We start from the raw sequence: 54787 nt of genomic DNA, 5'->3' as shown, positions 1-54787 counted from the left end.
ACCTGTTCACGATGGCCGACGTCACCGCCGCCCTCGCCATCGAGGCGATGCTCGGCTCGGAGCGGCCGTTCCTGCCGGAGCTGCACGCCATCCGGCCGCACCCCGGGCAGTCGGCCTCGGCGGCGAACATCCACCGGCTGCTCCAGGACTCCCGGGTGATGGACTCGCACCGCGACGACCTCGCGCACGCGGTGCAGGACGCGTACTCGATGCGGTGCGCGCCGCAGGTCGCCGGGGCGGCCCGGGACACGCTCGACTTCGTCCGCACGGTGGCCGGCCGGGAGCTGGTCTCGGTGGTGGACAACCCGGTGGTGCTGCCCGACGGCCGCGTCGAGTCGACCGGGAACTTCCACGGCGCGCCGCTCGGCTTCGCCGCGGACTTCCTGGCCATCGCCGCCGCCGAGGTGGGCGCGATCGCCGAGCGCCGGGTCGACCGGCTGCTCGACGTCACCCGGTCCCGGGAGCTGCCGGCGTTCCTCTCCCCCGACGCCGGGGTCAACTCCGGACTGATGATCGCCCAGTACACGGCGGCCGGGATCGTCGCGGAGAACCGCCGGCTCGCCGCGCCCGCGTCGGTGGACTCGCTGCCCACCAGCGGGATGCAGGAGGACCACGTCTCGATGGGCTGGGCGGCGGCCAAGAAGCTGCGCGCCGTGCTGGACAACCTGACCAGCATCCTCGCCGTCGAGCTGCTCGCCGGGGTACGCGGGCTCCAGCTGCGCGCCCCGCTCGACCCGTCCCCGGCCGGCCGGGCGGCCGTCGCGGCGCTCGGCGGGGTCGCCGGGGAACCCGGGCCGGACGTCTTCCTGGCCCCGCTGATGGAGGCCGCCCGGGCCGTGCTGGCCGGGCCCGACCTGCGCGCCGCCATCGAGCGCGAGATCGGCGCCCTCGACTGACGGCCACCCCGGGCCACCGTTGCGCCGCGGTGGCCCGGGGTGCCGCGCGGGCAGCCGAATCGCGTCGCCCGCGGCGGTCTCAGCCCGCCAGCACCGCCACGCCGACCAGCACGGGCACGGCGGCCACCGTCGACAGCAGGATCGAGTCGCGCGCCAGGACCGTGCCCCGGCCGTAGCGGATCGCGTAGACGAAGACGTTCTGCGCCGTCGGCAGGGCGGCGGTGACCGTGCAGGCCAGCACGAGGCCGGCCGGCAGCCCCATCGCGAAGCGCGCGACGAGGTAGGCGACGGTGGGCTGGACCACCGTCTTGAGGACGACCGCGAGCCGGACGTCCCGTCCGGTGTCGCCGGAGCCGGGCCGCGGCGCGCCGTGCAGGGAGACGCCGTACGCGATCAGCGTGGCGGGGACCGCCATCGCCGCGACCAGTTCGATCGGCCGCAGGACCGGCTCCGGCGGCAGCCAGCCGGTCAGGCTGGCCGCGACGCCCAACGCGCACGCGATGGTGACCGGGTTGGTGAGCGGCTGGAGCACCACCGTGCCGAGCGACGGTCTCCTGCGCGCCGTGGCCGCCTCCAGGAAGGCGAACGCGACCGGCGTCATGACGACCAGCTGGAACATCAGGACGGGCGCGACGAACGAGGCGTCCCCGAGGACGTAGACCGCGACCGGGATGCCGATGTTCGCCGCGTTGACGTACGACGAGGCCAGGGCGCCGATCGTCGCCTCCGCGACGGAGCGGCGCCAGCAGAGGCTCGCGACGGCGACGAACACCGACGCCACGGCGGTGGTGCTGACCACCGTGACGACGAGCGAGGACGAGACGACCGCGGGCACGTCGGCCCGCGACACCGTCTCGAACAGCAGCGCCGGGGTCGCCACGAAGAACGCGACGCGGGAGAGGACGGTGGCGGCCTCCGGCCCCAGCACCCCGCCGCGGCCGAGCGCGTAGCCGACGGCGATGACGGTGACGATGACGGCGAAGCCCGTCAGCACCCCTCCCACCGGGGCGGGGCCGTCAGCTCGCGGGCGGCAGCACCTTGGCGACGAGCTTGGCCAGCTCCCGCAGCGCCTTGCCCCGGTGGCTGACCGCGTCCTTCTCCTGCGGCGTCAGCTCGGCGTTGGTGCGGTCCTGCCCGTCGCCGAGGAAGATCGGGTCGTAGCCGAACCCGCCGTCGCCGCGCGGCGCCCGGAGCAGCCGGCCGTTCTGCCTGCCGTCGACCAGGTGTTCCTTGCCGCCGGGCAGCACCAGGGCCACCGTGCAGACGAACGACGCGCCCCGGTGCTCGTCGGGGAGGTCCGCGATCTGGTCCAGCACCAGCTGCAGGTTGGCCTGGTCGTTGCCGTGCCGGCCGGCCCAGCGGGCGCTGAACACCCCCGGCATGCCGTTGAGCGCCTCGACGGCGAGCCCGGAGTCGTCGGCGATCGTCGGCAGGCCGGTGCGCCGGCAGCCCTCCCGCGCCTTGATCAGCGCGTTCTCGCCGAAGGTCAGACCGCTCTCGGGCAGCTCCGGGTATTCCTCGACGTCGTCGAGCCCGATCAGGGCGACGCGGTGCGCGCCGAGCGCGCCGTCGAGGATCCGCTGGAGCTCGACGAGCTTCTTACGGTTACGGGTGGCGAGCAGCACCTTGTTCATCAGAATCCACCTTTGTTCGCGACTGCGGGGCTCGCAGGCTCACTCCTCGCGCTCACGGGAGGGAGAGCGCCTTCCGCTGGGCTTCGGCCAGTTCCACGCAGCCGGCGACGGCCAGGTCGAGCAGGGCGTCGAGCTGCTCGCGGGCGAACACGCCCGCCTCCCCGGTGCCCTGCACCTCGACGAACTCGCCGGCGCCGGTGCACACCACGTTCATGTCGACCTCGGCGGCCACGTCCTCGGTGTAGTCGAGGTCCAGCCGCGGCTCGCCGTCGATGATCCCGACGCTGATCGCGGCCACCGAGCGGTGCATCACCTTCTCCGGCTTGCCGACCAGCGACTTGCGCCCGGCCAGCCAGGTCACCGCGTCGTGCAGCGCCACGTACGCGCCGGTGATCGCGGCGGTGCGGGTGCCGCCGTCGGCCTGGAGCACGTCGCAGTCGAGCACGATCGAGTTCTCGCCGAGGGCCTTCAGGTCGATGGACGCCCGCAGGCTCCGGCCGATCAGCCGGGAGATCTCGTGCGTACGGCCGCCGACGCGGCCCTTCACGCTCTCCCGGTCGGAGCGGGTGTTGGTGGCCCGCGGCAGCATCGCGTACTCGGCGGTGACCCAGCCGAGCCCGGAGCCCTTGCGCCAGCGGGGCACGCCCTCGGTCACGCTGGCGGTGCAGAGCACCCGGGTGCCGCCGAACTCCACGAGCACCGAGCCCTCCGGATGGGTGCTCCAGCCCCGGGTCAACGTCACAGGTCGGAGTTCGTCGGGTCGCCGCCCGTCAGGTCGTGCCATCCCTGCACCCTATGCGGTGCCGCGATCGGTTCGCCCCGGGGTGCCCCGCCCCGGGCGCCGGCCGGTCAGATCTCGTAGCTGGCGCCGGGCCGGACCACCTCGAGCGGCCCGTCGTAGGCGGAGCCGGCCGACTCCACGGTGTGCGCCTCGCTGCCCCAGGCGGCCACCAGGTGGGTGAGCAGCAGCCGGCCCACCCCCGCCTTGGTCGCCGCCTCTCCGGCCTCCCGGCCGGTCAGGTGCAGGTCCGGCGGGTTCTCCACACCGTCGAGGTAGCTCGCCTCGCAGAGGAACGTGTCGGCGTCCTGGGCCAGCCGGAGCAGCGCGTCGCAGGGCGCGGTGTCCGAGGAGTAGCAGAGCACCCGGCCGTCGTGCTCCAGCCGGACGCCGTACGTCTCGACGGGGTGGTTCACCCGGTCGACGGTGACCGCGAAGGGGCCGATCGGGAAGGTGCCGGGTTCGAGGGCGTAGAACTGGTAGACGTCCTCGACCGTGCTGTCCTCCTGCCCGTACGCGGCGGCCAGCCGGTCCGGCGCACCGGAGGGGGCGTAGACCGGCAGCGACGGGTAGGGCCCGTCGGGGGCGTAGCGGCGCACCACCACGTAGGAGGCGGCGTCGAGGATGTGGTCGCAGTGCAGGTGGGTCAGGATGATGGCGTCCGGGGCGTGCAGCCCCGCGTAGCGCTGGAGGTTGGACAGCGACCCGGAGCCGAAGTCGACCAGCAGCCGGAAGCCGTCCGCCTCGACGAGATAGGCCGAGCATGGGGACTCGGGACCGGGGAAACTGCCCGCGCAGCCCAGGACGGTCAGTCGCATCGAGTTGTCTCGCTATCACGATGCGTAGTTTCCGCGCCGACGGTCCCTCTGTGGATGATCTCTACCGACGCGTACGCCACGCAGGGCAGCCTACGCGCGCCCGCGCGGGGACAAGAGTCATCCACTGGAAGTTGTCACCAACGTGACACCCACCCGGGCCCCGCCGCGCCGCCCACCCGGCGACCGTGACGAGACGGCGTCCGCCGGTAGCGCTGGGTGAACGGATCGGCCGCGCCCCGACGGCGGTGACGCGCGGCCGGGCCACCGACGCGGGTCGGCGGCCCGGCCGCTCGGCGTCACGCCCAGAGCTGGCCCTCCAGGGCTTCCTCCGCGTCGGCGAGGGTGCCGCCGTACGCCCCGGTGGAGAGGTACTTCCAGCCGCCGTCGGCGACCACGAAGGCCACGTCGGCCCGCTGGCCGGCGCGGACGGCCTCGTGCGCCACCGCCAGGGCGGCGTGCAGGATCGCGCCCGTGGAGAACCCGGCGAAGATGCCCTCCACCTCCACGAGCTGCCGGGTCCGCAGCACCGCGTCGCGGGTGCCGACGGAGAAGCGCCGGGACAGCACCGACGCGTCGTAGAGCTCGGGGACGTACCCCTCGTCGATGTTGCGCAGCCCGTAGACCAGCTCGCCGTAGCGCGGCTCGGCCGCGACGACCTGGATGCCGTCGACCTTCTCCCGCAGGTAGCGCCCGGTGCCCATCAGCGTCCCGGTGGTGCCGAGACCCGCCACGAAGTGCGTGATCGTGGGCAGGTCGTGCAGCAGCTCCGGGCCGGTGGTCTCGTAGTGCGCCCGGGCGTTCGCCTCGTTGCCGTACTGGAAGAGCATGACCCAGTCGGGGTGCTCGGCCGAGATCTGCTTGGCGGTCGCCACCGCCTGGTTGGAGCCGCCCGCCGCCGGCGAGAAGATGATCTCCGCGCCGTACATCCGGAGCAGCTGCACCCGCTCGGTCGAGACGTTCTCCGGCATCACGCAGACCAGCCGGTAGCCGCGCAGCTTGGCGACCATGGCCAGCGAGATGCCGGTGTTGCCGCTGGTCGGCTCGAGGATGGTGTCGCCCGGCCGGAGCCGGCCGGACTCCTCGGCCGCCCGGACCATGAACAGGGCCGCCCGGTCCTTGATGCTGCCGGTCGGGTTCCGGTCCTCCAGCTTCGCCCAGAGCCGCACCGGCGGCGACCCGTCCGGCACCGTCGGGGAGAGCCGGGGCAGCCCCACCAGGGGCGTCCCCCCGCAGGCGTCGAGGAGGCTGTCGTACCGCGCCATGGCGACCGCCGCCGTCAGCGGGCGGCGGCGGCCGGCCGTGCGGCGACCGCGGCGCCGTGCTGGGCGATCGCGGCGGCCGCGGCGAAGCCGAACGCGCCACCGGCGACGGCCGGCAGGATGGTCACGCTGTCGCCGTCGTTGAGCTTGGCGTCCAGCGCGCCGAGGAAGCGGACGTCCTCGTCGTTGACGTAGACGTTGACGAAGCGGTGCAGCGCGCCGGCGTCGGTGACCAGCCGGGCCCTCAGGCCGGCGTGCCGGGAGTCCAGGTCGGCGAGCAGGTCGCCCAGGGTGTCGCCGGCGCCCTCGACGACCTTCGCGCCGCCGGTGTAGCTGCGCAGGATGGTGGGGATGCGAACCTCGATGGCCATGATGTCGTGCTCCTCGATGATGGTCGGGCGTGCCGGAAGGTGACGGGACGTGGACGGGTGTGGCGGCGCTGGATCAGCGGCCGGAACACTCGTAGTCGACCGTCGCCGGGCTCTGCCCGAACATGTAGGACTGCACGGCGTGCGGGTCCACCCCCGCGTCCACGATCCGGACCGGCTCCTCGGTCACCACGCCGTCGACGATCCGGAAGGAGCGGATCTCCTCCGTGCCGGGGTCGCGGGTGGAGACCAGCAGGTAGTGGGCGCCGGGCTCGCCGGCGAAGGAGATGTCCGTGCGGGACGGGTAGGCCTCCGTGGCGGTGTGCGAGTGGTAGATGACGACGGGCTCCTCGTCCCGGTCGTCCATCTCACGCCACACCCGCAGCTGCTCCATCGAGTCGAACTCGTAGAACGTCATGGAACGGGCCGCGTTGTCCATCGGGATGTGCCGGGTGGGGGTGTCGCTGCCGGCGGGGCCGGCGACCACGCCGCACGCCTCGTCGGGGTGGTCCCGACGGGCGTGGGCGACGATCGCGTCGACGATCGACCGGTCGATGCTCAGCACGTGCTCCAGCCTAACGCGTACCTGCCGCGACCTTAAGGTGTCGGCGGTCACGCCTAGTCGATCAAGGCGTTGAGCAGGGATTCCTGGAGATAGCCGAGGTACGCGTAGACCGATAGTTGGAACACCCGGCTGGAGGTCGGATCCTCGGCGACCGCGTCGTCGAGCTCCTCGCCGAGGTCGGTGCCGTCCTTGATCTCCAGCCGGACGCCCATGGCCAGCCGGGCGTCGTTGAGCGCCCGCAGCCACGCCTCGGCCGCCTCCGCGTCGAGACGCACCTCGCCGCCGGCCTCGTCGGGCAGCGAGGCGAGGATCGCGCCGGCCTGGTCGATCTTGGCGGTCTTGAGGTCGCCCTCGGTGTAGCGGCGGAACTCGGCCGTGCCGGACGGGTCCTCCGGGTAGACCTCGGGGAAGAGCCGGCCCACCACCGGGTCGGCGTGGTCGAAGCCGTCGGTGAGCAGCCCGACCACCTCGGAGGCCACCTTCCGCAGCACCCGCACCTCGTCGACGGCGAAGGTGGCGACGTAGCGGTCGCCCTGGCGACGGAACATGCTCACGACCGGTCCACCGTCGCCCACAGCCCGTACGCGTGCAACTGCGACGCGTCGTGCTCCATCCGTTCCCGGGCGCCGCTGGAGACCACGGCACGGCCCTTGTGGTGCACGTCGAGCATGAGCTGTTCCGCCTTCTCCCGGCTGTAGCCGAAGAGCTTCTGAAAGACCCAGGTCACGTACGTCATGAGGTTGACCGGGTCGTCCCACACGATCGTGACCCACGGTCGGTCGGACGCCGGCACCTCGTCGGTGTCCGGCGTCTCGACAGGTGCAACCTGTGGAGCCGCCATGCCCCCCATCGTGCCACCGGATTCGGCGAACCGAGGAACCGGAACGCCGGCCCGTCGCGGATCGCCGCGTCCGGCCTGGTCAGGGGCGTCCGCGGCACCGAGCGACCTCGGCGCGGGGCCGACGCCGCGAGCGGCCCGACCGCCCTCAGGCGAGCAGGATGCCGTGGTCGACAGCATCGGAGAGCACCCCGTCCAGCGAGAGGCGGACGACCTCGAACCGCCGGGAGACCTCCCGGGACAGCTCCAGTTCGACCTCGCGCAGCGCGCGCTGCGCCCAGGCCCGGGCGGCGTTGGGGTCGTGGTTGCCGGGGCTGCGCCAGTGCTGCCAGCAGCCGCCCGAGAGGGCCACGGCCACCGGCGGGAGCACCTCCACGCGCTCGACGCCCGGATAGCTCGCCAGCGCGTCGGTCGCGCCGATGCCGGTCAGCCCCGCCACGCCGCCGGTGCTGGTGACCAGCAGCACGCGGTCCAGCTCGTGCTCGCCCCGGTGGTCCGTCAGGCCCCAGCGCACCGGGGCGTGGAGGCGCCGGCGGACGCCCACCGGCAGCGGCGTGCCGAAGACCCGGCCGGCGGCCTCCTCGAAGAGCCCGCGCACCGCCTCGTCGCACTGGGCGGTGGCCAGCAGCGACAGCGCCTCCATCTCCCGGTCGAGCAGCTGCGGCAGGCCGGCGCAGCCGACCCCGAAGACGATCTCCTGCACCACGCGGAGGTGGATGTTCGCCAGCTCCAGGGCGAGGTGTTGGCGGATGCGTCGGGCGGAGGAGCGGGCCTGCCGGTCGAGCTGCTCCGACCAGTCGCCCGGGTCGGTCAGCACCGGCACCCGGCCCTGCGACCCGGGCAGCACCGGCGGCTCGGCGCTCGCCCGCCGTAGCCCCTCGTCGGCGGCCCAGCCGACCAGGGCCCGGCGCAGGTCCGCCCCGTCATCCGCGGCGTCGAGCGGGAACCAGCGGGCGTCGGCGAGCGCGGGTACGGCGGCCAGCAGGGCCGCCCGGTGCGCCTCGACGGTGACCGCGACCGGGTCCACCGGTGCGGAGGGCGACCCGACGGACGCCCCCGTGCCCTCCGTCGTCGTCGCGCCCTCCGGCACCGGGGCCCAGCCGCCCGCGCCCGGGGTGACCCCGAAGACGACCTCGACGCCGGCGCGGGCGAGGTCGGCGAGCAGATGGAGCTCGACGGCGGTGAAGGCCTGGTCGGCGGCGATCACGAAGAGCACCGCCCCGGCCCGGCCGGCGGCGTCGAGCAGCAGCTGGCCGCCGGCCACGCCGAGCGCGTCGGTGTCCGGCGTGTCGACGAGGCTGAAGTGCCGCAGCAGGGGCTCGGGCAGGCTCAGCTCGACCCGGCGCGGCGGGCGCGCGAGCGCCGGCCCGGCGGCCAGCCGGTCGGCGCCGTAGGAGTGGGGCTGGCGATAGCCGGGCACGTAGGCGGCCCGCGTGGGCACCCGGGAATGGCTCACCACGAGCCAACTGCCGGCGGGCACGGCGAGCATGGTGGGATCGAGCTGGAGCAGGCGGGCGAGCACCTCGGAGCGCCCCGCGCCGGCCGGGCCGACGCCGAGCACGGCCAGCGGCTCCTCCGGGCGGGGCTCGGTCACCCCCAGCCTGGCGGGCAGCCGCCCCCGGCGGGGCGGCTCCGCGGCGGCGGCCGTGCCGTCGGGCATCTCGACGGCGGGAAGGGGACCGGGCTTCATCGAAAGCGGCTCCCGTGGCAGGCGACCGGCAGCAGCCGGACGCGTGGAATCATCCGGGTCGCACCCGCGGATGCCGGAAGAGTACGGGCGGACGGGGCCCCGGACCGCACACTTCGAATACTCAGGGGTAACTACGAGACTACTCAACTTCGGTGCGTGACGAAGTGCACGCGGACGGATTCCGGTCGATATGCTGCCCCGATGAGTCGGTGGGGGTTCGTCGGCCGAACGGATGAGCTCAACCGTCTGCTGTCGGCGGTGACCGGCGCGGAGGGGCGGGGCCTCTTCTTCAGCGGCAACGCGGGCATCGGCAAGAGCCGGCTGCTGCGCGAGGGAGTGGCGGCCCTCCCCCGCGACGGGTACGCCGTCTGGTCGATCGCGGCCAGCGCCACCACCGCCGCGCTCCCCTTCGGCGGTCTCGTCCAGGTGCTCCCGACCGAGCAGCCGCAGGGCCTCTCCCCCGCCGGCATCCTGCGCTGGGCGGTGGACGTGCTGCAACAGCAGGCGGCCGGCCGCCGGATCGTGCTCGCCGTCGACGACGCCCACCTGCTCGACCCGCCCTCGGCGGCGCTGGTGCACCTGGTCGCCCGGGCCGACAACGCCACGGTCATCGGCACGTCGCGCGACGGCGAGCAGCTCCCGCTGCCGATCCGGGCCCTGTGGACCGACGGCCTGGTCGAGCACGTCGAGCTGAAGCCGCTGCCGCCGGCCGAGACCACGCGGCTGCTCTCCGAGATCCTGAACGGACCGGTCGACGCCACCTCCGCCGACCGGCTCGGCCGGCTCTCCGAGGGCAACCCGCTGCTGCTGCGGGAGCTGGTGTTCGCCGCCGACCGCGGGGAGCTGACCCGCACCTACGGGATCTGGAAGTGGACCGGCCGGCTGGAGCTGGCCCCCAACCTGACCGACCTGATCGACATCCGGATCGGCCAGCTCACCTCGGGCGTACGCGGGGTGGTGGAGCTGGTCGCCTTCGGCGAACCGCTCGGCCTGCACCTGCTCAACCAGGCCGCCGACCCGGTGGACGTGGAGACCGCCGAGGAGCGCGGGCTGATCACCGTGGAACGCGACGACCGGCGGGCGAACGTGCGGCTGGCCCACCCGCTCTACGGCGAGGTGATGCGCCGCCGCTGCCCCGTCAGCCGGACGCGGCGGTTGCAGGCCCGCCTCGCCGAGCTGCTCGAGCTGGTCGGCAAGCGACGCCGCGACGACCTGCTCCGGGTGGCCGTCTGGCGGCTCGACTCGGGCACCGCGCAGGATCCGGCCCTGCTGCTCGACGCGGCCGGGCAGGCGTTCGCCCGCTACGACGTGCCGCTGGCGACCCGGCTGGCCCGCGCGGCGCTCGACGCGGGCGGCGGCTTCGACGCGGCGGAGCTGCTGGCCACCATCCTGATGTTCGCCGACCGGCCGGACGAGGCGATCGAGGTGCTCGACGCGGTCGCCGCCGACATCGAGGGCGAGCGGCGGCTGAGCCGCTGGCTGACGGTGCGGGGCATGGTCAGCTACTGGGGCCTGAGCCGGCAGTCCACGGTGGAGGAGATCGCGGCCCGCAGGTCGACCCTGCGGGATTCCGCCGACCAGGCGAGGGTGCTGGCCTTCGAGGGCATCATGCGGCTGCACCGGCTGGACACCGGCATCGCGTTGCGGCTCGCGCAGACGGTGCTGGACCGGCCGGCCGCGAGCGTCGCCGCCCGGGAGCTGGCCCGCAGCACGATCGCCCACCTGCAGGCGGCGCGGGGGCAACTGCACCGCAGCGCCACCGCGATCAACCAGGTGCAGGCCGAGGCGGGCCGGTGGCGGGCGGACATGCCGTACCTGCAACTGGCCCTGGAGCTGGCCCGCGGCACCCGGCTGGCGCTCGCGGGCGACCTGGCCGGCATCGACGCGATCGTGGCCGACGAGTTCGCCGACCTGGCCGGCGCCGGGGACTTCCGGCTCGGCACCGGCTACCTGGCCATCCTCCAGGCGTACGCGGCCCGGCTGCGCGGCCAGAGCGACGCGGCGCTGCGGACCAGCCTCGGCGCCTGCGCGGTGCTTGCCACCAGCCGGGTCTACGCGGGACTGGCCCAGGCCGAGCGGGCCCAGGCGGCGGCGTTGCGGGGCGACGCCGCGCAGGCGGCGGAGGCGATGGCGGAGGCCGACCGCACCCACGCCCCCGGCATGGTCGTGCTGTACCCGTGGCTGGAGCAGGCCCGGGGCGCGGTGCTCGCCGCCGGCGGCGACGTGTCCGGTGCCGTCAAGCACCTGACCGGGCTGGCCGACCGGCTGCGCGCGGACGGCTTCGCCGGCCACGAGGTGCACGTGCTGCACGACCTGGTCCGGCTGGACCAGGCGACCGCGCCGCTCGGCCCGACCTGCTCCGACGGCAGCCGGCGCACCGTCGCGCAGCGGCTCGCCGAGCTCTCCGAACGCGTCGACGGGTTGCTGCCGCCGCTGCTCGCCCGGCACGCCCGGGCCGCCGCGGGCGGCTCCGCCGACGAGCTGCTGGCGGTCGCCGACGCCTTCGACGCGCTGGACCTGGCCGTCTACGCGGCGGAGGCCACCGCCACCGCCCTGGACCGGTTGCGCCGCCAGCGGTCCCCGGCGGCGGCCGCGGCCCGGGAACGCCTCGCCGCCCTGCTCGGCCGCTGCGACCTGATCCGCACCCCGGCGTTGCAGGCCGGCTCCCCGACGCTCAGCGAACGCGAGTGGCAGGTGGCGCGGCTCGCCGCCGACGGCGTGACCAGCCGGGCCATCGCCGAGCGGCTCTACCTCTCCGCCCGCACCGTCGAGAACCACCTCCAGCGGATCTACGGCAAGCTCGGGGTCGCCGGCCGGGCGGAGCTGCGGGCCGCCCTGCAGGCGATCCCGGGCCACGACGGCGGCGAGAACGGGTGAACCCTAGGCTGGGGCGGTGAGCACCCTTCGCCCCGCGCTGCTGACCGACCACTACGAGCTGACCATGGTCAGTGCCGCCCTGCGCGACGGCACCGCCGACCGCCGCTGCGTCTTCGAGGTGTTCAGCCGCCGGCTGCCCGCCGGCCGCCGCTACGGCGTGGTCGCCGGCACCGGCCGGCTGATCGAGCTGATCCGCGACTTCCGCTTCGACGCCGACGAGATCGACTTCCTGCGGCGCACCGGGGTGGTCGACGAGCAGGCCGCCGCCTGGCTGCGCGACTACCGCTTCACCGGCGACGTCGAGGGCTACGCCGAGGGCGAGCTGTTCTTCCCCAACTCGCCGATCCTCACGATCTCCGGCGGCTTCGCCGAGTGCGTGGTGCTGGAGACGCTCGTGCTCTCGGTGCTCAACCACGACAGCGCCGTCGCGGCCGCCGCCGCGCGGATGGTCACCGCGGCCCGCGGGCGGGCCCTGATCGAGATGGGCTCCCGGCGCGCGCACGAGGAGGCGGCGGTGGCCGCGGCGCGGGCCGCGTACCTGGCCGGGTTCCGGTTCACCTCGAACCTCGCCGCCGGGCGGCGCTACGGCATCCCGACCGCCGGCACGGCCGCGCACGCGTTCACCCTGCTGCACACCGACGAGCGGGCCGCGTTCGCCTCGCAGGTCGCCACGCTGGGCAAGGACACCACGCTGCTGGTCGACACGTACGACATCAGCCAGGGCATCCGCAACGCCATCGCGGTGGCCGGGCCCGACCTGCGGGCGGTGCGGATCGACTCGGGCGACCTGGCGGTGATCGCCCAGCAGTCCCGCGAACTGCTCGACTCGCTGGGCGCCACCGAAACCAAGATCATCGTCTCCGGCGACCTCGACGAGCACGCCATCGCCTCGCTCGCCGCCGAGCCGGTCGACATGTACGGCGCGGGCACCGCCGTGGTCACCGGCTCCGGCGCCCCCACCGCCGGGCTGGTCTACAAGCTCGTCGAGGTCGAGGGCCGCCCGGTGGTCAAGCGCTCCGAGCACAAGGCCACCATCGGCGGCCGGAAGGTCGCCGTACGCCGGCACAAGCCGACCGGCACCGCCACCGAGGAGATCGTCGTGCCGCAGGGCGTGCCCGACGCCCGGCCCAACGACCGGCTGCTCCAGCACACGTTCCTGGCCGGCGGCGAGCCGGTCGAGCGGCCGAGTCTGGACGAGTCGCGGGAGCACCTGCGGCAGTGCCTGATCTCCATCCCCTGGGAGGGGCTGAAGCTCTCCGCCGGCGACCCGGCCATCCCGGTCACGGTCGTCCCGGCCGACTGAAAGGAGCACCAGGTGAGCAACGCGCTGATCGTCGTGGACGTGCAGAACGACTTCTGCGAGGGCGGCTCGCTGGCCGTGGGCGGCGGGGCCGGCGTGGCGGCCGGGGTCACCCGGCTGCTCGCCGCCGAGCCCGACCGCTGGGACCACGTCGTCGCGACGAAGGACTACCACGTCGACCCGGGCGCCCACTTCGGCGACCCGCCGGACTTCGTGGACTCCTGGCCGCGGCACTGCGTCGTGGGCACCCCGGGCTCGGAGTTCCACCCCGACCTGGCCACCGACCAGATCGAGGCGATCTTCCACAAGGGCGAGCACGCGGCCGCGTACTCCGGCTTCGAGGGGCACGCCGACGACGGCGAGTGCCTGGCCGACTGGCTGCGCCGGCACGGGGTGGACCGGGTCGACGTCGTCGGGATCGCCACCGACCACTGCGTACGGGCGACCGCCCTGGACGCCGCCCGCGAGGGCTTCGCCACGACGGTGCTGCTGGACCTGACGGCCGGGGTCGCCCCGGGCACCACCGACGTGGCGCTGCGCGCCCTGGAGGGCGCCGGGGTCACCCTTGTCGGGAAGCCTGTGATCAGGGCCGCATGAGGCGGTAATTCGTTGGCGGTGCCGTGCCTCCCGGCCGAGGATGTCGGGCGGAGGTACGCACCGACATGAACATGAAGCCTTACCGGGAGGCGCTCGCCCTGCCCGGTCTCCGGTCGCTGCTGCTGGTGTCGGTGCTCGCCCGCGTCCCGCTCACCGCCACCGGGGTGACCCTGACGTTCTACGTCGTGCTCGACCTCGGGCGCGGCTACGGCGCGGCCGGGCTCGTCGGCGCGGCGATCACCGTGGGAGCCGCGATCGGCGGCCCGCTGCTCGGCCGCCTGGTCGACCGGCGCGGCCTGCGGCCGGTGCTCGTGCTGACCGGCCTCGCCGAGGCCGCCTTCTGGTCCACCGCGCCGATGCTGCCGTACGAGGTGCTGCTGCCCGCCGCGTTCCTGGCCGGCTCGCTCGCCCTGCCGATCTTCTCGGTGATCCGGCAGTCCATCGCCGCGATGGTGCCGCCGGAGCGGCGCCGCCCCGCGTACGCGCTGGACTCCATGTCGGTGGAGCTGTCGTTCATGGTCGGTCCCGCGCTGGCCGTGGCGGCGGTCACCGCGATCTCCGCGCGGACCACGCTCTACCTGGTCGGCGCCGGCATCGTCGCCGCCGGCGTCGCGTTCTGGGTGCTCGATCCGCCCACCCGAGGCGGCGGCGAGCCGACCGGGCCGCAGCCGAGGGCGCCCCGCCGGTCGTGGCTCACCCCGCGCCTGCTCGCCGTGCTGGCGGTCAGCGCCGCCGGCACGCTGGTGCTCGGCGGCACCGACGTGGCCGTGGTCGCCGTGCTGCGGGAGAGCGGCGACGTCGGGTGGACGGGCGCCGTCCTCGCCGTCTGGGCGGTCGCCTCGCTGGTCGGCGGCTTCGCGTACGGGGCGGTCACCCGCTCCTTCTCGCCGCTGGCCCTGATGGCCGCGCTCAGCCTCTGCACCATCCCGGTCGGGCTGGGCGGGGCGCACTGGTGGCTGCTCTGCCTGGCGCTGATCCCCGCCGGGGCGCTCTGCGCGCCGACCATCGCGGCCACCTCGGACGCGGTCAGCCGGCTGGTCCCCGCCTCCGTACGCGGCGAGGCGATGGGCCTGCACGGCTCGGCGGTCACGGTCGGCATCGCGGTCGGCGCGCCCCTCGCGGGCGCCGTCATCGACGCCTCCGCGCCGGCCTGGGGCTTCGCGGTCACCGGGGCGGTCGGCGCGCTGGTGGCGCTGGCCGTGCTCCCGATCGAGCTGCGCCGCCGCCGCACCGCCGCCGCCCTCCCGCCCACCCCCGAGCTCGTCCCGGCCCCCGCCGCCTGACCCACCGCCCGAGCCCGGCGCCCTGCCCCGGCGCGCTCCAACCCGCCGCTCAGGCGAGGAGGTAACCGGGCAGACGTGCAAGATCGTTTGATGCCCAGCCGGTGTCCACACGCCGTTTGGCCCGGTTTTCGATCAACTGATCATGACGTCCGCGCTCAAGCTGGCGCCGGGCCTCGCCGGATGGGCCGGGCCGCGCTAGACGGAGCAGGGCAGGGCAGGGCGGAGCAGGGGCGCGCTAGACGGGGCTGGGCTGGGCATGGGGCGCCGGGGCGGGCGGCAGCGGAGGTGGTGGGACCCGGCCCGGGTCGTCAGCGTCGGCCCCCGCTGCGGGGCGCGTACCCCTTGCAACGCCGACGGGCGCCGCCCCGGGTGGGGTGGCGCCCGTCGTACGTGGTGCGGAGCGTCAGTGCCGGTCGATGTCGCTGGCGGTGTCCTCGCGGTAGCTGGCGCCGCCGTCGGACTCGCTGGTCAGCGGCTTGGCACCGCCCTCGGGCGGGCCGGCCAGGCTCTGACCGGCCGCCAGCTCCGGGAACTTGAGGTCGAACGCCGGCCGCTCGGAGCGGATCCGCGGCATCCGGTCGAAGTTCCGCAGCGGGGGCGGGGAGCTGGTCGCCCACTCCAGCGAGTTGCCGTGACCCCACGGGTCGTCGACCTCGACCACCGGGCCGGCCTTGTACGACTTCCAGCAGTTCCAGATGAACGGCAGGGTCGAGATGCCGGTGATGAACGCGCCGATGGTGGAGATCATGTTCAGCGTGGTGAAGCCGTCGCCGGGCAGGTAGTCGGCGTACCGGCGTGGCATGCCCTCGTTGCCCAGCCAGTGCTGCACCAGGAACGTGGTGTGGAAGCCGATCATGGTCAGCCAGAAGTGCACCTTGCCCAGCCGCTCGTCGAGCATCCGGCCGAACATCTTCGGGAACCAGAAGTAGATGCCGGCGAAGACGGCGAACACGATGGTGCCGAAGAGCACGTAGTGGAAGTGGGCCACCACAAAGTACGAGTCGTGCAGGTGGAAGTCGAGCGGCGGGCTGGCCAGCAGCACACCGGTCAGGCCACCGAAGAGGAACGTGACCAGGAAGCCGATCGAGAAGAGCATCGGCGTCTCGAAGCTGATCTGGCCGCGCCACATGGTGCCGATCCAGTTGAAGAACTTCATACCGGTCGGCACGGCGATCAGGTAGCTCAGGAAGCTGAAGAACGGCAGCAGCACCTGGCCGGTGGAGAACATGTGGTGCGCCCAGACGCTCATCGACAGGCCGGCGATGGCGATGGTCGCGGCGACCAGCCCCTTGTAGCCGAAGATCGGCTTCCGGGAGAAGACCGGGATGACCTCGGAGATGATGCCGAAGAACGGCAGCGCGATGATGTACACCTCGGGGTGGCCGAAGAACCAGAAGAGGTGCTGGTAAAGCATCGGCCCGCCGGTCGCCGGGTCGTAGACGTGGGCGCCCAGGAGCCGGTCGGCGGCCAGCGCCATGAGCGCGGCGGCCAGCAGCGGGAAGACCAGGATCACCAGGAGGCTGGTGACCAGCATGTTCCAGGTGAAGATCGGCATCCGGAACATCGTCATGCCCGGCGCGCGCAGGGTCAGGATCGTGGTGATCAGGTTGACCGCGCCGAGGATCGAGCCGAGGCCGGAGATGACCAGGCCGATCACCCACAGGTTGGCGCCGATGCCCGGGGAGTGCTCGATGCTGCTCAGCGGCGCGTAGGCGGTCCAGCCGAAGTCGGCGGCCCCGCCCGGGGTGAGGAAGCCGACCATCGTCATCGAGCCGCCGAGCAGGAACAGCCAGTAGGCGAAGCTGTTCAGCCGGGGGAACGACACGTCGGGCGCGCCGATCTGCAGCGGCACCACGTAGTTCGCGAAGGCGAACACGATCGGCGTCGCGAAGAACAGCAGCATGATCGTGCCGTGCATGGTGAACAGCTGGTTGTACTGCTCGGGCGACAGGAACTGCAGCCCGGGCCGGGCCAACTCGGCCCGCATGATCAGGGCCATCAGGCCACCGATCATGAAGAACACGAACGCGGTGACCATGTACATGATCCCGATCTGCTTCGCGTCCGTGGTACGCAGCAGCCGCGCGATGGCCGACCCCTTGACCGGCGCTCGGACCGGCCAGGGCCGGGTCACGACCGGCTTGGGTGCGACGGTGGTCACGAGTGGCCTCCGGTTCTGGGTTGTCCCGCTCGGCACGCGCTGGTTATCTGCGGGCCGTCATCCGCAAGGAGGATAGTCCCCGGCAGGTGGGTGTGCCGCGTGGGGTGGTCGGGTAGCCTGCACCGCCCCGGCGCGGACGGTCCTCGGCCACCGGCGCTACAGCGGGCCGAGCAGCAACCGGTAGTGCTCGCCGAAGATCCGGTCGCCGCGCCCGCGCAGCAGCGGGTCGCGCAGCGCGGGCGGCACGTCCCGGGTCCGGTTGCGGTCGCGGGTCCGGTCCCGCACCCATCGCGTACGCGGGCGACGACGACTCTCGTACGCCGCCAGCGCCGCCTCGACGTCGCCGTCGGCCGCCCGGAGGGAGTCGGCGAGCACCACGGCGTCCTCCAACGCCATCGCCGCGCCCTGGGACAGCGTCGGCGCGGTGGCGTGCGCGGCGTCCCCGACGAGCAGCACCCGCCCCCGCCACCAGCACCCCAGCTCCACCTCCTCGGTGATCCCGACGTGCACCCGGTCCAGCGCCTCCAGCACGGCCGGCACCGGTCCGCCGTAGTCGCCGAAGAGCTCGCGCAGCCGGGCCGGCGGGTCGGCCGGCGCGGCGGTGCTGGCCTCGTCGGCGTAGCAGTGCAGCCGCCCGGCGCCGATCGGCACGACCAGGAAGCCGGCGCGCTGGCCGAGCAGGGCGGTCCACTCGGCGACCGGGGGACCGTCGCGCACCACGGCGCGGTAGACGACCTGGCCGGCGGGCCGGGGCGGGCCGCCGAGCGCGGCCAGGGCCCGGATCGAGGAACGCGGCCCGTCGGCGCCGACGACGAGGTCGTACTCGGCGGTGGCGCCGTCGGCGAAGGTGACGCCGACGGCGTGCGGCAGCAGGTCGACGGTGCGCACCTCGACGCCGTGCCGGACGGCGCCGCCCGCGCCGGTGAGCAGCACCCGGTGCAGTTCCGTCCGGGGCAGCGCCCGGCACTCGCCGACCCCGGACCAGAGCGCGTCGAGGTCCACCTCGCACAGCGGCGCCCCGGCCGCGTCGAGGAACCGCTGCCGGTGGATGACGTGCCCGAGCGGGCGGACGGGCCCGTCGAGGTCGAGCCGGGAGAGTGCCCGGGCCGCGTTGCCGGGCAGGAAGAGACCGGTCTCGGCGTGCTCGCCCGGGGGCAGCCTCTCGGTGACGTCGGGCCGGAAGCCCGCCATCCGCAGCGCCCGGGCCACGGCCAAACCGGCGATGCCCGCGCCGACGACGAGGATGCGCAGGGGAGAGCCACCCATGGTGGTGTACGCCTCCGGAGGGGTTCGGCACGCGTTGGAGGCAAGACACTACTCGGCGCAATCGGCACACACCAGAGTCAATCGTCCCAGATGAAACATTCCTCGGCGGCCCTCGTCCCTGCTTCGGCGGACCACCTGCCGGCCGACCGGCCCGGGCGTGACAAACCTCACTTACCTCGCCAATACCCCGCGCCCATTGCGCAGCGGTTTCAGAGATGTAAATGTGTCGACTGAGCATGGGAGCGCTCCCGCGCCCATCGGCCGACTCCGTCCGGCGTCCCGCGCCGAAGCCGAAGGAGCATCATGAAACGTCCACTCCGGGCCCTCGCGGCAGCCGCGCTGCTCGCCACCGGCTCGATCGTCGCGGTGGCCCTCGGCGGCACCGCCAGCGCCGACACGCAGATCTGCGAGCAGTACGGCTCCACCACCATCCAGGGCCGCTACGTGGTGCAGAACAACCGCTGGGGCACCACCGCCCAGCAGTGCATCAACGTCACCGACAGCGGCTTCGAGATCACCACCCAGAACGGCAGCAACCCGACCAACGGCGCGCCGACCGCGTACCCGTCGGTCTTCCTGGGCTGCCACTACACCAACTGCTCCCCCGGCACCAACCTGCCGATCCAGGTCAGCCAGATCAGCAGCGCCACCAGCAGCATCGCCTACCGGTACGTCAGCAACGCCGTCTACAACGCCTCGTACGACATCTGGCTGGACCCGTCGCCAAAGCGGGACGGGGTGAACCAGATGGAGATCATGATCTGGCTCAACCGGCAGGGCCCGATCCAGCCCATCGGCTCCCCGGTCGGCACCGCCACCATCGACGGCCGAAGCTGGGAGGTGTGGCGGGGCAGCAACGGCTCGAACAACGTCATCTCGTACCTGGCCCCGTCGGCGATCAGCAGCGCGAACCTCAACCTGTTGGCGTTCATCAACGACACCCGCAACCGGGGAGCGATCACCAGCTCCTGGTACCTGACCAGCATCCAGGCCGGCTTCGAGCCGTGGCAGGGCGGCGCCGGGCTCGCGGTGACCTCGTTCTCCGCCGCCGTCAACGGCGGGGGCAACCCGACCACCCCGCCGCCGAGCACCCCGCCGCCCGGCACTCCCCCGCCCAGCACGCCGCCGCCGGGCGCCGGATGCGCGGTGAAGTACACGCCGAACGCGTGGGGCAACGGCTTCACCGCCGACGTGCAGGTCACCAACACCGGGTCGAGCGCGGTCAACGGCTGGACGCTGACCTACAACCTGCCGGCCGGGCAGCAGATCACCAGCGCGTGGAACGCCACGGTGAGCCAGAGCGGCTCGGCGGTGACCGCGCGGAACATCAGCTGGAACGGCTCGCTCGCGCCGGGCGGCACGGCGAGCTTCGGCTACCAGGGGACGCTGAGCGGGACGTACTCGTCCCCGACGAGCTTCTCCCTCAACGGGGTCGCCTGCTCGCGCTCCTGAAACGCCGGACGCGACGTCCGCCGGGCCACCCCGATGCCTGGCGGACGTCGCGCGTGAGAGGGCCGGCGGCTCAGAGCCGGGTGAGCCGGACGGCGTCGGCGATGACGAGGCCGGGGGCCGAGCTCCACCGGCTCACCGCGACCCGGTTGGCGTCCCCGGCCGGCAGCGTGAAGGTGCCGAGGGTGCGCCACTGCCCGCCGGTCACCCGCTGGTCGACGATGATCGTGCGGTTGCCGGTCGTGGTGGACACGATGTACGGGGCCGCGGCGTTGTAGCCGGCGTTGGCCGGCCACCAGGCGTCGACCCGGTAGTTGGCGGTCGCCGGGACGTTGAACTTGTACCAGGCGGCGTCGCTGGCGGCGACGGGGTCCGCGAAGCGGTAGTCGGCCCCGTAGCGCTGGGTCGAGTACGTCGAGGTGCCCCAGCTGGCGCTGGCGGTGAAGCGGCCGGCGGTGGAGTTGTCCACCACGGAGGTCCAGGTGGTGGTGCCCGCCATCTTCGCGGCGACGTCGGCGCGCATCGTGTTCAGGTCGATGAAGGACGGGTCGATCTTGCCGGTGGTGCTCGTCTCGCGGTGGCCCCGGGCGTAGCTGGCGTCCCTGCCGAGCCGCTTGAGCACGGCGGCCGTGGCGGCGATCGACGCGTTGTACTGCGCCGCCGTCATCTCCTGGTTGACCCCGTTGTAGTCGATCTCCCAGCCGATCATCAGCGTGTTGCCGTCGCCCGCGGGGATCGGCCCGCTGCCCCGGCTGACGCCCGCGTGGTTGCAGCGCCCGGCGGAGATGACGTGGAAGACGCCGTGGTAGTCGACGAGCGCCTGGCAGAGCGGGCCGGGCAGGTCGGACCGGCCGTTGATGCAGATGTTGAGCGCCGGGTGCGGGTTGGTGGCGCTGGAGGTGGCGGCCGTGTGGTGCCAGAGCACGCCGATCGGGTTGAAGTCGCCCGGGCGCATCCGGTTCACCCAGTCGCCGTGGGTCACGACCTGGACGCCCGCTCCCCGCAGGACGTCCACCAGCCAGGGAATGGTGGCCATCAGGACTCCCCGAGCAGGTCGGCGAGGCACTCGGCCTTCGGCGCGGCGAGCGGCGCGGCGCTCGCCGTGGCGGGCTTGGCAGCAACGGCCACCGCGGTGGCCACCAGAGCCGACATGCCCAGCACCCCGCGTCGGGGGAGGCGGGCGGGTCGTGACGCGTTCATGGCGCTCCTTCAGACAAGGGCGGAGGGGTTCCGACTCATCGATGAACTGGTGACGCGCACCGTATATCGTCACGAGCATCTATGTCGATACCCTTCACTGCCCCTATTCAGGCTGAAGGAAATTGGCAACGGCGGTCCGGGTCCGGGCCCCGATCCGGGCGCCCGGAAGGGGTCCGTCAGGGGTTGCCGAGGGCGTCGATGTCGCGCATCTCCTCGGCGGTCAGCGAGAAGTGGAAGATGTCGGCGTTGACGCGGATCCGCTCCGGGGTCACCGACTTGGGGATGACCACGATCTCGTGGTCGACGTGCCAGCGGAGCACCACCTGGGCCGGGCTGACGTCGTGCGCGGCGGCGACGCGGGTCAGCACCGGGTGGGCGAGGTCGCTGGTCTTGAACGGGCTGTACCCCTCCAGCACCACCCCCCGGTCCCGGTGCTCCTTGTGCCGCTGCCGGTCGTACAACGAGGGGCTCCACCGGATCTGGTTGACGGCCGGGTTCTCCTCGGTCGCCTGGATCAGCTCGTCGATCTGGCCGGTGCCGTAGTTGCTCACCCCCACCGCGCGGGCAAGCCCCTCGTCCCGGGCGGCGAGCATCTCGCGCCAGACGGGGATGTTGTCCGCGGGGCTCGCCGGCGGCCAGTGGATCAGCCACAGGTCGACGTGGTCGGTGCCGAGCGCGGCCAGGCTCGCCTCGAGCGTCTCCCGCTCCCGGCCGACCCGGTCCGGCGGCAGCTTGGTGGTGACGAAGACGTCCTCGCGACGCAGCCCGCTCTCCCGGACCGCCCGCCCGACCTCCTCCTCGTTGCCGTACATCGTGGCGGTGTCGACGTGCCGGTAGCCGGCGTCGAGCGCGGCGAGCACCGCGTCGTACCCTGCCTCGCCGGTGGCCTGCCAGGTGCCGAAGCCGAGCAGGGGCATCCGCACCTCGCCCGGAAGCACAACGGTGGGCTGGTCCTCGTGGTCCATGGTCCCGGTCTACCCGTGATGACCCGTGACATGCCGCCGAACCGGACACGCGGGCGACCGGCGGGCCGGCGCGGATTGCCGGAGAATGCGGGTGTGGCTGACCCGCTGGAGGAGTACCGGCGCAAACGGGACACGGCGCGCACCCCGGAGCCGGTGCCAAAGCGACCCCCGCGGCGCGAGCGACCCGCCGACGGCACGGCCCGGTTCGTCATCCAGCAGCACCACGCCCGGAGCCTGCACTGGGACCTGCGGCTGGAGCACGAGGGGGTGCTGGCCTCCTGGGCGGTGCCGCGCGGGCTGCCCCGCGACACCGGCCGCAACCACCTCGCCGTGCACACCGAGGACCACCCGATGGAATACCTGGACTTCCACGGCGAGATCCCGGCCGGCGAGTACGGCGGCGGGCGGATGACCGTCCACGACCGGGGCACCTACCACTGCGAGAAGTGGCGCGACGACGAGGTGGTCGTGGTGCTCGACGGCGAGCGCACCTCCGGGCGGTACGTCCTCTTCGCCACCGGCGGCAAGGGCGGGCGGGACTGGATGGTCCGCCGCACCGACCCGCCGCCGGAGGGCTGGACGAGCATGCCGGAGCTGGTCCGCCCGATGCTCCCCACCGGGGCGGCGAAGCTGCCGGCGGACGAGACGCAGTGGGGCTACGAGCTGCGCTGGGACGGGGTGCGCGCGGTCGCGTACGTCTCCGGGGGGCGGCTGCGGCTGCTCGCGCAGGACGACGAGGACGTCTCCGGGACGTACCCCTGGCTGCGCGAGCTGGCCGAGGAGCTGGCGCCCACGGAGGCCGTGTTCGACGGCGTGCTGGTCCGCATCGACCGCGCGGGCCGGGTGCGGCCGGCGCGCGGCGGACGCCGGACCCCCGACGCCCAGTACCTGATCTTCGATCTGCTCTGGATGGAGGGTGTGACCAGCGTCGACCTGCCGTACGCGCAGCGCCGGGAGCTGCTCGACGGGCTGGCGCTCGCCGGCGGTCACTGGCAGACTCCGCCCTGGTTCCCGGGTGCCGGCCGGGAGGCGCTGCGGACCGGGCGGGAGCAGGGGCTGCCCGGGGTGGTGGCGAAGCGGCTGGACTCGGTCTACGAGCCGGGCCGGCGCAGCCGGCGCTGGCTGAGCATCGACGCGAGCCGAGACACGAGCTGAGACGGCGAGGAGCATCGTGTACCTGACGCACCTGGAATGCCCGCGCTGCGGGCGGGAGCACGACGCCGGCAAGCTGGCCAACCTCTGCGACTGCGGATCCCCGCTGCTGGCCCGCTACGACCTGGCGGCGGTGGCGAAGGTGCTCACCCCGGAACGCTTCCCGCTGCGCCCGGCCGACCTGTGGCGCTACCGCGAGCTGCTGCCGGTGGCCGACCCCCGGCACGAGACCACGCTGGGCGAGGGCTGGACGCCGCTGCTGCGCACCCCGACCTACGGCGCGGAGATCGGCATCGCGGAGCTGATGGTCAAGGACGAGGGGCTGACCCCGACCGGCTCGTTCAAGGCGCGCGGCGCGGCGGTGGGCGTCAGCCGGGCCCGTGAGCTGGGCGTGGAGCGGATCGCCATGCCCACCAACGGCAACGCGGGCGCGGCCTGGGCCACCTACGCCGCGCGGGCCGGGCTGGGCGCGACCATCGTCATGCCGCTGGACGCGCCGGCCATCTGCCGGCGCGAGTGCGTGGCCGCCGGGGCCGACCTGCGCTTGGTCGACGGGCTGATCAGCGACGCCGGGCGGCACGTCGCGAAGCTGGTCGCCGGCTCCGGGGGCGCGATCTTCGACGCCGGCACGCTGCGGGAGCCGTACCGGCTCGAGGGCAAGAAGACGATGGGGTACGAGATCGTCGAGCAGCTCGGCTGGCAGGTGCCCGACGTGATCATCTATCCCACCGGCGGCGGGGTCGGCCTGATCGGCATCCAGAAGGCGCTGCACGAGCTGCGCGAGCTGGGCTGGATCGAGGACAAGCTGCCGCGCCTGGTCGCGGTGCAGTCGACGGGCTGCGCGCCGATCGTCCGGGCCTTCGCCGCCGGTGAGCAGCGGGCGCGGCCCTGGGCCGACGCGCACACCGTGGCGTTCGGCATCACCGTGCCGGCCCCGCTCGGCGACGAGCTAATCCTCGACGCGCTGCGCGCCAGCGCCGGCACCGCGATCGCCGTGGACGACGCCGAGATCCTGGCCGACCTGCGGGACTTCGCCGCCCGCGAGGGGCTGCTGCTCTGCCCGGAGGGGGCCGCCTGCCTGACCGCCGCCCGGCACCTGCGCGCCGGCGGTTGGATCCGGGCCGGCGAGCGCGTGGTGGTGCTCAACACCGGGGCCGGCGTGAAGTACCCGGAGACCGTGGACGTCACCGGCGTGCCGGTGCTGCCGGCCTGACCTGCCGGCCCCCGCGCGCCCACCGTCAGTCCGTGGCGGGGTCGGTCAGCCGCCAGGCGGCGCTGACCAGGCCGATGTGCGACAGCGCCTGCGGGGTGTTGCCGAGCTGCGCGCCGGAGCGCGGGTCGATCTGCTCGCTGAACAGGCCGACGTCGTTGGCGTGCCCGAGCAACCGCTCGAAGAGCGCCTCGGCCCGGCCCCGCTCGCCGGCCATCACCAGGCACTCCACCAGCCAGAACGAGCAGGGCAGGAAGCCCGCCGGATCGGTGCCCCAGCGACGGACGAGACCCTCCCCGGCGCCCAGCTCGCGCTCGACCGCCTCGATGGTGGCGCGCATCCGCGGGTCGGTCGCCGGCAGGAACCCCACCAGCGGCAGCAGCAGCACGGACGCGTCCAGGTCCGGCGAGCCGAACGCGCCCCCGAACGCGCCGGTCCGCTCGTGCCAGCCCTCGCGCAGCACGGCGGCCCGGATCTCGTCGCGGATCGCCGCCCAGCGCCCGGGGTCGGCCCGGTCGCCGAGCCGGGGCGCGAGCGTCACCGCCCGGTCCAGCGCCACCCAGCAGAGCACCTTCGACGTCAGGTAGTGCCGGTCCGCGTCCCGGGTCTCCCAGATGCCCCGGTCGGGCAGGTGCCAGGTGGCGGCCACCTGCTCGGCCAGGCCGAGCACCATCTCGCGCAGTTCCGGGTCGAACGTCTCCCCCAGGTGGTCGCGCAGCTGCCAGACCGCCGAGACCACCTCGCCCGGCACGTCGAGCTGGCGCTGCCGCCAGGCGTCGTTGCCGACCCGCACCGGCAGGCTGCCGCCGTAGCCGCGCAGGTGGGCGCACTCGTACTCGGAGACGTCCCGCTCCCCCTCCAGGCCGAAGAGCACCGGCACGGGCTCGGGGCCGACCCGGCCGATCGAGCGGGCCGCCCAGGCGAAGAGCCGGGACGCCTCGGACGGGCAGGCGGCCACCCAGAGGGCGCGCAGGGTCATCGCGAAGTCGCGCAGCCACGAGTAGCGGTAGTCGTAGTTGTGGTCGCCGCCGATCCGCTCCGGCAGCGACGTGGTCAGGGCCGCGGCCACCGCGCCGCTGCGGGCGTACGTGAGGCCGGTGAGCACGGTCGCGCTGTGCCGCACCTGCGCCGGGTAGCGGCCGTCGTAGTGGTGCGACTCCCGGTATGCCTGCCAGGCCTGCACCGTCTCGGCGAGCGCGGCGACCGGCTCCAGCCGGACCGGCGCCGTCCCGTACGCCTGCCCGTACGCCGCGTCGAAGCCGACCACCTCGCCGGCGCAGACCTCGAACTCCTGCCGGACCCGGTCCCGGTCGACCTGCGGCGCGAGCCCGCCGGCGTGCAGGGTCAGCACCACCGGCCCGGCCGCGGCCAGCACCCCGCCGTCAGGCTGCTCGTGCAGGTACGGGGTGAGCAGGCCGTACTCCGGGCGGGGGCGGAAGTCGAGCGACATCCGCACCCGCCCGCTCAGTCCCTCCACGACCCGCAGCAGCACCGCCGGCGAGTTCATCCCCAGCTGGTGGCCCCGGGCGCCGAACTCGGCGGCGAGCGCGTCGGTGACCGCGACGCTCCCCTCCGGCGTGTGGTGCACCGTGCGCAGCACCAGCGTGTCGGCCAGGTACGCCCGCTCCACCCGGTGCCCGGGCAGCCCGGCGGCCACGGGCGCCAGCCGCCAGTGGCCGGCCTCCGGGTCGAGGAGGCGGCCGAACACCGACGCGGAGTCGAACCGGTCCGGGCACCACCAGTCGACCGAGCCGTCCCGGCCGACCAGGGCGCCCGAACGGCAGTCGGAGAGGAACCCGTAGTCGGAGATCGCCAACTGGTCCACCCGCTGCGGGTACCCGGTTCCGGCCGCCTCAGGCGGCGCGGACGGTCAGGAGGTGGGCGGCTCGTCCTCGCCGGCGGCCTCCGCGGCGTCGGCCTCCTCCTTGGTCCGGTGCACCGCCTGGTCGGCGTGCTCGGGCGGGCCGTAGACGGTGTAGAGCACCAGCGGGTTGGGGCCGGTGTTGACGAAGTTGTGCTTCGTGCCGGCCGGCACCACCACCAGGTCGCCCTGCACGACCTCGCGCTTCTCCCCCGCCACCCGGGCCTCGCCCGTACCGCTGACGAAGGTCAGGATCTGGTCGATGCCCTCGTGGACCTCCTCGCCGATCTCGCCGCCCGGAGGAATCGTCATGATCACCAGCTGGGTGTGCTCACCGGTCCACAGCACCCGCCGGAAGTCCGGGCTCTTCTCGGCGACGGTCGCGATCGTGAAATGTTCCATGCCGACGCACATACCCGCTGCGGCCCGACACCACGCCGAGACTCGCAGATGGTGGAATTCGCCACTTCCCCGAGGTTTCGATCCTCCGTGGACGGGGATCGAGTGAACAGCCGGCGCAACGGTGGCCGGTCGAGCCAGGTCCCCGCCGGCGTACCGCCGTACGGCTGCGGTGGTGGGAGACGGCCAGAGCGCGGCGACGTTCCGATCCCAGATCCGGACGGCGCCGCGCGCTCGTGTCCGGCCCTGGCCCTCTGCGGACTGGTGGTCACCGCCGGGGCGTTGGGTGGCTGGTCCCGGCCCGTCGGACGGGCGCGGCCGGCGGGAAGGCCGCCGCCCGCACGCCCGCCGGCCTGCGGTGGACCGCTCAGTCGTCGTCCTCGGCCGCCACCGGCTCCAGACCCACGCAGCGCAGCCTCAGCTCGAACTCGCCGGACGGGCCGGCGAAGGCGACCTCCACGTCGTCGTCCGGCCCCCGCTCCGCCTCGGCGACCCGGTAGCCCGGCGCGGGCGTCCAGGAGACCAGCCGCACCCCGTCCGGCCCGCACTCGGCCACCGCGCTGCCACCCGTCGTGGCGAAGGCCCGACGTGCTCCCGCCGGGGCCGCGCCGGTCGCTCCCGGCGACGCCGGCCCGCCCGTCCCGGTCGCCGTCGGCGACGGCCCGGCCCCGGGGGCGGTGGGCCCCGGGGAGGCCAGGGCACGCTCGATCTCCTCCTGGCTGAGCACCCCGCCCGGGGTGCCGGCGATGCTCTCCCCCACCCACTCGATCGCGGCCACCCCGATCAGGGTGGCGACGGCGGCGGTGGCCAGCCACCCGGCGACGGCGAGGAACGAACGGCGGCGCATCCCCCGAGTCTCCCCGATCCGGGGTTCGGGCGAGCTCAGCACGAGGCTAAGGGAGGGTTAAGGTCCGGGCCGGCGCGGGCCGTGGCGGCTAGCCTGCCACCTGTGGCCCGCCTGCTGCTCATCGAGGACGACCTGACGATCCGTACGCCGCTGCTGCGGGCCCTGCGCGACCGGGGGCACGCGGTGGCCGCCGCCTCGACGGCGATGACCGGCCTGCGCGACGCGCTGGACGACCGGCCCGACCTGGTGGTGCTGGACCTGGGACTGCCCGATCTGGACGGCCGGGAGCTGCTGCGGATGCTCCGCGCGGTCAGCGCCGTGCCGGTCATCGTCGCCACCGCCCGCGACGACGAGACCGAGATCGTCCGGGTGCTCGACGCCGGGGCGGACGACTACGTGGTGAAGCCGTTCACGGCCGCGCAGCTCGACGCGCGGATCCGGGCGGTGCTCCGGCGCGGGACGGGGTCCGGCCCGGAGGAGGACACGACGCTGGTCGTGGGCGGACTGCGGGTCGACCCGCGGTCGCGGCAGGTCACCCTGGACGGCACGCCCGTCGAGCTGACCCCGCGCGAGTTCGACCTGCTGCACCACCTCGCGGGCCGGCCCGGCCAGGTGGTCACCAAGCGGGAGCTGCTCGCCGAGGTGTGGCGGGTCCCGTACGGCGGCGCCGACAAGACCGTGGACGTGCACCTGTCCTGGCTGCGGCGCAAGCTCGGGGAGAGCGCGCAGGCGCCCCGCTACCTGCACACCGTGCGGGGAGTCGGGGTCCGGCTGGAGGCACCGGGGAGCCCCGGATGAGGGCCCGGCTGGCCCTGCTGGTCGCCGCGGTCAGCGTGCTCACCCTGGTCGCCTTTCTGGTGCCGCTGGCGCTGCTGGTGCGTACCGTCGCGGCGGACCGGGCCACCGTGCGGGCCACGGCCGACGCGCAGAGCCTCGTCACCGTCGTCGGCACCGCCGACACGACGACGATCCGGCTGACCGTCGAGCAGCTGGCCACCGAGTCCGAGCGGTCGGTCACGGTGTTCCTGCCCGACGGCACGGTGCTCGGCGCCCCGGCCCCCCGTACGCCCGCAGTGGCGCTGGCGGCCCGGGGGCAGAGCCTCACCGCCGAGTCCGGGCGGGGGCGGGAGGTGGTGATCGCCGTGCAGGGCCGCCCGGACGGCACCGGCGTGATCCGGACGGTGGTCCCGCCCGCCGAGCTGACCGCCGGGGTGACCCGGTCCTGGCTGGCCCTGGCCCTGCTCGGCGTGCTGCTGGTGCTGATCGGGCTGGCCGTCGCCGACCGGCTGGCCCGCACCCTGGTCCGGCCCATCGGTGAGCTGTCCGCGGTGTCGCACCGGCTGGCGAACGCGGAGCTGGACGCGCGCGTCACGCCCGCCGGGCCGCCCGAGCTGCGCGAGGTGGCCGGCGCCCTCAACCACCTCGCCGGCCGGATCCAGGTGCTGCTGGTGCAGGAGCGGGAGGAGGTCGCCGACCTCTCGCACCGCCTGCGTACCCCGCTGACGGCGCTCCGCCTGGAGGCCGAGTCGCTGCGCGACCCGGAGGACGCGGCCCGGGTGACCGCGGCCGTGGACGGGCTGGAGCGGGCGGTCACCGGCCTGATCCGACAGGCGCGTTGGCGGGTGCCGACGGCCGGGGCCGCCAGCGCCGACGCGGCGGCGGTGGTGGCCGAGCGGGTGGCGTTCTGGTCGGTGCTGGCCGAGGACACCGGGCGGGCCGTGACGCTCGACCTGGCCCCGGGACCGCTGCCGGTGGGCGTGCCCGCCGACGAGCTGGCGGCGGCGGTGGACGCCCTGCTCGGCAACGTCTTCGCGCACACCCCGGACGGCACGGCGTTCGCCGTCCGGCTGGCCACGGAGGCGGGCCGGGCGGTGCTGACCGTGGCGGACGAGGGGCCGGGCATGCCGCCCGGCACGATCGACCGGGGCGCGAGCACCGCCGGCTCGACCGGCCTGGGCCTGGACATCGCCCGCCGCGCCGCCCAGGCCAGCGGCGGCCGGCTCACCCTGCACACCGCGCCCTCCGGGGGCGCGCAGGTGCGCCTCGAACTCGGCCCGCCCCGGCCCTGACCCGCCCTCCTTCCCGCACCGGTCGCGGCCGGGCCGTCGACCATGTCCCGCGCGGCCCGGCCGTCGAGGCCGGGCAGGCGCACCCCGGCCGCCGCGCCCGGACAGGCTTAACCCGGCCTTAGCGTTCGGGCAGCGTGGCGCTATCGGGGCCGGCGCGATCCTGGGAACCAGCAACCGAGGAAGGGTGAAACGAGATGAAGCGCAAGTCCCTGATGCTGGCGTCGCTCGGAGGCGCGGCGGTGCTCGCCGTGACCGGCGCGACCTTCGGCGTCGCGGCGGCCGACGACGGCGCGGCCCGGGCGACCACCCTGGCCGCCGCCACCACCGCCCCGACCGGCCCGGCCACGCCGGGCACCCCGAGCGGCACCGGGAGCAGCGCCCCGGCGACGGGCGGCGCGCCGACCACCGGCGGCACCCCGGCGGCGCCCGGCACCCCGTCGGGCAGCGGCGCTCCGGCCACCGGCGACGACGCGGTGAGCGAGCAGCGGGCCGGCGAGATCGCGCTGGCCCGGGCGGGCGGCGGCAAGATCGTCGAGGTCGAGCGCGAGGAGGAGGACGGCCGGGCCGTGTGGAGCGTCGAGATCGTGGCCGGGCAGACCGAGCACGAGATCGACGTCGACCGGGGCGACGGCACGGTGGTCAAGGCCGAGCAGGAGCCGGTCGACGACGACGATGACGACGACCAGGACGACGACTCGGACGACGACTCGGACGACGGCGACGACGACTGATCCGTTGCCGGTACCGACGCCGCCGTCCCGCCTGCGCGGGGCGGCGGCGTCGCCGTTGCGGGCGGCGGCGTCGCCGTTGCGGTCGGCGGGCCGGCCAGGTCCGGCCCGGTCCGCGCAGCCCACGCGGCCCGCCCGGCGCGGGCCCGCGGCGATGCGGGCCGATCGACCCTGTGACGGACACCGATGTCTGGCTACATTGGGGTATGGTGCCCGCCCACCGGGGCCGGGCGGCGGAACCGGTCTACCGCCCCATCCTCGCCAATCGGCGGGGCGAGCTGGAGGCGCTCGGTCATCTCGACGACGTCGTCGCGCCCCTGCTCGCCCCGGTCCTCCAGGTGTCCGTCCTGGACCAGTTCACCCTGGACGTGCTCCGCCGGCTGCCCGACGGGCTGCTCACGGCCGTCGACGTCACCGGGCTGCCCGACGCCCCGGAGACCGAGCTGGTCCGCTGGGGCGTACCGCTGGTGCCGGTGATCGGGCTCGCGGACAGTGACCGGCGCCTGGTGGCGCACGGCGCCGCAGCCCGGGCCCACGCCCAGCGGGCGGTCGTCCGGCTGCGGGTCGGCCACGACCGGGCCGGCCCGGACGCGGCCACGGCGGCGGCGGAGCGGGTCTGGCGGCTCACCCGCCTGGTGCCCGAGCAGTGCGACCTGCTCCTCGACGCGGGCGACGTGTGCTGCCGGGCCGACGTGCGGGTGGCCGAGCCCCGGGTCCGCCGGCTGCTGGAGTGGGCCCGCCGGCACGCCTGGTGCTCGGTGAGCGTGGCGGCGGGCGGGATGCCCCCCGCGATCTCGGCCCTGCCCACCGACGAACCGGTACGCCTCGACCGCTGGGACTGGCAGCTCTGGCAGCGGCTGGCCGACCTCGGCGTCGGGTACGGCGACTACGGCGTCGGCTCCGCGGTGCCCGGCGCCGACCAGTCGGGAGACCGGCTGCCCACCGTCCGCTACACCACCGACGGCGCCTGGTGGGTGTACCGCTGGTCGCGGCGGGGCGGACGCGGCGACGACCGGTTCGCGGACCTGTGCCGCACCGTCGTCTCGGCCCCGCACTGGCCGGCCACGGGTGCGGCCTTCTCCTGGGGCGACCACGAGATCCTGCGGCGTGCCCGCAGGGGCGCCGGCGCCGGGTCCGCCAGCAACTGGGCGGCGTGGAGCACCTCGCACCACCTGGCGCACGTGCTGGCCGCGCTGCCGCACCCGGAGCGGGAGCCCCGACCGGGGCCGTGGCGATCCGGTCAGGCGCCGCCGGAGCGGGGCCGTCCCGCCCGGCCGCACCGCAACGGGGAGACCCGCCGGGCCGGCTGAGCGCCTCCCCTACCGGCTCCGGCGCGGTGGCAACGCCCCGCCGTCACTGCTTCTCGGTGAACCCGAACTGCACGATGCCCTCGTCGTCGACGCTCGCGTCCACCGACGCGTCACCGAGCAGCTCGGCGGCGTCGGAGTCCAGGAAGATGCGGGCGCCCTGGTTGTCGACCACGTGGTCGCCCTCGACCGGTTCGGCGACCAGCTCGACGGTGAGCGAACCCGCGTCGGTGTCGGCGGCGATCCGCACTCCGCCGTCCTCGGCGACGTCCTGCTGGTTGGCGAGGTCTCGGATGACCAGCACGGCGTTGTCGGTCATGGTGAGCATGGCGGAACTCCTCGTGGATTCTCGGATTCGCGGTGCGGGACCGGGACTCGGCCCGCGGGCGAGCGCACGTGGGAGGCGATGGAAGGGCGACACGCACATCGCCGTCGCGCTTCGGGGCAGCTCAGGGCCCCTCCACGGCCTACGTTGCCCCCTGCCGGGGGATCCGTCAAATAGATCGGCGCCAGTGCGCCGCGCCGGCCGGGGCGAGCCGGGCGCGGATGTCGCGTACCGCCGCGCGGCCCGCCCGGTTGGCGCCGATCGTGCTCGCCGACGGGCCGTACCCGATCAGGTGAATCCGCTCGTCGGCGACCACCCGGGTGCCGTCCATCGTGATACCGCCGCCCGGCGCGCGCAGCCGCAGCGGCGCGAGATGGTCCAGCGCCGCCCGGAAGCCGGTGCACCACAGGATCACGTCCGCGGGCACGAACCGCCCGTCGTCCCAGGCCACCCCGTCGGGCGTGATCCGGTCGAAGACGGGTAACCGGTCCAGCACGCCGCGCTCGCGCAGCCGGCGCAGCTCCGGCGTGAGCGGCAGCCCGGTCACCCCGACCACGCTGTCCGGGGGCCGGCCCGCGCGGACCGCCGCGTCGACCAGGGCAACCGCCGCCCGCCCCCGCTCGGGGGTGAACTCCTCGTCGCGGAAGTCGGGCGGGCGCCGGGTCACCCAGGTGGTGCCGGCCGCGACGGTGGAGACCTCGGCGAGCAGCTGGACGGCCGACGTCCCGCCACCCACCACCACGACCCGCCGGCCGGCGAACTCCGCCGGTCCCCGGTAGTCGGCCGTGTGCAACTGCCGGCCCCGGAAGACCGACCGGCCGGGGTAGTGCGGCCAGAACGGCCGGGTCCAGGTGCCGGTGGCGTTGACCAGGGCGCGCGTCGTCCAGGAACCGTGGTCGGTGTGCACGGCCAGCCGGCCGTCGGGCCGGTCGCGGACCTCCCGGACCCGCACGGGACGCCGCACCGGCAGGTCGAACTCGCGCTCGTACGCGGCGAAGTAGGCGCTGACCACCTCGGCCGCCGGCCGGTCGGGCCCGGCCGCCGGGAAGGGCAGGCCGGGCAGGTCGTGGAAGCCGTGCACCCGGTCGAGTCGCAGCGTGGGCCAGCGGTGCCGCCACGCCCCGCCCGGCCCGTCGCCCCCGTCGAGGATCACGAAGCCGTCCCCCGGGGCGAACCCGGCGCGGCCCAGGTGGTGGCCGGCGGAGAGGCCGGCCTGCCCGGCCCCGATCACCAGCACGTCGACGGAGCGCTCGTCCATGCCGGGTACAACACCGGCGGGCCCGCCCGGCTGCCCGCCGCGGGCGTCTCGCCGATCACAGCCCGCCGCCGGGAACCGCGCCGCGCCGGCCGGAGTCAGAATCGGCGTACGGACCGGGCGCGGCGGGAGGCCTCATGGGTGCACGGCGTGGGTGGCGGGCGCTGGCGGTGCTCGCCGCGGTGGGCGTGCTGGCGAGCGGCTGCACGGGCGTCGGGGTGGCCGACGCGCCGACCGAGGGCACCGCCTCCTACCAGGCGTGGGGGCTCAACGAGGCGTCGAGCGACCTCGGCGGCGGGGACCGGACGGTGGTGCTCAACGGCGACCTCGACCGGGACGGCGAGCCGTTCTTCGCCGTCGAGGGGCGGTGGCGGGCCGGCGGGTTCGAGCTGGACGACGCCTCCGCCGAGAAGGTACGCGGGCTGGCCGGTCGGCTCCCCGACCGGACCGGCGACCCCGAGTGCCGCCGGCTGGTGCTGGTGGAGGACGGCCTGGTCGACCGGGCGGTCGCCGTGCTCACCCCGGAGGCGTCGGCGGGACCGGTCACCGCCGCCCCGCTCGACGGCTGACCGGACCGGCGGAAATTTCTTTTCCATCGACGGTCTTTTCCGGCAGATACCTGCATGGCAGCATCACCCCATGCATCGTCGTCTCTTCCCCCGGACGCTCGCGCTGCTGGCGCTGGTCGCCGCCGCGGCCACGGCGGGCGCGCCCACCGCCACCGCGGAGTCCCCGACCCCCGCGGCGACCCGCCTGCACGCCACCATCGACGCGATCCTCGCCGACAGCCGGCTGGCCGGGGCGCAGGCCTCGGTGGTGGTCAAGGACGCGGCCACCGGGGAGACGGTCTACCACCGCAACGGCGACCGCCGCCTGGTTCCCGCCTCCAACACCAAGCTGCTGACCTCGGCAGCGGCGCTGGAACTGCTCGGGCCGGGCCACCGCTTCAGCACCGAGGTGCGGACCAGCGGCGCCCGCCGCGCGGGCCTGGTCTCCGGCAACCTCTACCTGCGCGGCGGGGGTGACCCGACCATGCTGGCCGCCGACTACGACGCGCTGGCCGCGCAGGTCGCCGCCGCGGGCGTCCGGGTGGTCACCGGCAACCTGGTGGCCGACGACACCCGCTACGACAGCACCCGCCTCGGCCCGGACTGGACCTGGGACGACGAGCCGTACTACTACGCCGCGCAGGTTTCCGCCCTGACCGTGGCGCCGGACACCGACTACGACGCGGGCACCGTCATCGTCCACGCCGCCCCCGGCGCGACCGCCGGCGCGCGTCCGGTCGTCACCACCACCCCGGCCACCCGGTACCTGAAGATCGACAACCGGGCCGAGACGGTCGCCGGCGGGGCGACGTCGGTCTCCTTCGAGCGCGCGCACGGGAGCAACACGGTCGTCGTCACCGGGCAGATCGCGCTCGGCGCCGCGCCGGCGAGCGACTGGGTCAGCGTCTGGGAGCCCACCGGCTACGCCGCCGACGTCTTCCGGTCGGCGCTGCGCCGGCACGGCGTGCGGGTGCTCGGTCGGACGGTGCTCGGCCAGGCCACCCCGGAGGGCGCGACCGAGGTGGGACGGCACCGCTCGATGCCCCTGGCCGAGCTGATGGTGCCGTTCCTCAAGCTGTCCAACAACGGGCACGCCGAGGTGCTGACCAAGGAGATCGGCCGGGTGCTCTCCGGCTCCGGCACCTGGTCGGCCGGGCTGGCCGCGATCAGCGAGTACGTCGCCGACGCCGGGATGGACACCGGGACGCAGCGCCAGCGGGACGGCTCCGGGCTCTCCCGGCGCAACCTCGTCCCGGCCGACGAGTTCGTGGACCTGCTCACCGCCGTCCGCGCCGAGCCCTGGTTCGACACCTGGTACGCGGCCCTGCCGGTCGCTGGCGAGGCGGACCGGTTCGTCGGCGGGACGCTGCGCAGCCGGATGCGGGGCACCCCGGCGGCGGGCAACGTGCACGCCAAGACCGGCAGCCTGACCGGCGTCTCCGGCCTCTCCGGCTACGTCACCGACGCCGACGGGCGGGTGCTGGCGTTCTCGATCCTGCTCAACAACTACCTGGCCTCCTCGGTGAAGACACTGGAGGACCAGATCGCGATCGCCCTGGCCTCGTACACCGAAAAGGGCGTGACCGGCGCGCGGGTCGCGCCCCCGGCGGCCCCCGACGCCCCCCGGGTTCCCGAGGGCCTGGAGTGCGCCTGGGTGAAGCCGAACGCCTGCTGACGGGCCGGCGGGGCCCGGTGCGAGGGCCCCGCCGGCGTTCACGCGCCGGGACGGTGCGGAAGCTCGGCCGCCGGGTCGCCGCGCTCGATCAGCGCGGCGATCTCGGCGGGACGCAGGCCGCGCTGCGCCAGCACGCGGGTCCCCCAGCGGTGCAGCCGGCACGGGTGCGGGCTGGCGTCGTTGCGGCAGACCGTCCCGCCGGACCAGAGCCTCGGCGCGTGCACCACGATCGCCCGCACGGCGAACTGGGCGTCCTCGACGGTCACGTACGGCGGCAGCGGGATCTCCCGGAGCACCTCCCCGGACGGCTCCCCGGCGCCCCGGGGGGCCCTCGGACGGACGGTGCGGGTGGTGGTGCTGCTCATCGGCCAAGCCTCCACAGAGGATCGTCGGACGTGGACAGCAGAAAGTTACGACAGGCCGGACGCGGCGTGACGGACAAACTGTCCCGGCGGTCGGGCCGACGTGACGGCCATGTCGGTCAGCGGGCGGCCCGCTCCCGCAGGCGCGCGGCCGTCCGGCGGGCGTCGTAGTCGGGGGCGACCCCCTCCACGATCACGGCGGAGCCCGGCATGTGCCGGGTGCGCAGCGGGAGGATCTCCTGGTACGCCGGGGAGTCGTACCAGGCCCGGGCCCGCTCCACGTCGGGGAACTCGACGACGACCACGACGCCCGGCCAGTCGCCCTCCTTGACCTCCACCTCGGCGCCGTGCACCCGGAACCGGCCACCGAACGGCTCCAGTGTGGACTGGACCCGTTCGATGTAGGTGAGGATGTCCTCGTTGACCGGGGCGTCGTGCAGGTGGGCGATCGCGAACGCGGGCATGTGTCCTCCCGGTGGGGGTGGTCCGCCCGGCGGGATTGCCGGACGGTGCACCGAGTCTCACACCGGCAGCCGTCGCCGTCGATCGGTCGTGGGTGATCCGCCGGTCAGGCCCCGGGTCGGACGCGGTCGAGCACGACGACGGGGATGTCCCGGTCGGTCCTGGTCTGGTAGTCGTCGTACGCGGGCCAGATGGCGGCCATCGTGGACCACATCCGCGGCTTCTCCTCCGCCGTCGCCGTACGCGCCCGCGCGGTGAACCGCTCGGCGCCCACCTGCACCTCGACGAGCGGCTCGTCGAGCAGGTTGAGGTACCAGGCCGGGTGCTTCGGGTCGCCGCCCTGCGATGCGACGACCAGGTAGGCGTCGCCGTCGCGGCCGTAGATGAGCGCGGTGCGCCGCAGCTGCCCGCTGCGCCTGCCCCGGGTGGTCAGCAGCAGGGTGAAGACCCCGGGCCGCCACTCGTGCCCCTCGGCGCCGTCGGTCTCGACGTACCGTCGGATGTGGTCGGCCACCCAGCCCTGCGGGCTGTCCAGCACCTGCTCGCTCATGAGCCCTCCCGTTCGCCCTCGCGCACCCGGTCGTCGCGACCACGCTACTCCGGGCCACGGCCGGTCGCCGGGCGAACGGGGCCGCCCGGACATCGATCAGGGCGGTGGTCGCGGGTCCTGCGGCGCCCCGGCTCAGTCCCGTCGTCGGCGGCGCAGACCCCGACCGGGATGCCAGCTCTCGATCACCAGGTGGTCCGGCGGATCGCCCACCCGGGTCAGCACCACCTCGGTCAACTCGACGCGGAACCGGTGCGAGCCGTCCTCGCCCGGCGGCTCCTCGTGCGCCAGCCCGGCGATCTTCGCGTCGCCGCCCCAGGACCCTGGATCGTCGGCCGGCGGGTCCTCGGTCGGGCAGTGCAGCGCCACCCGGGGGTCACGGCGCAGGTCGAGCGCCTTGACCGCGCCGGCCATGCTGCCCAGCCGCAGGTGCTCGGCGCCGAAGTCGAACTCGGTGCCGCTGATCCGGGGAGAGCCGTCCCGGCGCAGCGTCGCCATCGTGCCGTGTTTGCGTACCGCGAAGAGCGCCCGCACGCGCTCGGCGAACTCGGGCTCGTCCCGGACGAGATCTGACCACCATGCCATGGGGCCCAGCCTGGCAGGCAATCCGGACAACCCGCGTCGGCTTTACTCAGCGGATCTCGAAGCCGAGCGCCTGCGCGATCACCACGGTCTGCGCGGGGTCGACGATCGCCCCGGCCCGCTCCACCACCGTCGGGTCAAGCGCGGTCAGGTCGCTGCCGCGCAGGTCGGCCCCGGACAGCCGGGAGCCGTGCAGCTGCGCGGCGGAGAGGTCGACGCCGGTGATGGTGGCCCCGGTCAGGTTGGCCCCGGTGAGATCCACCTCGCGCATCCGGGCGTCGGTGATGCGGACCCCGCGCAGGTCGGCGCCGGGCAGCGCGACGAACGACCAGTCGCCGCCGGCGACCGTCAGCGGCCGCAGGTCGCACTGGGCGAAGGTGCTGCCCACGAGCTTGCAGCCGGTGAACTCCGCCTCGAAGAAGTTGCACCGCTGGAAGGTGCAGCGGGTGAAGGCCGAGTCGGTGTGCCGGGAGGCGTTGAACCGCACGTTGCCGAACGTGCAGCCGTCGAAGACCGCGCCCCGGCTCACCGCCTCGGTCAGGTCGACGTGGAAGAACTCGCAGCGGACGAAGTGCCGGTCCACCAGTTCCTCGCCGTACCAGTCCTCGTCGCGGAAGGTCGCGTCCTCGGTCAGCTCGGGCATCGGACCAGGCTACCGAGAGGGTGGGACGACCGTCGCGGCCCTTCCACCGGGGCGTACCGGCTAGTAGTTTCGGCGAGGTGAGTGTGGCACGCAGCATCGACCCGGACCAGATCGGCTTCGACCCGGCGCGGTTGGCGCGCATCGACGAGCACTTCGGCAGGTACGTCGACGAGGGCCGCCTCGCCGGCTGGCAGGTGCTGGTCACCCGCCGCGGCGAGATCGCCCACTCGTCGGCGTACGGGCTGCGCGACGCGGAGGCGGGCAGGCCCGTCGAGGCGGACACGCTCTGGCGCATCTACTCGATGACCAAGCCCGTCACCTCCGTCGCCGCGATGATCCTGTGGGAGGAGGGCCGCTTCGAGCTGACCGACGAGATCAGCCGGTGGCTGCCCGAGTTCGCCGACCTGCGGGTCTACTCCAAGGGCTCGGCCCTCAAGCCGTTCACGGTGCCGGCGGTCGAACCGATCCGGATCTGGCACCTGCTCACCCACACCGCCGGCCTGACGTACGGCTTCATGCAGACCTCGGTGGTCGACGGCATCTACCGGGCCGCCGGCTACGACCTGTACCCGCCGGCGGACGTCGACCTGGCGACGGCCTGCCAGGCGTTCGGCGAGCTGCCCCTGCTGTTCCAGCCCGGCACCGCGTGGGGCTACTCGGTCGCCACCGACGTGCTCGGCCGGCTGGTCGAGGTGGTCTCCGGGCAGAGCCTGGACGCCTTCTTCGCCGACCGGATCTTCCGCCCGCTGGGCATGACCGACACGCACTGGTGGGCCGAGGGCGACACCGCCGATCGGCTCGCCGCCCTCTACGCGCCCGAGCCGCGCACCGGCCGCGCGTTCCGCTACGACAAGCTGGGCACCCTGGCGTACGAGAAGCCGCTGCTGCACTCCGGCGGCGGCGGCCTGATCTCCAGCGCCGCCGACTACCACCGGTTCACCCAGATGCTGCTGCGCGGCGGCGAGCTGGACGGGGCGCGCGTGCTGGGGCCGCGCACGGTGCGCTTCATGACCCGCAACCACCTGCCCGGCGGCCGGGACCTGGGCGCGCTCTCCACGGGTGGCTTCGCCGAGACCACCCTCGACGGGATCGGCTTCGGGCTCGGCTTCGCCGTGGTCGAGGACCCCGTGCCGAGCCGGGTGCCGAGCAGCGCCGGCGAGTACTACTGGGGCGGCATGGCGAGCACGGCGTTCTGGGTCGACCCGGCCGAGGAGGTCACGGCCCTGTTCTTCACCCAGCTCATGCCGTCGAGCACCTATCCGATCCGGCCGCAGCTGCGGCAGCTCGTCTACTCCGCCCTGGTCGACTGAGCCGACTCCGGGCCGCGCCGCCGAGGGGCGACCGGCGCAGCCGATCCGACCGGGTCGGCCGGGATCCTCGGTCCGCCAGCGCGCGGCAGCGCCGGTCAATAGCCTGGAGACGGGCTACGTCCGCCGGGCCGGACGGGCCGGGCGGGAGGCGGTATGAGCAACATCGTCGTGTTCGGCGCGGGTGGCACCGCGGGGTCGCGGATCACCGCCGAGGCGGTCGGCCGGGGGCACCGGGTCACTGCGGCGGTACGCCGGCCGGAGGCCACCTCGTACCTGCCGCCGGCGGTCACGGTGGTCACCGGGGACGCCACCAGCGAGCGGAGCGTACGGGAGCTGGCGCCCGACACGGACGTCATGGTGGTGGCGATCGGCGGCGGCGAACGCGACCTCTGGCTCGACGCGGCGCGGAACCTGGTCGGCGCGCTGCGCGGCATGCCGGCCGCGCCCCGGATCATCCACGTGGGCGGCGGTTCGACCCTGCTCACCCGGAAGGGCACCCGCTACCTAGACGAACCGGACTTCCCCCAGGAGTACCGCGACGCGGCCCTGGGGCAGGCCGACGCCCTGGACTTCTACCGCTCCTCGGCGGACGGGGTGACCTGGACCTACGTCTCCCCGCCGCCGCTGGAGTTCCACCCCGGCGAGCGCACCGGGCACTACCGCACCGGCGGCGACCAGCCGGTGACCGACCACGAGGGCCGCTCGGTGCTCAGCTACGAGGACCTGGCGGTGGCGATCGTGGACGAGATCGAGCAGCCGCGCCACGAGAACGCCCGCTTCACCGCCGCGTACTGAGGGCGGGCCCGGTCAGCCACGGTGGTGGCGTGGACTGTCAGCTGCGGAGGTTGCGTGGGCGCTGTCGGGCTGCCCCGCGGGTGCGACCGGGCGTGTCAGTCGGCGAGGCGGGCGGGGAAGCCGCCGGTGGCGATCGGGCCCCAGGCCTCGATGGTGACCCGGATCAGGGACTTGCCCTGCCGGACCATCGCCGCCCGGTACTCGTCCCAGTCCGGGTGCTCGCCGGAGATGCGGCGGAAGTACTCCACGAGCGGCTCCAGCGCCTCCGGCAGGTCCAGCACTTCGGCGGTGCCGTCGAGATGCACCCACGGGCCGTTCCAGTCGTCGGAGAGCACGCACGCGGACACCCGTGGGTCGCGGCGGATGTTGGCGACCTTGGCCCGCTCGGGATAGGTGGAGATCGCCAGCCGTCCCTCGCCGTCCACCCCGGCGGTGACCGGGGACGACTGCGGCCGACCGTCGGCGCGGTTGGTCATCAGCACCACCCGGTGCCGGGGCCGGAGGAACCCGGTCAGCTCGGCCCGGTCGACCCGGGTGCTCGTAGCGATGCTGCGTGCCATCCGTCGTTCCTACCAGGACGCCCGTCGTACCGCGACCGAACCGGCGCGGCGCCCCGCACCAGCGCGCGTCGGCACCGGCGGCCTCACCGGGGTCGCGGGGCGGCGCGGCCGGCGGCGGGCTGGGCCGGCACCCGGGGGCGGACCGAGGGCCGCCAGGCGCGGCCGTTGGCGTAGATCACCCGGAACCCGAGGTACGAGGCGAGCGGCGCCCAGTGCGCGGAGCCCATCCGCAGCTCGGCGGCGTTGTGGCGCTGGCCGTTGGCCAGCACGTCGAGCAGGACGGTCTCGAAGGCGGCCGACTCGACCCAGTCCACCTCGCGGGTGTATCCGCAGATCAGCGCCGCTCCGGTGGCGTCGAGGAAGCCCCGCAGCACCGCGTCGGAGGCGCGCAGCACCGAACAGCTGCCGAAATAGAGCCGTCGGCCGTCGCAGCGACCCGCCATCAGCTCGGCGACGTCCGCGAGCGCCACCGATTCCCAGTCGGTCAGGCAGAGCCGGCTCGGCTCGCCGTGCATCGCGAAGAAGCCGACCCGGTGGTCGGCGTACTGCTTGAGCAGCCAGCGGTCGACGAAGTAGAAGAGCTCGTCGCGGGTGGCCGCGTCCTTGTGGATGAAGCGGATCTTCCCGAGCCGTTCGAGCAGTTCCAGCGTGGGCAGGACGGAACCGCGCTCGTTGAGGTCGCGGTGCCACTGGCCCTCGATGCAGAAGACGCCACCACGTGCCACGCCGCCCCCTCCCCCGGTCCCGCCGGCGCTGACGTTACCGGGTCCGACCGGCGGGAGAACATCACCCTCCGAGGGCTGAGCTGCGGCTTTACGTGCCATTCGCGCTTTCCTCGCCGGTTGCGGATCAATGGGCGTTTCGCAATTCGCGTAATGCCCAGGCAACGCCCAGGAACGGCGAATCGCGAGGACAATTCTCGTTAACTACCGCGAACCGCCCGGCGGCCTGCCAGGGTGGAAATGCGGGACGGCCAGGCCGATGTCCCGGATCGCCACCCCATTCGCACTCCTATCGGGAGGACTTCTGTGCGCGTCAACACCCTGAAACGGGCGGCTGTCGCATTCGCCCTGGCGTTGCCGGCGGCCGCTGTCGCCACGGTGGTCGCCGCGCCAGCGGCCCACGCCGACGGCTGCTACACGTGGAAGCGCAACCTCTACCAGGGGCGCTCCGGCGACGACGTCCGCCAGTTGCAGATCCGGGTCGCCGGGTGGGCCGGCAACCGGGACATCGTGGAGAACGACGGTCGCTACGGACCGAAGACCGCCGCCGCGGTCAAGCGGTTCCAGGCCGCGTACGGGCTGCGCGCCGACGGCGTCGCCGGACCGCAGACGTACGGCAAGCTCTACGCCCTCCAGGACGAGGACTGCACGCCACGGCACTTCAGCTTCACCGAGATGGACGACGGCTGCGGTCGCGGGGGCTGGAACGGCGGCCCGCTCTCCCCCGCACAGACCAGGCAGAACGCGCTGCGCACGATGTGGAAGCTGGAGGCGATGCGGCGCAGCCTCGGCGACAAGCCCCTGCTGGTCAGCAGCGGCTTCCGCAGCCGCGCCTGCAACGACCAGGTCGGCGGGGCGTCGGACAGCCAGCACCTCTACGGCAACGCCGCCGACGTGGTGTCGCGCACCAGTTCGCTGTGCCAGATCGCCCGGGACGCCCGCAGCCGGGGCTTCAGCGGGATCTACGGGCCGGGCTACCCGGACCACGACGACCACGTGCACGTGGACTCGCGACGGGAGAACAACAGCGACGACACCCCGAACACCACCAGTTGGTCCGCGCCGGACTGCGGGATCGGCGCCGGCAACGACTGAGCAGGCCGGACGGCGGCACTGAGCCGGTCGGACGGCAACGACTGAGCCGGTCGGACGGCGGCGCCGGCCCGGGGCGCGGGCGGAGACCCGGGTCCCGGGCCGGCGTCGTGCCCCGGCCGCGCCGGCAGGCGTACCCCCGCTCGGCCTGCCGGGGACCGGTGCCGCGCTCAGCTCGCCCGGGGCCGGCGCGGCGCGGTGGCGGGGGGGAGCCACCGGCCGGCCCCAGCGGCGCAGCGGGCACGGACGGTTCGATCCCGCGTCAGACGAGGCCGGCGTCGTGCACCAGCAGGGCGACCTGGACCCGGTTGTTCAGGCCGAGCTTCACCAGCAGCCGCGACACGTACGCCTTCACGGTCGCGACGCTCATGAACAGCTCGGCGGCGATCTCCGCGTTCGTCCGGCCCCGCCCGAGCCCGACCGCGACCTCGCGCTCCCGCTCGCTGAGCCCGGCGAGCTGCCGCAGCGCCCGCTCCCGGCGCGGGTCCGGCCCGCCCGCCGCGCCCGGCGCGGTCACGTGGTCGATCAGCCGGCGGGTCACCACCGGGGAGAGCGTCGCCTCCCCCGCCGCCACCCGGCGCACCGCCCGCACGATCTCGGCCGGCGGGGTGTCCTTGAGCAGGAAGCCACCGGCCCCGGCCCGCAGCGCCCGGAGCACCTGCTCGTCGGCGTCGAAGGTGGTCAGCACCAGCACCTCCGGCGGGTCGGGCGACGCGCGCAGCGCCTCGGTGGCCGCGAGCCCGTCGAGCCGGGGCATCCGGATGTCCATCAGCACCACGTCCGGCGCGCAGGCGGCCACGGCGGCGGGCACCTCGCTGCCGTCCGCGGCCTCCCCGACCACGAGCAGGTCCGGCACCCCGCCGAGGATCATCGACAGGCCGGCCCGGACCAGGGCGTCGTCGTCGACGATCAGCACCCGCACCGGCCGGTCCGGGGCGGACCCCGACCCGCCCGCCGCTGGGCCACCCGCCGCCGGGCCGCCCGCCGCTGGGCCGCCCATCGCCGAGCCGCCCGCCGCTGGGCCGCCCGCCGCCGGCCCCGTCACGCCGGCCACGGCAGCCAGGCGGCCAGCCGGAAGTCGCCCGAGTCGTCCCGCCCGTACTCCAGCCGCCCGCCGGCCAGGCTGACCCGTTCGGCGATGCCGACCAGGCCCGTGCCGGCGCCGGGGATCTCCGGACCGGCGACGCCGCCGCCGACCGGCCACCGGTTGCGGACCTCCACGGTCAGCCCGTCGCCGGGGGCGCCGGCCACATCGACGGTGACCGCCGCGCCGGCGGCGTGCTTGCGGGCGTTGGTCAGCCCCTCCTGCACGATCCGGTAGACGCTGCGCCCCACCGCCGTGGGCACCTGCTCCCCCGCCGTGACCACGTCGCGGACGCCGACCCGGATCCCGGCCGCCCGCGACTCCTCGACGAGCGCGGGCAGGTCGCCCAGGGTGGGCTGCGGGCGTTCCGGGTCACCGTCGGCGACGGTCTCCGCGCGGAGCACCCCGATCACCTCGCGCAGGTCCTGCAACGCCGCGTGGGCGCTGCCCCGGATCACCCCGGCCGCCCGCGCCACCTCCTCCGGCGGCGCGTCCGGCCGGAACTCGAGCGCGCCGGCGTGCAGGCTGAGCAGCGAGATCCGGTGCGCCAGCACGTCGTGCATCTCCCGGGCGATCCGGGTGCGCTCCAGGTGCCGCGCCTGCGCCACCCGCAACTGCTGCTCCGCCTCGGCCCGCTCGGCGCGCTCGCGCAGCGACACGACGAGCTGCCGCCGCGCCCGGACGAACATCCCCCACGCCAGCACGGAGAGGCTGAGCACCACCCCCCAGACGGTCGTCACCCAGTACGGCATGTGGGGATCCGGGCGCAGGTAGCTGAAGGCGAAGTTGGTGACCAGACCGGCGGCGGTCACCGCCAGCGCGACGGCCGTGCGGCGGTGCACCACGACGGTGAAGTAGAGGATCAGCAGCGGGACCGCCGACGCCATCGAGAACAGGGTCAGCGGCAGGGTCACCACCGACAGTCCCAGCGGCCACCGGCGTCGCACCCAGAGCAGCGCGCAGCAGACGAGCCCGAGCAGCGCGTCGGCCGGGACCATCCAGCGCTGCGGCAGCGGGGTGGAGAAGTCGGGGTCGGGCGCGACCGCGTCGGCCGTGGCGAGCAGGACCCAGCCGAGGGAGAGCAGGAAGCAGAGGCCGTCCACCAGCCAGTCGCGGGTGGTGCGACGCGGACCGCGCCCCACCCGGGCCGCCGGGTCGACGCCAAGCGCCCCCGGCAGCAGCCAGGGGTGCTCCGGTACGGCGGCACTGGTCACGCGACCCATGCTAGGCAGCCGCGCGACGGGCCGACCAGCTACCAAAGTCGAGACCTCGGCGTCGACCAAGGTAGCCGCCGGACGAGACCGTCGGCCGCAGCGCGCGGCCGGGTGGCTCCGGCAGCGTGACCGGCATGATCAGCGTGGAACACCTCACCAAACGGTACGGGCGGCACACCGCCGTCGACGACGTGTCGTTCCGCTGCGAGCCGGGCACCGTCACCGGGTTCCTGGGGCCGAACGGGGCCGGCAAGTCCACCACCATGCGGATGATCTGCGGGCTCACGCCGCCCAGCGGCGGCGGCGCCACGGTCGGCGGCCGGCCCTACCGGGAGCTGCCCAACCCCGGGCGCGAGGTGGGCGTGCTGCTGGACGCCTCGGCCCAGCACGCCGGCCGCACCGGGCGGGAGGCGCTGACCGTGGCCGCGGCGACCATGGGCGTGGACCGCGGGCAGGTCGCCGCCAAGCTCGACCTGGTCGGGCTGAACGAGGTCGCGGCCGGGCGCCGCCTCCGGGCGTACTCGTTGGGGATGCGCCAGCGGCTCGGCCTGGCGCACGCGCTGCTGGGCGACCCCCGGGTGCTGATCCTCGACGAGCCGGCCAACGGCCTGGACCCGGAGGGGATCTTCTGGATGCGCGGCCTGCTGCGCGACTTCGCCGACCGGGGCGGCACGGTGCTGCTCTCCTCCCACCTGCTGCGCGAGGTGGAGGCGGTCGCGGACCGGCTGGTGGTCATCGGGGGCGGCCGGATCGTGGCCCAGGGCGACAAGGCCGAGCTGCTGGCCGGCGGCGGGACGCTGGTCCGGGCCCGGGACGGCGGGGCGCTGCGCGGCGCGCTGGACCGGGCCCGGCTGGCCGCCACCGAGGGCACCGAGGGGCTGCTGGTCCACGCCGACGCCGAGGCGGTCGGGCAGGCCGCCGCCGACGCCGGCGTCGCCCTCACCGAACTGCGGGCGGCCGGCAGCGGCGGCCTGGAACAGCTCTTCCTCACCCTGACCGCCGGCGCGTCGACCCAGGAGGCCGTCCGATGACCACCGCCACCACCGCCAGCCCGCCCACCGCCGACGCTGCCCCGCGCCACCCCGGCGTACGCCGGCCGTCGCTGCTCCGGCTCACCGGGGTGGAGCTGCGCAAGCTCGTCGACACCCGGGCCGGGCTCTGGCTGCTGATCACCATCGGGCTGCTCGCCGCCGCCCTCGTGGTGGTCCAGCTGATCTGGGCGGACGACTCCGAGCAGACCTTCGGCAACTTCTTCGTCCCCTCGATGCTGCCGATCGGGCTGCTGCTGCCCGTGCTGGGCATCCTGTCGATCACCGGGGAGTGGTCGCAGCGCACGGCACTGACCACGTTCGCCCTGGTGCCCCGGCGGGGCCGGGTGATCGTCGCGAAGCTGGCCGCGATGGTGCTGGCGGCGCTGGCGTCGGTGCTGGTGAGCCTCGGCGTGGCCGCCGCCGGCACGCTGGTCGCCGGGGCCACCGGCGGCGCCGGCACCTGGCGCATGGAGGGGGCCCTGCTGCTGCACGCCGTGGTGCTCCAGGTGGCGAACGTGCTGATGGGGGCCGGCTTCGGCCTGCTGCTGCTCAACACCCCGCTGGCGGTCGTCGGCTACCTGCTGCTGCCGACCCTCTGGTCGATCCTCGGCGAGATGATCCGGCCGCTGCGCGGCCCGGCGGGCTGGCTCGACACGGGCCGGACCATGGAGCCGCTGCTCACGCCGGACGTGACCGCCGGTCAGTGGGGGCGGTTCGCCGTGTCGCTGCTGGTCTGGCTGGCCGTGCCGCTGGTCGCGGGGCTGGTCCGCACGCTGCGGCGCGAGGTGTCCTGACGGTGGACGGCTACGGCGCCCCCACCGTCGTCGACGGCGGCGCGGCGGAACTGGCGCTCCTCTGGGGCGGCCTCCCGGCGCTCGGCGCGGGCGGCGGGTGGCTGCTCGCCACCGGCGCGGGGTGGGTCGCCGGGCTGTCCTGGGCCCCGGCGCAGGGACTGTTCGAGCTGGTCGCCGGGCTGCCGGACCCGCAGGCCGGCATCGGCGGGCTGGCGGTCGGCACGCTGGGCGGCCTGCTGGTCGCCGCCGTGGGCACCGCCGAACGGCTCGCCGTCACCGTCGACACCGAACGGGTCCGGCTGCGCCGCGACCGCGCGGACCGGCAGGTCGGGCGGCGGCCGGTGCGCGCCGTCTTCGTCGACGGCAAGGACCTCGTGCTGCTCGGCGCGGACGACGAGGAGCTGGTCCGGGAGCGGTCGGACCTGTCCGTCGACCGGCTGCGCGACGCCTTCCGCGCGCACGGCTGGCCGTGGACCGACGGTGACCCGCACCGGGACGCGTACCGGCGGTGGGTGCCGGGCCTGCCCGGGCTGCCGAGCGGCGCGGACGCCCTGTTGCGGGCCCGGCAGCGGGCGCTGCACGCCGACCGGGGCGGCGAGGCCCGGGAACTGCGCGGCGAGCTCGGCCGCACCGGGGTGGTGATGCGCGACGACGGCCGGCGGCAGTACTGGCGGCTGACCCGGTCCGCCCCGCGTCCACGGGAGGACGCGACTTCGGCTGAGCCGGAGGTCGACGGCCGGTAGCGTTGCTTTCGACGGGGCCCGGGGCACGGGGAGCGCGCGATGACCGAGCAGCAGCCGTACCGGGTGGTGGCGCGGCACCCCGGCTTCGAGCTGCGCCGCTACCCGCCGCACTTGGTCGTCGAGGTGCGGGTGGAGGGCGCGTTCGAGCAGGCCGCCCGGGACGCCTTCCGGCCGCTGGGCGCGTACCTGCGCGGCGCCAACCGCTCCCGGCGGACGACCGCGCGGGAGACGGGCCCGGAGACGGTCGCCATGACGGTGCCGTTCGTGCAGGAGGAGGGGGACCGGCCGGGCCACTGGCTGGTGTGGCTCGTGATGCCGGCGGACCTCACCCCCGACACGCTGCCCGAGCCGGCGGACCCCCGGGTGCACACCCGGGTGGTCCCCGAACAGCTCGCCGCCGCGACGCGCTTCGCGGGCCGCTGGACGGCGCGGGCGTTCGACCGGCGGGCGACCGCGCTGGGCCGCGCGGTCACCGCGGCCGGGCTGCGCCCCACCGGCGCGGTCCGGTACGCGCGCTTCGACCCGCCGTGGAAGCCGTGGTTCCTGCGCCACAACGAGGTCGTGCTGCCGGTCGTCGAGTGAGCCCGCGTGCCGCATCCCGGCGCGGCCGTCCTCGTTGGAGATTTACCGGCGTCGCTGCCAGTGCGGGTACCCGCACTGGCAGCGCAGCCGGCGGGATCGGGCACGCCGGGCGGGTCGGGAAGGGGGACGACGATGACCTCCACGGGACGGACGACGGGCGGCGGCGGCACGGGGATCTTCCGCCGCAAGCCGGTCGAGGAGATCGCCGACGAGACCGGCGACGGGCTGGCGCGCTCCCTCGGGCTCTGGCAGCTCACCGCCATCGGGGTGGGCGGCATCATCGGCGCGGGCATCTTCGCCCTGGCCGGCGCCGTGGCGAGCGAGACCGCCGGCCCGGCCGTGCTGGTCTCGTTCCTGATCGCCGGGCTCGCCAGCGCGGCGGCGGCCCTGTCGTACGCCGAGTTCGCCGGCATGATCCCGAAGGCCGGCTCGGCCTACACCTACGGGTACGCGGTCCTCGGCGAGGCGGTGGGCTGGTTCATCGGCTGGGACCTGCTGCTGGAGTACACCGCGATCGTGGCCGTGGTGGCGATCGGCATCTCTGGCTACTTCTCGTTCCTGGTCAGCGAGCTGGGGGCGGACCTGCCGGCCTGGATGCTCGGCGCCCCGGGCACCGGCGAGGGACGGGTGGTCGACCTGTTCGCGGTGGTCCTCTGTCTGTTCATCGCGTTCCTGCTGAACCTCGGGATCAAGTCCGCGGCGCGCTTCGAGACGATCGTCGTCGGGCTGAAGATCGCCGTGGTGCTGCTGGTCGTCGTGGTCGGCTTCTTCCACATCCGCACGGCGAACTACTCGCCGTTCTTCCCCTTCGGGTTGGGCGGGGCGCTCACCGGCGCGGCCACGGTCTTCTTCGCCGTCTTCGGCTACGACGCGATGAGCACCGCCGCCGAGGAGTCGAAGGACGCCCGCCGGCACATGCCCAAGGCGATCGTCTACTCGCTGGCGATCTCGATGGTCCTCTACGTGCTGGCCACCCTGGTGCTGACCGGCATGCAGAACTACCGCGACATCGACCCGGAGAGCGGCTTCTCCTCCGCGTTCGCCTCGGTCGGGCTCTCCGGCCTGGCCAGCGTCATCGCGGTCGGGGCGATCATCGGCATCCTGACCGTGATGTTCACCTTCATGCTCGGCGTGACGCGGGTGTGGTTCTCGATGAGCCGCGACGGGCTGCTGCCGGGGTGGTTCGCCAAGCTGCATCCGGTCCGCCGGGTGCCGAGCCGGGTCACCTGGATCGTCGGCGTGGGCTCGGCCCTGATCGCCGGCTTCCTGCCGATCCGGGAGGCGGCCGAGCTGACCAACATCGGCATCCTGCTGGCCTTCGTGGTGGTCTGCGTCGCGGTGATCGTGCTGCGCTACCGCCGTCCGGACGCGCCGCGCACCTTCCGGTTGCCGGGCATGCCGGTGGTGCCGGCGCTGGGCGCGGCGTTCTCCCTCTGGCTGATCACCTACCTGGCTCCCGAGACGTGGCTGCGTTTCGCCGTCTGGTTCCTGCTCGGCGCGGTGATCTACGCCCTCTACGGCTACCGGCGCTCGGCGCTGGCCCGCCGGGACTGAGGTCGGGCCCGCAGACCCGGGACCGGGGGCGGTCAGCCGCGCCCGGGGCCGCCCGCCCGCCGGGGCTGGGGGCGGGTCACCGACGCCAGCAACTCGTCGAGGGCGTCGACCTCGGCCCAGCCGTTCACCGCGACCCCACCGGCGGCGTCGACGGTCACCTCGACCCGGTCCGGGCTGTGCGACACCTCGTCGAGCAGGCCCGGGAAGCGGTCGTCGAGCAGCACGAACTCCTGGTTGGTGGAACCCACCCAGGGCCGCCGGGTGTCGATCCGGTCGGCCAGGAACGGCCCGGCGACGAGGAGGTCCGTCGCCCCGAGCAGCGCCGCGACGTCGTCCCGGCCGGCGTCGACCGCCCGGTGCAGCTGCGCCGTGGTGTAGCCGGTGAAGGTCATCACCGAGCGGCCGGCGGCGCGTACCCCCGCTGCGACGGCCGCCAGCGGGGCGGCCTGGTCGAAGGGCTCGCCGCCCAGCAGCGTCAGCCCCTCGGTGCCGGCGTCGAGCACCCGGCGCACCAGGTCGGCGGGGGCGATCCTTTCCCCGCCCCGGAAGCTCCACAGGTGCGGGTTGAAGCAGCCGGGGCAGCGGATGGCGCAGCCCTGCACCCAGACGGCCGTCCGCTCGCCCGGCCCCTCGGCGCGGGTGGCGGCCAGGAACCGGGCCACCGACACCGCCTCCGCCCCGGCCGCCGGGCGGGGCCCGGGACCGTCGTCAGACATCGAGGACCCGGCCCGGTGGCGGCGGCCCGGGCGCCGGCCCGGCGGGCGGTACGCAGGCCACGGCGTCGCGCAGGCGCGCGTACTCGTGGGGGGCCAGGTTGGCGGCGGCCGCGAACTCGGCCAGGCTGCCGAAGGACCCGCGCCGCTCCCGCTCTGCCAGCACCTGCCGGGCGCGCTGCGGGTCGAAGCCGGGCAGCGACGCGAGGGCCTCCGGCCCGGCCGTGTTGACGTCGATCGTCCCGGACTCCCCGTCGGCCCATGGGTCCGACGGCGGCGCGAGCGGCTCGGGCCCGAAGGGGTCGACCGGCTGGTGCGGCACCATCGTCGGATCGGCCGCCGGCGGCGGATACCCGGCCGGCGCGGGCGGCTGTCCCACCGGCGACCCGGGCGGCGGGGCCGCCGGCCCGAACGACTGCGGCGGGTACGCCGACGTGGCTTGGGGATGCCCGGCCGACGGGGGCGGATAGGCGGCCGACGGGTACGAGGGCGGGTAGGCGGCCGGTGAACTGGGCGGATACGTCAGCGTCATGCCCGGGTAGGGGCCGGGCACCGGGCCGACGGGAGCCGCCCGGGGCAGTGGGGCCAGCGGGTACGCCCCACCCGGCCACGCCGCCGCCGACCTGGCGCGGCGGTGCGTGAGCCAGCGCAGCCACGCCGGGTTGATCAGCGCGGCGTGCAGGATGCTGGACGCCCAGACGGCCAGGAGCACGCCCACCGCCCAGTCGCTGACGGCGCTCTCCTTGTCCGACTCGCCGACGAGCATGAACGCCGTCCAGCCCACCACGGCGTAGACGATGCCGGGGACCCACCACGCCGCGCGGCGGGCCCGCAGGCCCACGTAGATGAACCCGAAGCCGCCGAGGCAGCTGCACCCGAGGACGGGCAGCAGCAGCCACCAGCTCTGCAACACGTGCCACATCGCGCTCGGCCGGGGGGCGGCCGGGGGCGGCCAGCCGGGGCTAGGCGCGTTCGACGTCACGTTGCTCCTGCCGTGCGGGCACGGCCGCGCGACCGTGGTCGGCGGTGTACGCGCTGCGCACCGTGCGGGCCGCCAGCAGGTCCTCCAGCACGGCGATATAGTCGAGGCAGCCGTCGCCGAGCACGTCCCGGGTCTCGGCGCTCACCACGCCCTCGCTGGTCACGGTGACCACGATCCGCGGCTGCCCGCCCATCACGACCTGCCCTCGACGGCGAACACCAGGCGCACGCTCGCATCCTCGGTGACCTGTTCGGACTCCAGCCGCAGCCCGGCGGCGGGGGCCTGCTCGCGCAGCCGCTCCAACACCGCCCGCTGGACCTGCCGCCCGTACGCGGCGTCGATGGCCCGGACCGCCTCGACGGCCCGCTGCTCGTCGACCTCGCCCGTGAAGTGCGCCGACCAGATGCCGTCCTCGCCGCGCCGGAAGCCGGCCCGCACGTCGGCCCAGTCCGCGATGATCGCGTCCGGCTCGGCGGCGACCGCCGCGCCGGTGTCGCGCAGCGCGGCGACGAGCAGCGTCTCGTCCCGCATCCGGGTCTGCACCTCGCAGACGACGCGACCCTCCCCGTCCCGCCCGGCGGTGGCGGCATGGGTCGCAGCGACGGCGGCGACGGCCAGCGGCAGGAGTATCAGTGAGACGCTCATCGGGGCCCTTCCCTCGGTGTCGACCCACAGACTAGAACTCGACCGCTCGCCCGCCCTGCCCCCGTTGCTGCCCCGGGCCGCCGGGCCGGGAGCCGCCCGGACCCCTGGGACGACCGCCGAGGTCCCAGTCCTCGGCGGCGGTGGCGGCGACGGCGCGGGCGTCGGCCCAGGAGCGTACGGCGTCGATGCGTTCCGCCTGGGTGACGCTCAACGGCACCATGCTGACCAGGGCCCGGACCACGTCGTCGCGGCGCAGCGGACGCCGTTCGGCGAAGGCGTCGAAGAGCCCGCCGACCACGGCCTGCTCGATCTCGGCCCCCGAGTAGCCCTCGCTGAGCCCGGCGAGCTCGCCGAGCAGGGCGTCGTCGGGCGTCAGGGCACCGGCGACGGCCGGGTTGCGCAGCCGCCGGGCGAGGTGGACCCGCCAGATCGACGCCCGTTCCGCGCGGGTCGGCAGGTCGACGAAGAAGATCTCGTCGAAGCGTCCCTTGCGGAGCAGTTCCGGGGGCAGCCGCTCGAAGTCGTTGGCGGTCGCGATGACGAAGACGGGCTTGGCCTTCTCCTGCATCCACGTCAGGAAGGAGCCGAAGACCCGGGCGGAGGTGCCGGAGTCGCCGGCCCCGCCGACGAAGCCCTTCTCGATCTCGTCTACCCACAGCACGCAGGGGGCGGTCGCCTCGGCGGTCCGGATGGCGGTGCGCATGTTCTGCTCGCTCGACCCGACGAGCCCGGCGAAGACCCGGCCGACGTCCAGCCGCAGCAGCGGCAGGCCCCAGGCGGAGGCGATCGCCTTGGCGGTCAGGGACTTGCCGCAGCCGGGCACGCCGGTGATCAGGACGCCCCGGGGCGCGGGCAGCCCGTACGCCGCCGCCTCGGCCAGCCAGGAGCCGTCCCGCTTGGCCAGCCACCGCTTCAGGTTCTCCAGCCCGCCGACGTCGACGAGGTCGACCGCGGCGTCGACGAACTCCAGCAGCCCCGACTTGCGTACGGTCTGCCGCTTCTCCTCGTGCACGACCGCGAGGTCGCTGCCGTCGAGCACGCCGTCGTTGACCATGGCGCGGGCGAACGCGTTCTCCGCCTCGTGCAGCGTGAGCCCGAGAGCCGCCTTGGCGAGCCGTTCCCGACCGAGGCCGTCCAGCGCGATCCGGATCCGGCCGCTGGCGGAGTTGGCGGCGATCATGCCGTCCAGCACCCGCCGGATCTCCGTCTCGGTGGGCAGCGGGAAGTCGACGATCGTCACGTCCTTCTCGAGCTCCACCGGGATGTGTAGCACCGGCGAGACCAGGACGAGGGTGCGTGGCACCGGACCGGTCTTGAAGGCGGCCACCACGTCCCGCAGCCGGCGGACCACGCCCGGGGTGCCCGGCCGGTCGCCGCTGCCGTGCGCCGGGTGCAGGTCCTTGAAGATCAGCACGCTGGGGTGGTCGACGCGCAGCGCCGCGGCCAGCGCGTCGTCCGGGTCGGTGGTGCCCTTGCGGGCGACGCCGTCGGGCTGCACGAGACCCGTGGTCAGCGACCAGGTCCACACCGCCCGGGGCGTACGGACGAGGGTGGCGTCGCGGGCGACGGCGCAGACCTCGGCGACCACCCGCTGCTCCTCGGACGACTCGACGTAGAGGACCGGGAAACGCGCCTTGAGCATCTGCGACAGCGCGTCGCGGAACGGCACCACCACCGCCACCCCCTCCCACCCGACCGAAGAGCAGCGCAGACTCTAACAGCCCCACCCGCGCCCGCCCTGGGCGTCGATCATGAGGTTGGCGGCGCGGACTCCGGCATTTCCTCCCGCCAACCTCATGATCGACGCGTCGCCACCGGGGGGGGGCCGGAGGGGGTGCCGCGCCGGATCGTCGGCCCGCTACCGTTCCGGGTCTGGGGAGGTGCCGGTGTACGTCGTGTCCGTGATCAACTACAAGGGTGGGGTCGGCAAGACCACCGTGACCGCCAACCTCGGCGCCGAGCTGGCCAACCGGGGGATGAAGGTGCTGCTCATCGACCTCGATCCGCAGGCCAGCCTCACGTTCGGCTTCTACGACCCGGACGACTGGCGGGACCGGCTGCGCGACGGCCGGACGGTGAAGCGCTGGTACGACGGCCTGCGCGGGGACACCCCCGCGACGACCCTCGGCGAGCTGGTCGTCTCCCCCGGCCCGGCGAACGCGCGACTCAGCGGCGCGGGCCGGCTCGACCTGATCGCCTCCCACCTCCAGCTCGTCGACATCGACCTCGCGCTGGCCCGGGCCGTGGCCGACGGCGACGAGTACGACGCCGAGCTGTTCCGGGTGCGCGGCTCCCTGGCCGAGGGGCTGCACGACGACGCGCTCGGCGGCTACGACATGGTGCTCATCGACTGCCCGCCGAACTTCAACGTGGTCACCCAGTCGGCCATCATCGCCAGCGACCACCTGCTCATCCCGGCGAAGGCCGACTACCTGTCCACGCTGGGCATCGACTACCTGCACGGCAACGTCCGGGAGCTGGTCGACCAGTACAACGCCGACGCCCGCCGGTTCGCCACCACGCGCCGGCACCACAAGGTCGCCCCCGACGTCGCCGGCGTGGTGTTCACGATGATCCAGCTCATGGCGCAGCGGCCGATCGCCGCCCACCAGGGCTACATGGACCAGGTCCGGGCGCTCGGCCTGCCGGTCTTCCCCACGCCCCTGCGCGAGAACGTCACCACGTTCGCCACGAACACCCCGCGCGGCGTGCCGGTGGTGCTCCGCGACCGGATCGCCACCCCGGCGGTCCGCGACGAGCTGCGCCAGCTCGCCACCGAGTTCCTCGACCACCTCCAGCCCGAGCGGACCGTGGCGTGACCGACCCGGCCCGCGACGTCGCCGACCTGGTGGCCGGGCTGCTCCGGGCGCTGTCCGCCGCCGACCTCGCCGCCCTGGCGGCGGGGCGGGCCCGGCTCGCGGTGGTGCCGGTCGACGCGCCCCCGCCCGGCCCGCCCGCCGACCGGATCGCCCCGGCCGGACACCCGGTCACCCCACCCGCCGACCGGACCACCACCTCCGCGCGCCCGGCCGCCGCACCCGCCGACCGGG

Annotated in this window: 56 protein-coding genes and 2 pseudogenes (1 of these 58 cut by a window edge); 24 read left to right on the top strand and 34 right to left on the bottom strand. The window is 74.6% G+C overall.

Features of this window, described 5'->3' with window-relative positions:
* Positions 1 to 896, top strand: partial view of a histidine ammonia-lyase gene (hutH, locus tag AB0G08_RS13835; RefSeq protein ID WP_358087077.1) — the 3' portion only. Its footprint begins 640 nt before the window's first position; the window shows 896 of its 1536 coding nt (coding positions 641-1536); its start codon lies off the left edge, out of view; it ends in the stop codon at positions 894 to 896.
* 79 nt (positions 897 to 975) lie between these two features.
* Here hutH and AB0G08_RS13830 read toward each other — a convergent pair whose 3' ends face one another.
* The 10 genes from AB0G08_RS13830 to AB0G08_RS13785 form a co-directional block, all read right to left on the bottom strand.
* Positions 976 to 1890 carry an AEC family transporter gene (locus AB0G08_RS13830; protein ID WP_358087076.1) on the bottom strand — a complete coding sequence of 305 codons (915 nt, stop codon included), beginning with the start codon at positions 1888 to 1890 and terminating at the stop codon, positions 976 to 978.
* A gap of 22 nt (positions 1891 to 1912) precedes the next feature.
* Positions 1913 to 2530: an RdgB/HAM1 family non-canonical purine NTP pyrophosphatase gene (gene rdgB, locus AB0G08_RS13825; protein ID WP_358087074.1), complete on the bottom strand. Its 618-nt coding sequence runs from the start codon at positions 2528 to 2530 to the stop codon at positions 1913 to 1915.
* Between the two features lie 52 nt (positions 2531 to 2582).
* Positions 2583 to 3314 (bottom strand): ribonuclease PH, encoded by a 732-nt coding sequence (gene rph / locus AB0G08_RS13820; RefSeq protein WP_358087072.1) that lies wholly within the window; start codon positions 3312 to 3314, stop codon positions 2583 to 2585.
* A gap of 65 nt (positions 3315 to 3379) precedes the next feature.
* Complete coding sequence (locus tag AB0G08_RS13815; protein ID WP_358087070.1) at positions 3380 to 4126, bottom strand: MBL fold metallo-hydrolase; 747 nt, start codon at positions 4124 to 4126, stop codon at positions 3380 to 3382.
* A 296-nt stretch (positions 4127 to 4422) separates the two neighbouring features.
* Positions 4423 to 5388: a pyridoxal-phosphate dependent enzyme gene (locus tag AB0G08_RS13810; protein ID WP_358087068.1), complete on the bottom strand. Its 966-nt coding sequence runs from the start codon at positions 5386 to 5388 to the stop codon at positions 4423 to 4425.
* A 14-nt stretch (positions 5389 to 5402) separates the two neighbouring features.
* The gene (locus tag AB0G08_RS13805; protein ID WP_358087067.1) at positions 5403 to 5756 is read right to left on the bottom strand and encodes a MoaD family protein; all 354 of its coding nucleotides are present in this window, start codon (positions 5754 to 5756) and stop codon (positions 5403 to 5405) included.
* 73 nt (positions 5757 to 5829) lie between these two features.
* Positions 5830 to 6318: a M67 family metallopeptidase gene (locus AB0G08_RS13800; protein WP_357868187.1), complete on the bottom strand. Its 489-nt coding sequence runs from the start codon at positions 6316 to 6318 to the stop codon at positions 5830 to 5832.
* Positions 6319 to 6371: 53 nt separating this feature from the next.
* A complete protein-coding gene (locus tag AB0G08_RS13795) occupies positions 6372 to 6866 on the bottom strand; it encodes a DUF2017 domain-containing protein (protein ID WP_358087215.1) in 495 nt (164 codons plus the stop codon).
* Between the two features lie 2 nt (positions 6867 to 6868).
* The gene (gene clpS / locus AB0G08_RS13790; RefSeq protein ID WP_089001780.1) at positions 6869 to 7159 is read right to left on the bottom strand and encodes an ATP-dependent Clp protease adapter ClpS; all 291 of its coding nucleotides are present in this window, start codon (positions 7157 to 7159) and stop codon (positions 6869 to 6871) included.
* A gap of 145 nt (positions 7160 to 7304) precedes the next feature.
* Complete coding sequence (locus tag AB0G08_RS13785) at positions 7305 to 8846, bottom strand: hypothetical protein (protein WP_358087066.1); 1542 nt, start codon at positions 8844 to 8846, stop codon at positions 7305 to 7307.
* A gap of 201 nt (positions 8847 to 9047) precedes the next feature.
* Between AB0G08_RS13785 and AB0G08_RS13780 the strand changes: the two genes are divergently transcribed.
* The 4 genes from AB0G08_RS13780 to AB0G08_RS13765 all read left to right on the top strand — a co-directional run bounded on the left by AB0G08_RS13780 (position 9048) and on the right by AB0G08_RS13765 (position 14903).
* On the top strand, positions 9048 to 11723 hold the full coding sequence (locus AB0G08_RS13780; protein ID WP_358087064.1) for a LuxR C-terminal-related transcriptional regulator: 2676 nt from the start codon (positions 9048 to 9050) through the stop codon (positions 11721 to 11723).
* Positions 11724 to 11739: 16 nt separating this feature from the next.
* Positions 11740 to 13026, top strand: a complete 1287-nt coding sequence (locus AB0G08_RS13775; RefSeq protein ID WP_358087062.1) for a nicotinate phosphoribosyltransferase — start codon at positions 11740 to 11742, stop codon at positions 13024 to 13026.
* 12 nt (positions 13027 to 13038) lie between these two features.
* Positions 13039 to 13620: an isochorismatase family protein gene (locus AB0G08_RS13770; RefSeq protein WP_358087060.1), complete on the top strand. Its 582-nt coding sequence runs from the start codon at positions 13039 to 13041 to the stop codon at positions 13618 to 13620.
* Positions 13621 to 13685: 65 nt separating this feature from the next.
* Positions 13686 to 14903: an MFS transporter gene (locus AB0G08_RS13765; protein ID WP_358087058.1), complete on the top strand. Its 1218-nt coding sequence runs from the start codon at positions 13686 to 13688 to the stop codon at positions 14901 to 14903.
* Positions 14904 to 15306: 403 nt separating this feature from the next.
* Here the strand turns inward: AB0G08_RS13765 and ctaD are convergent, their stop codons facing one another.
* Entirely contained in the window at positions 15307 to 17064 is a 1758-nt protein-coding gene (gene ctaD, locus AB0G08_RS13760; protein WP_358087056.1) for a cytochrome c oxidase subunit I, read from the bottom strand.
* A 156-nt stretch (positions 17065 to 17220) separates the two neighbouring features.
* Positions 17221 to 18330 carry an FAD-dependent monooxygenase gene (locus AB0G08_RS13755; protein ID WP_358087054.1) on the bottom strand — a complete coding sequence of 370 codons (1110 nt, stop codon included), beginning with the start codon at positions 18328 to 18330 and terminating at the stop codon, positions 17221 to 17223.
* Between the two features lie 303 nt (positions 18331 to 18633).
* On the opposite strand from AB0G08_RS13755, the gene AB0G08_RS13750 reads away from it, so the two are divergent.
* A complete protein-coding gene (locus tag AB0G08_RS13750) occupies positions 18634 to 19782 on the top strand; it encodes a cellulose binding domain-containing protein (RefSeq protein WP_358087052.1) in 1149 nt (382 codons plus the stop codon).
* Positions 19783 to 19852: 70 nt separating this feature from the next.
* On the opposite strand, the gene AB0G08_RS13745 is transcribed toward AB0G08_RS13750, so the two are convergent.
* The 3 genes from AB0G08_RS13745 to AB0G08_RS13735 all read right to left on the bottom strand — a co-directional run bounded on the left by AB0G08_RS13745 (position 19853) and on the right by AB0G08_RS13735 (position 21944).
* Entirely contained in the window at positions 19853 to 20815 is a 963-nt protein-coding gene (locus AB0G08_RS13745) for an N-acetylmuramoyl-L-alanine amidase (protein WP_358087050.1), read from the bottom strand.
* Complete coding sequence (locus AB0G08_RS13740) at positions 20815 to 20979, bottom strand: hypothetical protein (RefSeq protein WP_165947736.1); 165 nt, start codon at positions 20977 to 20979, stop codon at positions 20815 to 20817. Before AB0G08_RS13740 ends, AB0G08_RS13745 begins: the two co-directional genes overlap by 1 nt.
* 176 nt (positions 20980 to 21155) lie before the next feature.
* Positions 21156 to 21944, bottom strand: a complete 789-nt coding sequence (locus AB0G08_RS13735; protein WP_358087048.1) for an aldo/keto reductase — start codon at positions 21942 to 21944, stop codon at positions 21156 to 21158.
* Between the two features lie 93 nt (positions 21945 to 22037).
* On the opposite strand from AB0G08_RS13735, the gene AB0G08_RS13730 reads away from it, so the two are divergent.
* Both AB0G08_RS13730 and AB0G08_RS13725 read left to right on the top strand, forming a co-directional pair.
* A complete protein-coding gene (locus AB0G08_RS13730) occupies positions 22038 to 23099 on the top strand; it encodes a DNA polymerase ligase N-terminal domain-containing protein (protein ID WP_358087046.1) in 1062 nt (353 codons plus the stop codon).
* A gap of 16 nt (positions 23100 to 23115) precedes the next feature.
* Entirely contained in the window at positions 23116 to 24309 is a 1194-nt protein-coding gene (locus AB0G08_RS13725; RefSeq protein ID WP_358087044.1) for a threonine synthase, read from the top strand.
* Between the two features lie 25 nt (positions 24310 to 24334).
* On the opposite strand, the gene AB0G08_RS13720 is transcribed toward AB0G08_RS13725, so the two are convergent.
* The 3 genes from AB0G08_RS13720 to AB0G08_RS13710 form a co-directional block, all read right to left on the bottom strand.
* On the bottom strand, positions 24335 to 26131 hold the full coding sequence (locus AB0G08_RS13720) for a glycoside hydrolase family 15 protein (protein ID WP_358087042.1): 1797 nt from the start codon (positions 26129 to 26131) through the stop codon (positions 24335 to 24337).
* Between the two features lie 45 nt (positions 26132 to 26176).
* Entirely contained in the window at positions 26177 to 26569 is a 393-nt protein-coding gene (locus AB0G08_RS13715; protein ID WP_089001794.1) for a cupin domain-containing protein, read from the bottom strand.
* Between the two features lie 364 nt (positions 26570 to 26933).
* A complete protein-coding gene (locus tag AB0G08_RS13710; protein ID WP_358087040.1) occupies positions 26934 to 27413 on the bottom strand; it encodes a septum formation initiator in 480 nt (159 codons plus the stop codon).
* A gap of 102 nt (positions 27414 to 27515) precedes the next feature.
* Here AB0G08_RS13710 and AB0G08_RS13705 point away from each other — a divergent pair, with 102 nt between their 5' ends.
* The 4 genes from AB0G08_RS13705 (at position 27516) to AB0G08_RS13690 (ending at position 31520) form a co-directional block, all read left to right on the top strand.
* Positions 27516 to 28211, top strand: coding sequence for a response regulator transcription factor (locus tag AB0G08_RS13705; protein WP_358087038.1), 696 nt, complete (start codon positions 27516 to 27518; stop codon positions 28209 to 28211).
* Entirely contained in the window at positions 28208 to 29482 is a 1275-nt protein-coding gene (locus tag AB0G08_RS13700) for a HAMP domain-containing sensor histidine kinase (RefSeq protein WP_358087036.1), read from the top strand. Before AB0G08_RS13705 ends, AB0G08_RS13700 begins: the two co-directional genes overlap by 4 nt.
* Positions 29483 to 29676: 194 nt before the next feature.
* A complete protein-coding gene (locus tag AB0G08_RS13695) occupies positions 29677 to 30213 on the top strand; it encodes a PepSY domain-containing protein (RefSeq protein WP_358087034.1) in 537 nt (178 codons plus the stop codon).
* Between the two features lie 203 nt (positions 30214 to 30416).
* A complete protein-coding gene (locus tag AB0G08_RS13690; protein WP_358087214.1) occupies positions 30417 to 31520 on the top strand; it encodes a hypothetical protein in 1104 nt (367 codons plus the stop codon).
* 43 nt (positions 31521 to 31563) lie between these two features.
* Here the strand turns inward: AB0G08_RS13690 and AB0G08_RS13685 are convergent, their stop codons facing one another.
* Together AB0G08_RS13685 and AB0G08_RS13680 are read right to left on the bottom strand one after the other, a co-directional pair.
* Positions 31564 to 31845 carry an adhesin gene (locus tag AB0G08_RS13685; RefSeq protein WP_357868248.1) on the bottom strand — a complete coding sequence of 94 codons (282 nt, stop codon included), beginning with the start codon at positions 31843 to 31845 and terminating at the stop codon, positions 31564 to 31566.
* 166 nt (positions 31846 to 32011) lie between these two features.
* On the bottom strand, positions 32012 to 33100 hold the full coding sequence (locus AB0G08_RS13680) for an NAD(P)-binding domain-containing protein (RefSeq protein WP_358087032.1): 1089 nt from the start codon (positions 33098 to 33100) through the stop codon (positions 32012 to 32014).
* Positions 33101 to 33234: 134 nt separating this feature from the next.
* Between AB0G08_RS13680 and AB0G08_RS13675 the strand changes: the two genes are divergently transcribed.
* Entirely contained in the window at positions 33235 to 33666 is a 432-nt protein-coding gene (locus tag AB0G08_RS13675) for a hypothetical protein (protein ID WP_358087030.1), read from the top strand.
* A 70-nt stretch (positions 33667 to 33736) separates the two neighbouring features.
* Positions 33737 to 35320: a D-alanyl-D-alanine carboxypeptidase/D-alanyl-D-alanine-endopeptidase gene (dacB, locus tag AB0G08_RS13670; RefSeq protein WP_358087028.1), complete on the top strand. Its 1584-nt coding sequence runs from the start codon at positions 33737 to 33739 to the stop codon at positions 35318 to 35320.
* Between the two features lie 38 nt (positions 35321 to 35358).
* On the opposite strand, the gene AB0G08_RS13665 is transcribed toward dacB, so the two are convergent.
* The 5 genes from AB0G08_RS13665 to AB0G08_RS13645 all read right to left on the bottom strand — a co-directional run bounded on the left by AB0G08_RS13665 (position 35359) and on the right by AB0G08_RS13645 (position 37916).
* Positions 35359 to 35685 carry a hypothetical protein gene (locus AB0G08_RS13665; RefSeq protein ID WP_358087026.1) on the bottom strand — a complete coding sequence of 109 codons (327 nt, stop codon included), beginning with the start codon at positions 35683 to 35685 and terminating at the stop codon, positions 35359 to 35361.
* Positions 35686 to 35801: 116 nt separating this feature from the next.
* Positions 35802 to 36146 carry a DUF1330 domain-containing protein gene (locus AB0G08_RS13660; protein WP_358087024.1) on the bottom strand — a complete coding sequence of 115 codons (345 nt, stop codon included), beginning with the start codon at positions 36144 to 36146 and terminating at the stop codon, positions 35802 to 35804.
* A gap of 104 nt (positions 36147 to 36250) precedes the next feature.
* The gene (locus AB0G08_RS13655) at positions 36251 to 36694 is read right to left on the bottom strand and encodes a nitroreductase family deazaflavin-dependent oxidoreductase (RefSeq protein ID WP_358087022.1); all 444 of its coding nucleotides are present in this window, start codon (positions 36692 to 36694) and stop codon (positions 36251 to 36253) included.
* Between the two features lie 132 nt (positions 36695 to 36826).
* A complete protein-coding gene (locus tag AB0G08_RS13650) occupies positions 36827 to 37276 on the bottom strand; it encodes a pyridoxamine 5'-phosphate oxidase family protein (protein WP_358087020.1) in 450 nt (149 codons plus the stop codon).
* 46 nt (positions 37277 to 37322) lie between these two features.
* Positions 37323 to 37916 (bottom strand): pentapeptide repeat-containing protein, encoded by a 594-nt coding sequence (locus AB0G08_RS13645; RefSeq protein ID WP_358087018.1) that lies wholly within the window; start codon positions 37914 to 37916, stop codon positions 37323 to 37325.
* A 77-nt stretch (positions 37917 to 37993) separates the two neighbouring features.
* On the opposite strand from AB0G08_RS13645, the gene AB0G08_RS13640 reads away from it, so the two are divergent.
* Both AB0G08_RS13640 and AB0G08_RS13635 read left to right on the top strand, forming a co-directional pair.
* On the top strand, positions 37994 to 39226 hold the full coding sequence (locus tag AB0G08_RS13640) for a serine hydrolase domain-containing protein (RefSeq protein ID WP_358087016.1): 1233 nt from the start codon (positions 37994 to 37996) through the stop codon (positions 39224 to 39226).
* A gap of 153 nt (positions 39227 to 39379) precedes the next feature.
* A complete protein-coding gene (locus AB0G08_RS13635) occupies positions 39380 to 40021 on the top strand; it encodes an NAD(P)H-binding protein (RefSeq protein WP_358087014.1) in 642 nt (213 codons plus the stop codon).
* A 95-nt stretch (positions 40022 to 40116) separates the two neighbouring features.
* On the opposite strand, the gene AB0G08_RS13630 is transcribed toward AB0G08_RS13635, so the two are convergent.
* On the bottom strand, positions 40117 to 40581 hold the full coding sequence (locus tag AB0G08_RS13630; RefSeq protein ID WP_358087012.1) for a PPOX class F420-dependent oxidoreductase: 465 nt from the start codon (positions 40579 to 40581) through the stop codon (positions 40117 to 40119).
* A 9-nt stretch (positions 40582 to 40590) separates the two neighbouring features.
* A pseudogene (locus AB0G08_RS13625) lies at positions 40591 to 41306 on the bottom strand (hypothetical protein).
* A 303-nt stretch (positions 41307 to 41609) separates the two neighbouring features.
* On the opposite strand from AB0G08_RS13625, the gene AB0G08_RS13620 reads away from it, so the two are divergent.
* A complete protein-coding gene (locus tag AB0G08_RS13620; protein ID WP_358087010.1) occupies positions 41610 to 42398 on the top strand; it encodes a D-Ala-D-Ala carboxypeptidase family metallohydrolase in 789 nt (262 codons plus the stop codon).
* A gap of 259 nt (positions 42399 to 42657) precedes the next feature.
* On the opposite strand, the gene AB0G08_RS13615 is transcribed toward AB0G08_RS13620, so the two are convergent.
* Both AB0G08_RS13615 and AB0G08_RS13610 read right to left on the bottom strand, forming a co-directional pair.
* Positions 42658 to 43458 carry a response regulator transcription factor gene (locus AB0G08_RS13615; RefSeq protein ID WP_358087212.1) on the bottom strand — a complete coding sequence of 267 codons (801 nt, stop codon included), beginning with the start codon at positions 43456 to 43458 and terminating at the stop codon, positions 42658 to 42660.
* Positions 43437 to 44693, bottom strand: coding sequence for a histidine kinase (locus tag AB0G08_RS13610; RefSeq protein WP_358087008.1), 1257 nt, complete (start codon positions 44691 to 44693; stop codon positions 43437 to 43439). The genes AB0G08_RS13615 and AB0G08_RS13610 overlap by 22 nt, the downstream gene beginning before the upstream one ends.
* Before the next feature lie 134 nt (positions 44694 to 44827).
* Between AB0G08_RS13610 and AB0G08_RS13605 the strand changes: the two genes are divergently transcribed.
* The 5 genes from AB0G08_RS13605 (at position 44828) to AB0G08_RS13585 (ending at position 49397) form a co-directional block, all read left to right on the top strand.
* Positions 44828 to 45724, top strand: coding sequence for an ATP-binding cassette domain-containing protein (locus AB0G08_RS13605; protein ID WP_358087006.1), 897 nt, complete (start codon positions 44828 to 44830; stop codon positions 45722 to 45724).
* Positions 45721 to 46518: an ABC transporter permease gene (locus AB0G08_RS13600; RefSeq protein WP_358087004.1), complete on the top strand. Its 798-nt coding sequence runs from the start codon at positions 45721 to 45723 to the stop codon at positions 46516 to 46518. Before AB0G08_RS13605 ends, AB0G08_RS13600 begins: the two co-directional genes overlap by 4 nt.
* 2 nt (positions 46519 to 46520) lie before the next feature.
* A complete protein-coding gene (locus AB0G08_RS13595) occupies positions 46521 to 47261 on the top strand; it encodes a hypothetical protein (RefSeq protein WP_358087002.1) in 741 nt (246 codons plus the stop codon).
* A gap of 39 nt (positions 47262 to 47300) precedes the next feature.
* On the top strand, positions 47301 to 47843 hold the full coding sequence (locus tag AB0G08_RS13590; RefSeq protein ID WP_358087000.1) for a heme-binding protein: 543 nt from the start codon (positions 47301 to 47303) through the stop codon (positions 47841 to 47843).
* 132 nt (positions 47844 to 47975) lie between these two features.
* Positions 47976 to 49397 carry an amino acid permease gene (locus AB0G08_RS13585; RefSeq protein ID WP_358086998.1) on the top strand — a complete coding sequence of 474 codons (1422 nt, stop codon included), beginning with the start codon at positions 47976 to 47978 and terminating at the stop codon, positions 49395 to 49397.
* A 32-nt stretch (positions 49398 to 49429) separates the two neighbouring features.
* Here AB0G08_RS13585 and AB0G08_RS13580 read toward each other — a convergent pair whose 3' ends face one another.
* The 5 genes from AB0G08_RS13580 to AB0G08_RS13560 are packed head-to-tail and all read right to left on the bottom strand — an operon-like array spanning position 49430 to position 53418.
* The gene (locus AB0G08_RS13580) at positions 49430 to 50113 is read right to left on the bottom strand and encodes a 4Fe-4S single cluster domain-containing protein (RefSeq protein WP_358086996.1); all 684 of its coding nucleotides are present in this window, start codon (positions 50111 to 50113) and stop codon (positions 49430 to 49432) included.
* The gene (locus tag AB0G08_RS13575; protein WP_358086994.1) at positions 50106 to 51092 is read right to left on the bottom strand and encodes a helix-hairpin-helix domain-containing protein; all 987 of its coding nucleotides are present in this window, start codon (positions 51090 to 51092) and stop codon (positions 50106 to 50108) included. The genes AB0G08_RS13580 and AB0G08_RS13575 overlap by 8 nt, the downstream gene beginning before the upstream one ends.
* The gene (locus tag AB0G08_RS13570) at positions 51073 to 51285 is read right to left on the bottom strand and encodes a DUF2997 domain-containing protein (protein WP_334605134.1); all 213 of its coding nucleotides are present in this window, start codon (positions 51283 to 51285) and stop codon (positions 51073 to 51075) included. The genes AB0G08_RS13575 and AB0G08_RS13570 overlap by 20 nt, the downstream gene beginning before the upstream one ends.
* On the bottom strand, positions 51285 to 51737 hold the full coding sequence (locus AB0G08_RS13565) for a hypothetical protein (protein WP_357868305.1): 453 nt from the start codon (positions 51735 to 51737) through the stop codon (positions 51285 to 51287). The genes AB0G08_RS13570 and AB0G08_RS13565 overlap by 1 nt, the downstream gene beginning before the upstream one ends.
* Before the next feature lie 31 nt (positions 51738 to 51768).
* On the bottom strand, positions 51769 to 53418 hold the full coding sequence (locus tag AB0G08_RS13560) for an AAA family ATPase (protein ID WP_358086991.1): 1650 nt from the start codon (positions 53416 to 53418) through the stop codon (positions 51769 to 51771).
* A 205-nt stretch (positions 53419 to 53623) separates the two neighbouring features.
* Here AB0G08_RS13560 and AB0G08_RS13555 point away from each other — a divergent pair, with 205 nt between their 5' ends.
* Positions 53624 to 54556: an AAA family ATPase gene (locus tag AB0G08_RS13555; RefSeq protein WP_358086989.1), complete on the top strand. Its 933-nt coding sequence runs from the start codon at positions 53624 to 53626 to the stop codon at positions 54554 to 54556.
* A pseudogene (locus tag AB0G08_RS13550) lies at positions 54553 to 54787 on the top strand (hypothetical protein); the annotation flags it as partial. The gene AB0G08_RS13555 and the pseudogene AB0G08_RS13550, both read left to right, overlap by 4 nt.

It is taken from the genome of Micromonospora sp. NPDC023644 (assembly GCF_040640115.1).
GTDB lineage: Bacteria > Actinomycetota > Actinomycetes > Mycobacteriales > Micromonosporaceae > Micromonospora.
Note: the sequence above shows the minus strand (reverse complement) of the source record. Positions and strands in the feature narration are given on the sequence as shown.

What these genes read in the sequence shown, in the direction of transcription:
- AB0G08_RS13750 (WP_358087052.1), top strand. Translation starts at nt 18,634, where the DNA reads ATGAAACGTCCACTCCGGGCCCTCGCGGCAGCCGCGCTGCTCGCCACC.
- AB0G08_RS13655 (WP_358087022.1), bottom strand. Translation starts at nt 36,694, where the DNA reads ATGAGCGAGCAGGTGCTGGACAGCCCGCAGGGCTGGGTGGCCGACCAC.
- AB0G08_RS13635 (WP_358087014.1), top strand. Translation starts at nt 39,380, where the DNA reads ATGAGCAACATCGTCGTGTTCGGCGCGGGTGGCACCGCGGGGTCGCGG.
- AB0G08_RS13600 (WP_358087004.1), top strand. Translation starts at nt 45,721, where the DNA reads ATGACCACCGCCACCACCGCCAGCCCGCCCACCGCCGACGCTGCCCCG.
- AB0G08_RS13565 (WP_357868305.1), bottom strand. Translation starts at nt 51,737, where the DNA reads ATGAGCGTCTCACTGATACTCCTGCCGCTGGCCGTCGCCGCCGTCGCT.
- AB0G08_RS13740 (WP_165947736.1), bottom strand. Translation starts at nt 20,979, where the DNA reads ATGAACGCGTCACGACCCGCCCGCCTCCCCCGACGCGGGGTGCTGGGC.
- AB0G08_RS13680 (WP_358087032.1), bottom strand. Translation starts at nt 33,100, where the DNA reads ATGGACGAGCGCTCCGTCGACGTGCTGGTGATCGGGGCCGGGCAGGCC.
- AB0G08_RS13745 (WP_358087050.1), bottom strand. Translation starts at nt 20,815, where the DNA reads ATGGCCACCATTCCCTGGCTGGTGGACGTCCTGCGGGGAGCGGGCGTC.
- AB0G08_RS13605 (WP_358087006.1), top strand. Translation starts at nt 44,828, where the DNA reads ATGATCAGCGTGGAACACCTCACCAAACGGTACGGGCGGCACACCGCC.
- AB0G08_RS13765 (WP_358087058.1), top strand. Translation starts at nt 13,686, where the DNA reads ATGAACATGAAGCCTTACCGGGAGGCGCTCGCCCTGCCCGGTCTCCGG.
- rph (WP_358087072.1), bottom strand. Translation starts at nt 3,314, where the DNA reads ATGGCACGACCTGACGGGCGGCGACCCGACGAACTCCGACCTGTGACG.
- AB0G08_RS13755 (WP_358087054.1), bottom strand. Translation starts at nt 18,330, where the DNA reads ATGGGTGGCTCTCCCCTGCGCATCCTCGTCGTCGGCGCGGGCATCGCC.
- AB0G08_RS13690 (WP_358087214.1), top strand. Translation starts at nt 30,417, where the DNA reads ATGGTGCCCGCCCACCGGGGCCGGGCGGCGGAACCGGTCTACCGCCCC.
- AB0G08_RS13590 (WP_358087000.1), top strand. Translation starts at nt 47,301, where the DNA reads ATGACCGAGCAGCAGCCGTACCGGGTGGTGGCGCGGCACCCCGGCTTC.
- AB0G08_RS13580 (WP_358086996.1), bottom strand. Translation starts at nt 50,113, where the DNA reads ATGTCTGACGACGGTCCCGGGCCCCGCCCGGCGGCCGGGGCGGAGGCG.
- AB0G08_RS13675 (WP_358087030.1), top strand. Translation starts at nt 33,235, where the DNA reads ATGGGTGCACGGCGTGGGTGGCGGGCGCTGGCGGTGCTCGCCGCGGTG.
- AB0G08_RS13700 (WP_358087036.1), top strand. Translation starts at nt 28,208, where the DNA reads ATGAGGGCCCGGCTGGCCCTGCTGGTCGCCGCGGTCAGCGTGCTCACC.
- AB0G08_RS13695 (WP_358087034.1), top strand. Translation starts at nt 29,677, where the DNA reads ATGAAGCGCAAGTCCCTGATGCTGGCGTCGCTCGGAGGCGCGGCGGTG.
- AB0G08_RS13810 (WP_358087068.1), bottom strand. Translation starts at nt 5,388, where the DNA reads ATGGCGCGGTACGACAGCCTCCTCGACGCCTGCGGGGGGACGCCCCTG.
- AB0G08_RS13735 (WP_358087048.1), bottom strand. Translation starts at nt 21,944, where the DNA reads ATGGACCACGAGGACCAGCCCACCGTTGTGCTTCCGGGCGAGGTGCGG.
- AB0G08_RS13650 (WP_358087020.1), bottom strand. Translation starts at nt 37,276, where the DNA reads ATGGCATGGTGGTCAGATCTCGTCCGGGACGAGCCCGAGTTCGCCGAG.
- AB0G08_RS13780 (WP_358087064.1), top strand. Translation starts at nt 9,048, where the DNA reads ATGAGTCGGTGGGGGTTCGTCGGCCGAACGGATGAGCTCAACCGTCTG.
- AB0G08_RS13660 (WP_358087024.1), bottom strand. Translation starts at nt 36,146, where the DNA reads ATGCCCGCGTTCGCGATCGCCCACCTGCACGACGCCCCGGTCAACGAG.
- AB0G08_RS13570 (WP_334605134.1), bottom strand. Translation starts at nt 51,285, where the DNA reads ATGGGCGGGCAGCCGCGGATCGTGGTCACCGTGACCAGCGAGGGCGTG.
- rdgB (WP_358087074.1), bottom strand. Translation starts at nt 2,530, where the DNA reads ATGAACAAGGTGCTGCTCGCCACCCGTAACCGTAAGAAGCTCGTCGAG.
- AB0G08_RS13665 (WP_358087026.1), bottom strand. Translation starts at nt 35,685, where the DNA reads ATGAGCAGCACCACCACCCGCACCGTCCGTCCGAGGGCCCCCCGGGGC.
- AB0G08_RS13685 (WP_357868248.1), bottom strand. Translation starts at nt 31,845, where the DNA reads ATGCTCACCATGACCGACAACGCCGTGCTGGTCATCCGAGACCTCGCC.
- AB0G08_RS13805 (WP_358087067.1), bottom strand. Translation starts at nt 5,756, where the DNA reads ATGGCCATCGAGGTTCGCATCCCCACCATCCTGCGCAGCTACACCGGC.
- AB0G08_RS13785 (WP_358087066.1), bottom strand. Translation starts at nt 8,846, where the DNA reads ATGAAGCCCGGTCCCCTTCCCGCCGTCGAGATGCCCGACGGCACGGCC.
- AB0G08_RS13710 (WP_358087040.1), bottom strand. Translation starts at nt 27,413, where the DNA reads ATGCGCCGCCGTTCGTTCCTCGCCGTCGCCGGGTGGCTGGCCACCGCC.
- AB0G08_RS13585 (WP_358086998.1), top strand. Translation starts at nt 47,976, where the DNA reads ATGACCTCCACGGGACGGACGACGGGCGGCGGCGGCACGGGGATCTTC.
- clpS (WP_089001780.1), bottom strand. Translation starts at nt 7,159, where the DNA reads ATGGCGGCTCCACAGGTTGCACCTGTCGAGACGCCGGACACCGACGAG.
- AB0G08_RS13645 (WP_358087018.1), bottom strand. Translation starts at nt 37,916, where the DNA reads ATGCCCGAGCTGACCGAGGACGCGACCTTCCGCGACGAGGACTGGTAC.
- dacB (WP_358087028.1), top strand. Translation starts at nt 33,737, where the DNA reads ATGCATCGTCGTCTCTTCCCCCGGACGCTCGCGCTGCTGGCGCTGGTC.
- AB0G08_RS13715 (WP_089001794.1), bottom strand. Translation starts at nt 26,569, where the DNA reads ATGGAACATTTCACGATCGCGACCGTCGCCGAGAAGAGCCCGGACTTC.
- AB0G08_RS13630 (WP_358087012.1), bottom strand. Translation starts at nt 40,581, where the DNA reads ATGGCACGCAGCATCGCTACGAGCACCCGGGTCGACCGGGCCGAGCTG.
- AB0G08_RS13815 (WP_358087070.1), bottom strand. Translation starts at nt 4,126, where the DNA reads ATGCGACTGACCGTCCTGGGCTGCGCGGGCAGTTTCCCCGGTCCCGAG.
- AB0G08_RS13795 (WP_358087215.1), bottom strand. Translation starts at nt 6,866, where the DNA reads ATGTTCCGTCGCCAGGGCGACCGCTACGTCGCCACCTTCGCCGTCGAC.